At 71.1% G+C, this 55732-nt stretch carries 48 protein-coding genes; 11 read left to right on the forward strand and 37 right to left on the reverse strand.

The window, feature by feature from the left end; genetic code table 11:
- Positions 1-576: 576 nt before the first annotated feature.
- From ABTZ43_RS04775 to ABTZ43_RS04805, 7 genes are all read right to left on the reverse strand, one after another.
- Entirely contained in the window at positions 577-1677 is a 1101-nt protein-coding gene (locus ABTZ43_RS04775; RefSeq protein WP_350537992.1) for a glycerate kinase, read from the reverse strand.
- Positions 1674-2732 carry a LacI family DNA-binding transcriptional regulator gene (locus ABTZ43_RS04780; RefSeq protein ID WP_082539444.1) on the reverse strand — a complete coding sequence of 353 codons (1059 nt, stop codon included), beginning with the start codon at positions 2730-2732 and terminating at the stop codon, positions 1674-1676. Before ABTZ43_RS04780 ends, ABTZ43_RS04775 begins: the two co-directional genes overlap by 4 nt.
- An 83-nt stretch (positions 2733-2815) precedes the next feature.
- Positions 2816-3589 carry a sugar phosphate isomerase/epimerase family protein gene (locus ABTZ43_RS04785; RefSeq protein WP_350537993.1) on the reverse strand — a complete coding sequence of 258 codons (774 nt, stop codon included), beginning with the start codon at positions 3587-3589 and terminating at the stop codon, positions 2816-2818.
- Positions 3590-3806: 217 nt separating this feature from the next.
- Positions 3807-4670, reverse strand: a complete 864-nt coding sequence (locus tag ABTZ43_RS04790) for a sugar phosphate isomerase/epimerase family protein (protein ID WP_350537994.1) — start codon at positions 4668-4670, stop codon at positions 3807-3809.
- Complete coding sequence (locus tag ABTZ43_RS04795; RefSeq protein ID WP_350537995.1) at positions 4667-5896, reverse strand: dihydrodipicolinate synthase family protein; 1230 nt, start codon at positions 5894-5896, stop codon at positions 4667-4669. The genes ABTZ43_RS04790 and ABTZ43_RS04795 overlap by 4 nt, the downstream gene beginning before the upstream one ends.
- Positions 5897-5898: 2 nt before the next feature.
- The gene (locus tag ABTZ43_RS04800; RefSeq protein WP_350537996.1) at positions 5899-7062 is read right to left on the reverse strand and encodes a Gfo/Idh/MocA family protein; all 1164 of its coding nucleotides are present in this window, start codon (positions 7060-7062) and stop codon (positions 5899-5901) included.
- Between the two features lie 648 nt (positions 7063-7710).
- Entirely contained in the window at positions 7711-8661 is a 951-nt protein-coding gene (locus ABTZ43_RS04805) for a LacI family DNA-binding transcriptional regulator (RefSeq protein ID WP_149422669.1), read from the reverse strand.
- Positions 8662-8804: 143 nt separating this feature from the next.
- On the opposite strand from ABTZ43_RS04805, the gene galT reads away from it, so the two are divergent.
- Genes galT through galE form a run of 3 tightly spaced genes read left to right on the forward strand, consistent with a single transcriptional unit; the run spans position 8805 to position 12258 of the window.
- On the forward strand, positions 8805-10052 hold the full coding sequence (gene galT / locus ABTZ43_RS04810) for a galactose-1-phosphate uridylyltransferase (RefSeq protein WP_350537997.1): 1248 nt from the start codon (positions 8805-8807) through the stop codon (positions 10050-10052).
- Positions 10049-11245: a galactokinase gene (gene galK, locus ABTZ43_RS04815; protein WP_350537998.1), complete on the forward strand. Its 1197-nt coding sequence runs from the start codon at positions 10049-10051 to the stop codon at positions 11243-11245. The genes galT and galK overlap by 4 nt, the downstream gene beginning before the upstream one ends.
- A gap of 35 nt (positions 11246-11280) precedes the next feature.
- Complete coding sequence (gene galE, locus ABTZ43_RS04820) at positions 11281-12258, forward strand: UDP-glucose 4-epimerase GalE (RefSeq protein ID WP_149422266.1); 978 nt, start codon at positions 11281-11283, stop codon at positions 12256-12258.
- A gap of 7 nt (positions 12259-12265) precedes the next feature.
- On the opposite strand, the gene ABTZ43_RS04825 is transcribed toward galE, so the two are convergent.
- The 4 genes from ABTZ43_RS04825 to ABTZ43_RS04840 all read right to left on the reverse strand — a co-directional run bounded on the left by ABTZ43_RS04825 (position 12266) and on the right by ABTZ43_RS04840 (position 17186).
- Complete coding sequence (locus tag ABTZ43_RS04825; RefSeq protein WP_350537999.1) at positions 12266-13591, reverse strand: MFS transporter; 1326 nt, start codon at positions 13589-13591, stop codon at positions 12266-12268.
- Complete coding sequence (locus tag ABTZ43_RS04830) at positions 13588-14496, reverse strand: polysaccharide deacetylase family protein (protein ID WP_350538000.1); 909 nt, start codon at positions 14494-14496, stop codon at positions 13588-13590. Before ABTZ43_RS04830 ends, ABTZ43_RS04825 begins: the two co-directional genes overlap by 4 nt.
- A complete protein-coding gene (locus ABTZ43_RS04835; protein ID WP_253384443.1) occupies positions 14493-15632 on the reverse strand; it encodes an ROK family transcriptional regulator in 1140 nt (379 codons plus the stop codon). Before ABTZ43_RS04835 ends, ABTZ43_RS04830 begins: the two co-directional genes overlap by 4 nt.
- A 120-nt stretch (positions 15633-15752) precedes the next feature.
- Complete coding sequence (locus tag ABTZ43_RS04840; RefSeq protein ID WP_350538001.1) at positions 15753-17186, reverse strand: gamma-aminobutyraldehyde dehydrogenase; 1434 nt, start codon at positions 17184-17186, stop codon at positions 15753-15755.
- Between the two features lie 100 nt (positions 17187-17286).
- Here ABTZ43_RS04840 and ABTZ43_RS04845 point away from each other — a divergent pair, with 100 nt between their 5' ends.
- The 3 genes from ABTZ43_RS04845 to ABTZ43_RS04855 are packed head-to-tail and all read left to right on the forward strand — an operon-like array spanning position 17287 to position 19533.
- On the forward strand, positions 17287-17754 hold the full coding sequence (locus tag ABTZ43_RS04845) for an Lrp/AsnC family transcriptional regulator (protein WP_056415446.1): 468 nt from the start codon (positions 17287-17289) through the stop codon (positions 17752-17754).
- A 28-nt stretch (positions 17755-17782) separates the two neighbouring features.
- Positions 17783-19189 (forward strand): NAD(P)/FAD-dependent oxidoreductase, encoded by a 1407-nt coding sequence (locus tag ABTZ43_RS04850; RefSeq protein ID WP_350538002.1) that lies wholly within the window; start codon positions 17783-17785, stop codon positions 19187-19189.
- The gene (locus tag ABTZ43_RS04855; RefSeq protein ID WP_350538003.1) at positions 19186-19533 is read left to right on the forward strand and encodes a cupin domain-containing protein; all 348 of its coding nucleotides are present in this window, start codon (positions 19186-19188) and stop codon (positions 19531-19533) included. The genes ABTZ43_RS04850 and ABTZ43_RS04855 overlap by 4 nt, the downstream gene beginning before the upstream one ends.
- Positions 19534-19607: 74 nt before the next feature.
- Here the strand turns inward: ABTZ43_RS04855 and ABTZ43_RS04860 are convergent, their stop codons facing one another.
- Both ABTZ43_RS04860 and ABTZ43_RS04865 read right to left on the reverse strand, forming a co-directional pair.
- Positions 19608-19928 (reverse strand): TraR/DksA family transcriptional regulator, encoded by a 321-nt coding sequence (locus ABTZ43_RS04860; RefSeq protein ID WP_350538004.1) that lies wholly within the window; start codon positions 19926-19928, stop codon positions 19608-19610.
- Positions 19929-20026: 98 nt separating this feature from the next.
- Positions 20027-20170: a hypothetical protein gene (locus tag ABTZ43_RS04865; RefSeq protein WP_162247461.1), complete on the reverse strand. Its 144-nt coding sequence runs from the start codon at positions 20168-20170 to the stop codon at positions 20027-20029.
- 217 nt (positions 20171-20387) lie between these two features.
- Between ABTZ43_RS04865 and ABTZ43_RS04870 the strand changes: the two genes are divergently transcribed.
- Positions 20388-20522 carry a hypothetical protein gene (locus ABTZ43_RS04870; protein ID WP_262492044.1) on the forward strand — a complete coding sequence of 45 codons (135 nt, stop codon included), beginning with the start codon at positions 20388-20390 and terminating at the stop codon, positions 20520-20522.
- A 91-nt stretch (positions 20523-20613) separates the two neighbouring features.
- Here ABTZ43_RS04870 and ABTZ43_RS04875 read toward each other — a convergent pair whose 3' ends face one another.
- The 18 genes from ABTZ43_RS04875 to ABTZ43_RS04960 all read right to left on the reverse strand — a co-directional run bounded on the left by ABTZ43_RS04875 (position 20614) and on the right by ABTZ43_RS04960 (position 43015).
- Positions 20614-22080 carry a carboxylesterase/lipase family protein gene (locus ABTZ43_RS04875; RefSeq protein WP_350538005.1) on the reverse strand — a complete coding sequence of 489 codons (1467 nt, stop codon included), beginning with the start codon at positions 22078-22080 and terminating at the stop codon, positions 20614-20616.
- Between the two features lie 34 nt (positions 22081-22114).
- Positions 22115-22729, reverse strand: coding sequence for a hypothetical protein (locus ABTZ43_RS04880; protein WP_350538006.1), 615 nt, complete (start codon positions 22727-22729; stop codon positions 22115-22117).
- Positions 22726-23577 carry a hypothetical protein gene (locus tag ABTZ43_RS04885; protein ID WP_350538007.1) on the reverse strand — a complete coding sequence of 284 codons (852 nt, stop codon included), beginning with the start codon at positions 23575-23577 and terminating at the stop codon, positions 22726-22728. The genes ABTZ43_RS04880 and ABTZ43_RS04885 overlap by 4 nt, the downstream gene beginning before the upstream one ends.
- Before the next feature lie 80 nt (positions 23578-23657).
- Positions 23658-24647, reverse strand: a complete 990-nt coding sequence (locus ABTZ43_RS04890; RefSeq protein ID WP_502885325.1) for a DNA-methyltransferase — start codon at positions 24645-24647, stop codon at positions 23658-23660.
- On the reverse strand, positions 24626-25675 hold the full coding sequence (gene lplAB, locus ABTZ43_RS04895) for a lipoate-protein ligase LplAB (RefSeq protein WP_056415423.1): 1050 nt from the start codon (positions 25673-25675) through the stop codon (positions 24626-24628). Before lplAB ends, ABTZ43_RS04890 begins: the two co-directional genes overlap by 22 nt.
- 57 nt (positions 25676-25732) lie before the next feature.
- The gene (locus ABTZ43_RS04900) at positions 25733-26470 is read right to left on the reverse strand and encodes a DUF1684 domain-containing protein (protein ID WP_350538008.1); all 738 of its coding nucleotides are present in this window, start codon (positions 26468-26470) and stop codon (positions 25733-25735) included.
- A 174-nt stretch (positions 26471-26644) separates the two neighbouring features.
- Positions 26645-27499, reverse strand: coding sequence for an alpha/beta fold hydrolase (locus tag ABTZ43_RS04905; RefSeq protein ID WP_350538009.1), 855 nt, complete (start codon positions 27497-27499; stop codon positions 26645-26647).
- Positions 27500-27531: 32 nt separating this feature from the next.
- Positions 27532-28269, reverse strand: coding sequence for a copper homeostasis protein CutC (locus tag ABTZ43_RS04910; RefSeq protein ID WP_350538010.1), 738 nt, complete (start codon positions 28267-28269; stop codon positions 27532-27534).
- Positions 28266-29915, reverse strand: a complete 1650-nt coding sequence (locus tag ABTZ43_RS04915) for a PucR family transcriptional regulator (RefSeq protein WP_350538011.1) — start codon at positions 29913-29915, stop codon at positions 28266-28268. Before ABTZ43_RS04915 ends, ABTZ43_RS04910 begins: the two co-directional genes overlap by 4 nt.
- Before the next feature lie 16 nt (positions 29916-29931).
- On the reverse strand, positions 29932-31038 hold the full coding sequence (gene menC / locus ABTZ43_RS04920) for an o-succinylbenzoate synthase (RefSeq protein ID WP_350538012.1): 1107 nt from the start codon (positions 31036-31038) through the stop codon (positions 29932-29934).
- Positions 31035-31841 carry a GNAT family N-acetyltransferase gene (locus ABTZ43_RS04925; protein WP_350538013.1) on the reverse strand — a complete coding sequence of 269 codons (807 nt, stop codon included), beginning with the start codon at positions 31839-31841 and terminating at the stop codon, positions 31035-31037. Before ABTZ43_RS04925 ends, menC begins: the two co-directional genes overlap by 4 nt.
- Positions 31829-32968: a M20/M25/M40 family metallo-hydrolase gene (locus tag ABTZ43_RS04930; RefSeq protein WP_350538014.1), complete on the reverse strand. Its 1140-nt coding sequence runs from the start codon at positions 32966-32968 to the stop codon at positions 31829-31831. Before ABTZ43_RS04930 ends, ABTZ43_RS04925 begins: the two co-directional genes overlap by 13 nt.
- On the reverse strand, positions 32965-36327 hold the full coding sequence (locus ABTZ43_RS04935; protein ID WP_350538015.1) for a serine hydrolase: 3363 nt from the start codon (positions 36325-36327) through the stop codon (positions 32965-32967). The genes ABTZ43_RS04930 and ABTZ43_RS04935 overlap by 4 nt, the downstream gene beginning before the upstream one ends.
- A 45-nt stretch (positions 36328-36372) precedes the next feature.
- Entirely contained in the window at positions 36373-37122 is a 750-nt protein-coding gene (locus ABTZ43_RS04940; protein ID WP_350538016.1) for an ABC transporter ATP-binding protein, read from the reverse strand.
- On the reverse strand, positions 37119-38948 hold the full coding sequence (locus ABTZ43_RS04945) for a dipeptide/oligopeptide/nickel ABC transporter permease/ATP-binding protein (RefSeq protein ID WP_350538017.1): 1830 nt from the start codon (positions 38946-38948) through the stop codon (positions 37119-37121). Before ABTZ43_RS04945 ends, ABTZ43_RS04940 begins: the two co-directional genes overlap by 4 nt.
- Positions 38945-39940 (reverse strand): ABC transporter permease, encoded by a 996-nt coding sequence (locus ABTZ43_RS04950; protein WP_350538018.1) that lies wholly within the window; start codon positions 39938-39940, stop codon positions 38945-38947. Before ABTZ43_RS04950 ends, ABTZ43_RS04945 begins: the two co-directional genes overlap by 4 nt.
- Positions 39941-39951: 11 nt before the next feature.
- Positions 39952-41535, reverse strand: coding sequence for an ABC transporter substrate-binding protein (locus ABTZ43_RS04955; RefSeq protein ID WP_350538019.1), 1584 nt, complete (start codon positions 41533-41535; stop codon positions 39952-39954).
- 67 nt (positions 41536-41602) lie between these two features.
- Positions 41603-43015 carry a serine hydrolase domain-containing protein gene (locus ABTZ43_RS04960; RefSeq protein WP_350538020.1) on the reverse strand — a complete coding sequence of 471 codons (1413 nt, stop codon included), beginning with the start codon at positions 43013-43015 and terminating at the stop codon, positions 41603-41605.
- Between the two features lie 142 nt (positions 43016-43157).
- Between ABTZ43_RS04960 and ABTZ43_RS04965 the strand changes: the two genes are divergently transcribed.
- The 3 genes from ABTZ43_RS04965 (at position 43158) to ABTZ43_RS04975 (ending at position 45446) form a co-directional block, all read left to right on the forward strand.
- Positions 43158-43598: a MarR family winged helix-turn-helix transcriptional regulator gene (locus ABTZ43_RS04965; protein WP_350538021.1), complete on the forward strand. Its 441-nt coding sequence runs from the start codon at positions 43158-43160 to the stop codon at positions 43596-43598.
- Positions 43599-43603: 5 nt separating this feature from the next.
- On the forward strand, positions 43604-44947 hold the full coding sequence (locus ABTZ43_RS04970) for an MFS transporter (protein ID WP_056419302.1): 1344 nt from the start codon (positions 43604-43606) through the stop codon (positions 44945-44947).
- Between the two features lie 70 nt (positions 44948-45017).
- A complete protein-coding gene (locus tag ABTZ43_RS04975; RefSeq protein ID WP_056415408.1) occupies positions 45018-45446 on the forward strand; it encodes a hypothetical protein in 429 nt (142 codons plus the stop codon).
- A 107-nt stretch (positions 45447-45553) separates the two neighbouring features.
- Here the strand turns inward: ABTZ43_RS04975 and rocD are convergent, their stop codons facing one another.
- The 5 genes from rocD to ABTZ43_RS05000 form a co-directional block, all read right to left on the reverse strand.
- Complete coding sequence (gene rocD / locus ABTZ43_RS04980) at positions 45554-46753, reverse strand: ornithine--oxo-acid transaminase (RefSeq protein ID WP_350538022.1); 1200 nt, start codon at positions 46751-46753, stop codon at positions 45554-45556.
- Position 46754: 1 nt separating this feature from the next.
- The gene (gene ddaH, locus ABTZ43_RS04985) at positions 46755-47660 is read right to left on the reverse strand and encodes a dimethylargininase (protein WP_149422248.1); all 906 of its coding nucleotides are present in this window, start codon (positions 47658-47660) and stop codon (positions 46755-46757) included.
- A 351-nt stretch (positions 47661-48011) separates the two neighbouring features.
- The gene (locus tag ABTZ43_RS04990; RefSeq protein ID WP_502885327.1) at positions 48012-51716 is read right to left on the reverse strand and encodes a proline dehydrogenase family protein; all 3705 of its coding nucleotides are present in this window, start codon (positions 51714-51716) and stop codon (positions 48012-48014) included.
- 188 nt (positions 51717-51904) lie between these two features.
- Complete coding sequence (locus ABTZ43_RS04995; RefSeq protein WP_350538023.1) at positions 51905-52729, reverse strand: Rossmann-fold NAD(P)-binding domain-containing protein; 825 nt, start codon at positions 52727-52729, stop codon at positions 51905-51907.
- A gap of 4 nt (positions 52730-52733) precedes the next feature.
- Positions 52734-53294: an acyl-CoA thioesterase gene (locus ABTZ43_RS05000; RefSeq protein WP_149422245.1), complete on the reverse strand. Its 561-nt coding sequence runs from the start codon at positions 53292-53294 to the stop codon at positions 52734-52736.
- A 130-nt stretch (positions 53295-53424) separates the two neighbouring features.
- Here ABTZ43_RS05000 and ABTZ43_RS05005 point away from each other — a divergent pair, with 130 nt between their 5' ends.
- Entirely contained in the window at positions 53425-53931 is a 507-nt protein-coding gene (locus ABTZ43_RS05005) for a GNAT family N-acetyltransferase (protein WP_149422244.1), read from the forward strand.
- A 112-nt stretch (positions 53932-54043) separates the two neighbouring features.
- On the opposite strand, the gene ABTZ43_RS05010 is transcribed toward ABTZ43_RS05005, so the two are convergent.
- Positions 54044-55171: a cytochrome b/b6 domain-containing protein gene (locus tag ABTZ43_RS05010; RefSeq protein ID WP_350538024.1), complete on the reverse strand. Its 1128-nt coding sequence runs from the start codon at positions 55169-55171 to the stop codon at positions 54044-54046.
- Positions 55172-55732 lie beyond the last annotated feature (561 nt).

The following is a 55732-nucleotide window of genomic DNA, read 5'->3' on the forward strand; positions in this document are numbered from 1 at the left end:
ACGCGGGGTCAAAAACACACCCCGATAGGCCGATCCCGGTGCGAAAGTGACCCCGCCCGGCATCCGCGGTGCGAAAGTGACCCCGCCTGGCATCCGCGGGGCGAAGGTGGCCCCGCCTGGTGGGCGGGGCGAACGCCGGGCCGAAACGCTCCCGCGCAGCTCGCCGGCGGGGTCGACATCCACGCGGGGTCAAAAACACACCCCGATAGGCCGATCCCGGTGCGAAAGCGACCCCGCCCGGCATCCGCGGTGCGAAAGTGACCCCGCCTGGTGGGCGGGGGGAACGCCGGGCCGAAACGCTCCCGCACAGCTCGCCCGCGGGGGTCGAACTCCACGCGGGGTCAAAAACACACCCCGATAGGCCGATCCCGGTGCGAAAGTGACCCCGCCCGGCATCCGCGGTGCGAAAGTGACCCCGCCTGGCATCCCCGGTGCGAAAGTGACCCTGCCCAGCATCCCCGGTGCGAAAGTGACCCCGCCCGGCGGGACGGCAGCGAGCGGATGCCGGTACCCAGCAGGCGGGTGCGCCCGGATGCGGCACCCCGGATGCGGCACCCCGGATGCGGACGCGCCGGATCAGAGCGAGCGGGCGAGCACGGCGCCAGCCTCGCGCAACCACCGCGCAGGTTCGGCGAGCGCGGCGTCGGACGACCCCGCGAGGTCGGTCAACGACGCGGATGCCGCGAAGACCCCCGTGTCGGCGTCAGCGGTGATGCGTCCGGCAGCGAGCAGGGGCGTCACCCCGGCTTCGGTCGCGATGCCCGCGATGAACGAGGGCACCTTGCCGTCGCCGGACTGCCCGTCGTACGACCCTTCCCCTGTGATGACCACGTCGGCGTCGGAGATGGCATCCGCCAGTCCGATCAGCTCAGCCACCGCGGCCGCACCGGGAGCGAGGGTCGCCCCCCACACGACGAGTGCTCCCCCGGTTCCGCCGGCCGCACCCGTGCCTGCGAGCTGCGGGTCGAGGCCGAGCAGGGTCGCGAGGCGCGCGAGCGCGGCATCCACTCCGGCGATGTCGTCGGCGGCGAGCCCCTTCTGCGGGCCGAACACGGCAGCGGCTCCGCGAACGCCGGTGAACGGGTTGGTCACGTCGGTGAGCACCCGCACCTCGGGTGCGGCGCGCAGCCCCGACAGATCGACGGAGGCGATGTCGGCGAGTCCCCTCGCGCCGCGGGCGACCGGGCTCCCTCCCTCGTCGAGGAATCGGGCACCGAGGGCAGTCAGCATCCCGGTGCCTCCGTCTGTCGACGCACTGGACCCGATGCCGACCACCAGGCGCGAGACGCCGTGATCGAGGGCGGCGACGATCGCCTGCCCGAAACCGGTGGTGTCGGCGTCCCAGGGCCGCAGTTCCTCGAGCAGCTCGATCCCTGAGGTCGAGGCAAGATCGACGACGGCGGTGCCGCCGGGCGTCTCGCCGGTGGGCGGCAGCAGCAGCCAGCCCGTGTCGACGACGTGGCCCGTGGGGCCGTCGACCGCGACCGGCATCCTCCGAGCGCCCGGTACGGCAGCCGCGAACGCCGCCACGGTGCCCTCGCCGCCGTCGGCCATCGGCCGGTGCACGAACGTCGCGGAGGGATCGACCGACGCCCACCCCTCGGCGAGGGATGCCGCAGCATCAGCCGCCGTGATCGTGCCCTTGAAGCTGTCGGGCGCGAGGACCACTCGGGTCATCGGGTGAGGCCGGGGGTGCTCGCGCGCACGGTGACCTCGAGCGGCAGCGGCGCCTGCTCCCAGTCGGCGTCGACCGTCGCGCGGAAGGCCTGGTATCCGACCTCGCTGAGCGGCACGCGCACTGTCGTGAGCGCCGGGCTCACGTCGCTGCTGGAGGGCACGTCGTCGAAACCGCACACCGCGATGTCGGAGCCGATTTCGCGTCCTGCGTCGCGGATCGCCGCCATCGCGCCGATGGCCACGACGTCGCTCATGCCGAACACGAGGGTGCCAGGCTCGACGCCCTGCTCGAGGGCGTCGGACATCGCGCGGGCTCCCGACTCCCGTCGGAAGTCGCCCCGGAGCACGCGGTCGAGGCTCCCGCCGCCCGACTCGAAGCCGGCGCGGAAGCCGGCGAGACGCTCGTCGGAGGTCAGCACTCCCTCGGCGGCGCCGATCGCGATCGCCGAACGGTAGCCGAGTGACGCCATGCGCCGGCCGAGGGCTGCGGCGCCCGCGCGGTTGTCGATCTCGACGTGGCGGTTCTCGGCGCTGCCCGCTCCGAAGGTCACGACGCGTCCGCCGAAGCGCGCATACTCGGCGAGCTCACGGGCGGTGTCGGAATCGGTCGGCTCATCGGTGCGGGAGGCGGCGAGGATCAGTCCCTGGGGCCGCTGTCCGCGCAGGGCACGCACGATGCGCGCCTCGCGGGCCGGGTCGCGTTCGGTGATCGCGATCGTCACCACCAGTCCCTGCTCGTCGGCGCCGCGCGCGACTCCTGCGGCGATCAGACCGAAGTACGGGTCGGCGATGTCGGCCACGAGCAGGGCGATCACCGGCGAGCTGCCGCGGGCGGTCGCCTGCGCCGAGGCGTTGGCGGTGTATCCGAGTTCGGCGGCTGCCTGCTCCACACGCTCGCGGAAGGACTCCGCGACCTTGCGCTCCGACCCGTTGAGGACGCGGGATGCCGTCGCGAGCGAGACTCCCGCCTCGCGTGCCACATCGTGCAGGGTCGGCGCCGCCCCTCGGGAGTGGCGCGGCTGACGCGCGCGGGAAGGGCTTTCCTGCTGACTCATGCCCTGAGCATACTGCGGGGCGGGCTCCGCACCGGGGAGAGGACCGGTATCCCGCACCCGCGTGATCGCGGCGATGTCGGCCATCAGGTCGAGAGGTAGGAGCGCAGGGCCGCCGCCTCGCCGGGCAGCAGCGCGGGGTCGTCGTTCGGCACGAACTCGAGCAACGCCTCGCGGGGCGGCCTCGGGGCGGAGAGCGCCTCGGTGAAGAAGCGCGTCCAGAGGGCGTCCCGCGCCCGCAGCGGACGTCGTTCCTGCGCGGGCCACCACGAGAACACGTGCGCCGCACTGGTGTGCGCGGCGACCGCGCGGTACTCGGCGAGCACATCGTCGACACTCGCCGCGACCGTCGGCTGCCAGTAGGTGCTGAGCGCGGGGCTGGCCACCTCGGCGAGCAGGCGCAACGTCGTCGGCGCCGTGTCGGCGAGAGTGCCGGAGTGGAACTCCAGTGCGAGGGCGATGCCGCGTGCATCCGCCTCGTCCACCGCATCCTGCAGTCGGGCAACGGTCGATGCCCAGTGCGCGGGTGACGCCTCTGCCGACCCGCGCTCGCCGGCCCAGACGCGCACCCGATCGACGCCGAGCGCGGCCGCGGTGTCGAGGATCGGCGTGAGCGGTTCGTCTGCGCCCGCTCGGAAGTACGATCCGTACGAGCACGACGTCAACCCGGCATCCGTCATCGCCTGCCCCACGGCGGCTGCTCGCTCGACATCGCCCGCCGGCACGTGCACGTCGGCGCCCCACTCGATGACCTCGAGGCCCGCCTGCACCGCGAGTTCGATCACCCGTTCTGCAGTCAGCGACCGGAAGGTCACCGAGCACAGGCCAGGTCGGATCGTCCCCGTTCGGATCTTCGTCATACGGTCATCCTCTCAAGGGGCGGCACGCGGTCTCGGGGTCTGCCTGCAGGATCGAAGCACGGATGCAGGACCACACCGACGTCCTCATCCTGCATCCGTGCCCGCGTCCTGCAGACGAACGAGGGCAGACGAACGAGGGCAGACGAACGAGGGCAGAGACACGCGAACGAGGACGGACGGATGCCGGCCTCGAACACCGCGATCGGCCGCCCGTGCGTCACCTCAGGTGGGGCGAGACCGCGGCGCCGAACGCCTCGGCCGTGCGCCGCACGACGTTCTCGGGAGCATCCGCCCAGATGTCGGCGTGGAAGATCTCGACCTCGATGTCGCGGTCGTATCCGGTCTCGATCACCGCGCGCGTGAGCGAGCCGAAGTCGATCACGCCCTCCCCCGGGTAGTGACGAGACAGCAGCACGTCGGCGGCCAGCGGGGTCTTCCAGTCGCACACCTGGTAGGTCGCGATGCGGCCCTCTCGGCCGGCGCGCGCGATCTGGTCGAGCACCTGCGGATCCCACCAGATGTGGAACGTGTCGACGGCCGCCCCCACGACGTCGGCATCGAAGTCGGCGGCGATGTCGAGCGCCTGACCGAGGGTCGAGACGACGGCGCGGTCGGAGGCATACATCGGATGCAGTGGCTCGATCGCCAGCGCCACCCCCGCGGCCTTCGCGTCGGCCGCGAGCACGCCGATCGCATCGCGCACCCGCTCGCGCGCACCGATCAGGTCGCGCGAGCCCGCCGGAAGGCCACCGGCCACCAGCACGAGAACGGCGGTGGATCCGTCGGCCCCCGCGGCGGCGAGGGTCGCGGTCTCCTCGATCGCACGGCGGTTGTCGTCGAGGGCGGCGACGCGTTCCGGGCCGTCCGGCAGCGTGAAGAACCCGCCGCGGCAGTGGGTCGTGAAGCGCAGCCCCGAGTCGGCGAGCATGCGCGCGGCGACCTCGAGTCCGACCTCGTTCACGGGTTCGCGCCACAGACCGATCGCCTGGATGCCGGCATCCGCGGTCACCCGCAGTGCGGTCGCCAGGTCGGCGTGTTTGATGGTGGCCTGGTTGATCGACAGGCGAGGATCGACGGTCACCGTGCCACGCTCCCGGTGTCGACGCCGTTCAGGCGCAGCATCCCGTGCCAGCGCTCACGTGCGAGTTCGGGATTCTCCAACGCCAGCGAGGCGTTCGCGAGCTCGACGATGCGGCTGAGGTGCGGCAGGCTCCGTGCGGAATGCAGGCCGCCGACCATCTGGAACGCGGGCTGATGCCCGTTCAGCCAGGCGAGGAACGCGACACCCGTCTTGTAGTAGAAGGTCGGGGCCGCGAACACCTGACGGCTCAGTTCTTCGGTCGGCCCGAGGATCTCGAGGTAGCGTGCGGGGTCTCCGGCATCCAGAGCCTGGATCGCGGCGGACGCCACCGGCGTGATCGCCGCGAACGCGCCGAGCAGCGCGTCGGAGTGCCCCTCGCCCTGCCCCACCGTGTCACCGCCGATCAGGCCGACGTAGTTGAAGTCGTCGCCTGTGAACATGCGCACGCCCCGCGTCGAGTCCTGAGAGTGCAGCCGCTCGCGCACCGAGATCTCGGACTCGGCGTTCAGCAGGCTCATCTTCACGCCCGCGACCTTGTCGGGGTTCTCGGCGATGATATCGAGCAGCACAGCGGATGCCGCCTGCCAGTCATCCGGAGCGCCACCCAGACTCGACGAAGACGAAGTGAAGTAGCCGGCGAGCTCGGGGTCGAACGCCGGGCCGAGCCAGTGCAGCACGACGGGCACCGTGGCCGACTGCAGCACCGACCGGTAGACGCGACGATAGTCGTCGGCGTTCTCTGCGACGCGGGCGAGGTGGCGGGAGGCCATCAGCACGGGGCCGGCCCCCTGCTCCTCGGTGAAGTGCAGCTGTGCGGTGTAGGCGTCGATGACCTGGTCGAGCGAGATGTGCGACTCGGCGATGTGGTCGGTGTTGACGCCGACCACGACCGAGCCGCCCTCCTCGCGGGCGACCTCGGCGCTGCGAGCGATGAGCTCTCGGGTCGCAGCGGCATCCAGCCCCATGTTCCGCTGCGCGGTGTCCATGGCGTCTGCGACGCCGAGGCCCCAGGAGTACACGTTGCGACGGAATGCGAGGGTCGAATCCCAGTCGATGTCGGCGGGCTGACCCGGTGTGTTGTCGGCATGCACCTTCGGGACGACGTGCGCGGCGGCGTAGGCGACGCGGCTCTGCAGCGGGGCGGCGGGTCGCGTGTACCCGCCGCCCTCGCGCAGCTCGGCATCCGTCACCGCACCCGCGGCGTCGAGGAGTCGGAGCGTGCTCATGATCAGCCCAGCGTGAGCGGCGAGAGAGCGATCTTGCGGCCCTCGGCGCTGGAGGTCAGACCGGCCTCAGCGAACTGCACGCCACGCGCGCCGGACAGCAGGTCGAACGGGTACGTCGTGCCCTCGACGAACGAGACGAGGTACTCCTCCCACTGCTGACGGAACCCGTTGAGGAACACGTCGTTGGTGGGGATCTCCTGCCAGTCGGCGTCGTAGTCGTGCGAGTCCTCGAGGTCGGGGTTCCACACGGGCTTCGGCGTGGCGTTGCGGGGCTGGATCTTCGCGCCGAAGAGTCCGACGACCGCGGATCCGTGGGTGCCGTCGACCTGGAACTCGACGAGCTCGTCGCGGTTGACGCGCACGGTCCAGCTGGAGTTGATCTCGGCGACGATCCCGCCCTCGATCTCGAAGATGCCGTAGGCGGCATCTTCGGCGGTGGCGGTGTAGTGCTCGCCGTTCTCGTCCCAGCGGTCCGCGATGTGGACCGCGGCCTGGGCGTACACGCTCTTGACCTCGCCGAAGAGGTTCTCGAGCACGTAGTTCCAGTGCGGGAACATGTCGACGATGATGCCGCCGCCGTCTTCGGTGCGGTAGTTCCAGCTCGGGCGCTGCGCGGGCTGCCAGTCGCCCTCGAACACCCAGTAGCCGAACTCGCCGCGCACAGACAGGATGCGTCCGAAGAAACCGGAGTCGATGAGGCGCTTGAGCTTCTGCAGACCCGGGAGGTAGAGCTTGTCGTGCACGACGCCGGTCTTGACGCCGGCGACATCCGCGAGGCGCGCGAGCTCGAGGGCCTCGTCGAGCGACTCGGCCGTGGGCTTCTCGGTGTAGATCGCCTTGCCTGCCGCGATCGCCTTGCGCAGCGCCGACGCGCGCGCTTTCGTCACGAGGAAGTCGGCGTAGATCTCCCACTTCGGATCGGCCAGCGCTGCGTCGAGGTCGGTCGTGTAGTCCTCGATGCCGTGCTTCGCGGCGAGCTCGGCGAGCTTCGCCTCGTTGCGGCCGACGAGGATCGGCTTCACCGTGATGCGGGATCCGTCGGGCAGCTCGATGCCGCCCCCGTCACGGATCGCGAGGATCGACCGCACCAGGTGCTGCCGGTAGCCCATGCGCCCGGAGACGCCGTTCATGATGATCCCGATCTCGCGGGTCGTCGCCTGTGACATTGCTGATCCGTTCTCTCTATCTCCGTCGCCCGCGTCCTCCGCATGGAGGCCGCGCGGGTAAGCGCTTTCCGACAGCATGCCATGCCGTGGGGCCGGATGCAAGGACCGGTGGAAAACGCTCTCCTTCAGCGCGCCCCGCGCCGGAGATCCGCACGGGGCGAAAAGCATGCGCTCGCGAGGCGCGCTCGTGCTCGGAGTGCGTGGCAGGCGGGGCCACTTGCGCATCCCGCGCTCCCGGCGGGGCCACTTGCGCATCTGCCACGCCAGACGGGGCCACTTGCGCATCCGAAACTGCCGTTACCGATGCCGAACTGACCCCGACCACAGGCACGGTGCACTTTCGACCCCGCACCGCGGCAGCGACAGACGCGGCGGCGACAGATGCAGGGGATCGGGTGCGGGAGAACGGGCGCATCCCGCGCGCCAGGCGGGGCCACTTTCGCATCCGCCACGCCGTTCGGGGCCACTTACGCATCCAAAACTGGCGTTACCGATGCCGAACTGACCCCGACCACAGGCCCGGTTCACTTTCGACCCCGCACCGCGGCGGCGACAGACGCGACGGCGACAGATGCGACAGCGACAGACGCGACAGCGGCCGATGCGACACCGACGGACGCGAGAACGGATGCGGGCGCCGAGACCGGGTCAGCGGGTGCTGGCGCGCTCGACCAGGAGGGTCGGCACGACAGCGGATGCCTCGGCCCCGGGCGTCCCCTCGATCTCTGCGACGAGCAGGCCGACAGCGCGATGCGCGAGGGCTGTGAAGTCCTGCCGGATCGTCGTCAGCGGCGGGCGGTAGTTCGCGGCATCCGGCACATCGTCGAAGCCGATCACGCTGACGTCCTCCGGCACCCGACGCCCGGCGTCGGCGAGCGCCCGCAGCAGCCCCAGCGCCATCTGGTCGTTGGCACAGAAGACGGCGGATGCCGCGAGCAGCGCCTCGCCCGCGAGAAAGCCCGCCTCCGCGGTCCAGTCGCCGCGCACGATCGGCGGCGGCTCCACACCCGCGGCGACGAGGGTGTCGCGCCAGCCCCGCTCGCGCTCACCCGCGGCGAACGAGTCGGCGGGGCCCGCGAGATGGTGCACGGTCGGGTGCCCGATCTCGAGAAGACGCGCGGTCGCCGCGGCGGCCCCGCCGACATGATCGCTGTGCACGACGGCGAGGTCGGCGGTGGCCGGGGCATCGACCACGACGAGCCGGAGACCTGCGGGCCGGTCGGCCGCGGGAACGAGCGCCGACGCCTCGTTGAGCACGATCGCCCCGTCGACCTCCTGTTCCGAGAGGCGTTCGAACGCGTCCGCGACGCTGTCACCGGCCGTCACGAGCGTGAGCGCGTATCCGCGTTCGGCGGCCGCCTCGGCGGTGGCCTGCAGCATCCGCGAGTTGCCGACCGTGGCGAGCGTGGTGACGACGAGACCGATGGTCTGCGAGCGCCCGGTGCGCAGCGCGCGCGCCGCACGGTGGGGCCGATATCCGAGCTCGGCCATCGCGGTCTCGACACGCTCACGTGTGGCGGGATCGACCCGCGGACTGTCGTTGACGACGCGCGAGACGGTCTGTCCCGACACGCCCGCGCGAGACGCGACCATCGCCATCGAGACGCGGCCCGATGCGGGGCGGCGCCGGCGGCGAGCATCCGGCGCGCGCAGCGGATCGTCGTCCATCCCGCCCACCCCCGCCTCGCGCTCACAACTCCGCAGTGTTGACGTTACCACGGCCCTGTGCGTACCATGTTTACGTGAACACGCACGAATTGCCTGAGTTGCGAATTGAGTCCCTCTCGGCGGGGATCACCAAGCGCGCGACGACCCTCGCCGACGGCCGCGAACTGATCTACTTCGACGACCCCGGCACGACGCTCGGCGCCGAGCGCGCTGTCGACTCCCGCACGCTCGACCCGCGCGGCGCCACCGCCACGATGCGCCTCGACGTGCTGACCGGAGACTGGATCACGGTCGCCGCGAACCGTCAGAACCGCGTCATGATGCCCAGCGCCGACGCCGACCCGCTGGCACCGCAGTCTGCGACGAACCCGTCGGAGGTGCCGTCGATGTACGACGTCGCCGTGTTCGAGAACCGCTCCCCCGCGTTCGGCCCCGCGCTGGCCGAGGCGATCGGCTCCGCCCCCGAGGCGTCCAACGCCCCGCGTGGCCTCGACGATCTCGCGGCCCTCGGACTCGGGCGCACGCGCACCTCGGTCGGTCGGTGCGAGGTCGTGTGCTTCAGCCCCGAGCACACCGGATCCTTCGGCACGCAGTCCGTCACCCGCGCGCGCACGGTCATCGAGGCCTGGGCCGACCGCACCGCCGCCCTCTCGCAGCTCCCCGGCATCGAGCAGATCTTCCCGTTCGAGAACCGCGGTGAGGCGATCGGCGTCACGCTGCCGCATCCGCACGGTCAGATCTACGCCTACCCGTACGTCACACCCCGCACCACGAGAGTGCTCGACTCGATCGACCGCACCGCCCCCGACCTGTTCCAGCACATCCTCGAGTCCGAGCAGGCCTCGGAGCGGGTCGTGTTCCGCGGCGAGCACTGGACCGCCTTCGTGCCCTTCGCCGCGCGGTGGCCTCTCGAGGTGCACCTGATGCCGCACCGCCACGTCCCGGACTTCGCCGAGACGACCGAGGCCGAGCGCGACGAGCTCGCGCCCCTCTACCTGCGCCTGCTGCGTGGCGTCGATGCGCTCTACGACACCCCGACCCCGTACATCGCCGCGTGGCACCAGGCCCCCGTCCACGTGGGGCGCGACAGCGTGCGCCTGCACCTGCAGCTGACCAGCCCCCGCCGGGCCGCCGACAAGCTCAAGTTCCTCGCCGGATCCGAGGCCGCGATGTGGGCGTGGGCCGCCGAGGTCACCCCCGAGCAGGGCGCCGCCCGCATCCGCGAGGCGATCGCGAAGGCCGACGCCGCACACGGCGACGCACCCCGCACCGCAGACACCGCACCGACCGCAGCCGACCACGCAGACGAGGCCTCCGCATGACCACCACCCAGGACACCGCGCGCGCACTCTTCGCCGACCTCACCGGCCGCACCCCCGAGGGCGTCTGGTCGGCCCCCGGCCGCGTGAATCTGATCGGCGAGCACACCGACTACAACGACGGCTTCGTGCTGCCCTTCGCGATCCCGCATCGCACGGTCGCCGCCGTCGGCCGGCGCGACGACCGCCGCATCCGCGTCGCGTCGACCTTCGCCGACGAGCCGGTGGAGGTGTCACTCGACGACCTCGACGACCTGTTCCCGACCCCGACCGGCACCGCCCCGCGTGTGCCGGAGTGGGCCGCCTACCCGCTCGGCGTCGCCTGGGCGCTGCGTCAGGCCGACGGGATCTCAGCCTCGGCCGCCGCCGGCACGGGACTCGACATCGCGATCGCCTCCGACGTGCCGGTCGGCGCAGGGCTCTCGTCGTCGGCCGCGATCGAGGGTGCGACGGCATCCGCCCTGAACGACCTCTGGGATGCCGGACTCGACCGCATCGCCCTCGCCCGCGTCGGCCGCACGGCCGAGAACGAGGCCGTCGGCGCCCCGACCGGCATCATGGATCAGATGGCCTCGATGCTCGGCGAGCCGGATGCCGCGATCTTCCTCGACTGCCGCTCGCTCGATGCGAACCTCGTGCCCGTCGGGATCGCCGAGGCCGGTCTTGCGATCCTCGTGATGGACACGCGCGTCAAGCACGCCCACTCCACGGGCGGCTACGGCGAGCGCCGCGCCGCGTGCGAGCGGGGAGCCGCCATCATGGGCGTGCCGAGCCTGAGAGATGTCGCGGTCGGCGACCTGCCGCGTGCAGAGGAGCTCATGGACGACGTGACGTTCCGCCGCGTGCGGCACGTGGTCACCGAGAACCAGCGCGTGCTCGACACCGTCCGCGTGCTGCGCGAAGACGGTGCCCGTGCGATCGGCGACCTGCTCGTGGCCTCGCACGCCTCGATGCGCGATGACTTCGAGATCTCGGTGCCCGAGCTCGACACAGCGGTCGAAGCAGCCCTCGCCGCCGGCGCGATCGGCGCACGCATGACCGGCGGCGGTTTCGGCGGCGCCGCGATCGCGCTGATCGAGCAGGATGCCGTGCAGCAGGTGACGCACGCCGTGACCGCCGCGTTCGCCGCGTCCGGGTTCACCGCCCCCGTGATCTTCACCGTCACGCCGGCGGCGGGCGCGCACCGCGACTCCTGAGATACTGAACACTTCCCCACCCTGAGGAGCACACCATGTCCTGGATCGTGACCGGCGGCGCCGGCTACATCGGCTCGCACGTCGTTCGCGCACTGGCGGATGCCGGGCTCACACCCGTCATCCTCGACGACCTCTCGAGCGGGGTCGCCTCGTTCGTGCCCGAGGGCGTGGCCTTCGTGCAGGGCAGCATCCTCGATCGCGCGCTCGTCGAGAAGACGCTGCGCGATCACGACGCCGAGGGCGTCATTCACGTCGCGGGATACAAGTACGCCGGCGTCTCGGTGCAGCGGCCGCTGCACACCTACGCGCAGAACGTCGAGGGCACCCGCGTGATCCTCGAGGCGATGGATGCCGCGGGCGTCGCGAACATCGTGTTCTCCTCGTCGGCCGCCGTGTTCGGCACGCCCGATACGGCGCTCGTCGTCGAAGACACCGCCAAGAAGCCGGCGAGCCCGTACGGCGAGTCGAAGCTCATCGGCGAGTGGCTGCTGCGCGACCAGGCGATCGCGACCGCCGACTCCGATGCCCCGCTGCGTCACACCTCGCTGCGGTACTTCAACGTCGTCGGGTCCGCCGATCCGACCGTCTACGACGTGAGCCCGCACAACCTCTTCCCGATCGTGTTCGAGAAGCTGATCGCGGGCGAGACTCCGCGCATCAACGGCGACGACTACGACACCGAGGACGGCACCAACGTGCGCGACTACGTGCATGTCGGCGACATCGCCGCCGCGCACGTCGCGGCTGCGAAGCGTCTCGCCGGCGGCGAGCCGATCGAGGCCGCGTACAACCTCGGCTCGGGCGACGGCCTCAGCGTGAAGCAGATCATGGACGCGGTCGCCCGCGTCACCGGCATCGACTTCACCCCCGAGATCGGCCCCCGGCGCCCGGGAGACCCCGACCGCATCGTCGCCACCGGCGAGCTCGCTGCCCGCGACCTCGACTGGAAGATGCGGTACACGGTCGACGAGATGGTGCGCACCGGCTGGGAGGCGCGTCAGGCCGCGTCCTGACGTCGGATCAGAGGTCGCGCGTGCGGATGGGGTAGAGCCAGAAGCACAGCCACGCCAGCGCGGCGAAGACGAGCGGGATCACCGCGACCATGACGCGGATCCCGCCGTCGACGGCCTCGGGCTGCGCATCGCCGAGCGACGCGTCGAACCCCGACGAAGTGAGCACCGCCGCGGCGACGACGGCCTGCAGCACCACCGAACCGCGCACGACGAAGCCGTTGACCCCGAAGTACGCGCCCTCGCGGCGATGGCCGGTGCGCACCGCATCCTCGTCGATGATCTGGGCGAGCACGACCTCGAGCAGCTGCAGCAGCCCGCCGACCCCGACGCCGACCGCCACCCCGATCAGCGCGGCCGCCGTCACGCTCGAGGGCAGCAGGTAGCCGAGCACCGCGAGGCCGAAGACCGCGACGCTCCACAGCAGCGCCGTGCGCGGTGACGTGCGACGCACGACCGCGCTCCACAGCACGATCGACGGGATCGCGGTCACGAAGATCGCCCCCAGCAGCAGACTCCCCTCGCCCTCGGCGGCACCCAGCGAGTACCGCACGTAGAAGGGGACCGCGGCGAGGATGACGGCGATCGCGGTCTGGATGAAGAGCGAACCGAGCACATACGGCACGAACGCGCGGTTGGCGAACGTGTACGTCAGCTGGTCGCGCCAGCGCATGGCCTCTGAGCCCGTCTCGGGCACGTCGCGCTCGATCATCCCGCCGAGGAACGACACGACGAGCAGCACGAGGCAGACCCCGGCGAGCACGAGAGCCATGCCCGACCAGCCGATCCAGCCGTAGAGCCGGGGCGCCCCGGCCGTTCCCAGCACGATGCCCACGATCGCGAAGATCTGCCGAGGCACGTTGCCGCGCGCCCGCTCCTCCGTGGTCCTGAAGATCTCGGGGAACAGCGCCGAGATGTTCAGCACCACCACCACGAACGCGATGTCGTAGACCGCGACGACCACCAGGAACCAGACGATCAGCCCTGCGGCGGGCAGCGGCGGCGGCATCCAGACCAGGGCGAAGGCGACGACGAGCGGGACGATGCCGAGACCGATCCACGGGATGCGCCGGCCCCAGGGAGTGCGGATGCGGTCGGACAGCGCCCCGACGAGCGGATTGAGAACGGCGTTGAGGATGCCGTGGGCGATCATCGCCGCCGCCACCCAGGTCGGCTCGACACCGAGGTGCGCGACGTAGAAGTAGACGACGAACGCCGAGAACGTCTGCGTCATGAGCTGCGTCGGGAACCCGGAGGCCCCGAACGCGACGGACTGCCCCCTCGTCGGCGCGGAATGCAGGCGCCGGTCGCGCAGTCCCGCGCGCAGCGAGGTCATGGGCGAGGGCTCCGCTGCAGGTCGCGCAGCGCGCGCCATCCGATCCTGACCAGTCCCTCATCGGCGATCGCCTGCAGCACCGCGGGGTCCGACAGCAGACGCAGCTCGTGACCGCGCTTGACGGCACCGAAGTCGACCACCGCGCGCAGCTCGTCGTCGTCGACCATCGGATGCAGGTAGATCTCGGTCACCCCGGCGGGTACCGCGCGCAGCAGGGCGATGAGGCCGTCGCGCACCTGCTCGTACGACTCGTCGGGCGCGGCGTCGAACGGATGGCTCCACAGCCGGTCGATGATCTCGACGCCGAGTGCGTCGGCGGCGCCGGCCGCCTCGGTGAGCTTGGCCTGCAGCGCGGCATCGTCGGCCGTGCCCTCCATGCTCCGCGGGAGTCGGAACGGCAGGCCGTGCTGCGCCGCGAGGGGGAGCACCTGCGCGAGGAAGTCGCGACCGGTGAGCAGTCCGTAGACCGACCCCATGTGGTTGTCGAGGTGGGTGACGTCGACCCCCGCATCCAGCGCGCCCTGCAGCTGAGCGGCGACCTCCGCCGCCACGTCGGCATCGGAGGCCCGCTGCTCGATCGAGAGCACGTCGGCCGGGAAGCACCCCGCGGCGTCGACCAGGCTCGTGCCGGTCCCGGTGAGCGGACGCCACCGGTAGTCGGTCCATTCGCTCGTGAGCACGAGATGCACGCCGACGTCGAGGTCGGTCCGCGCCGCGGCGAAGGCCAGCGCCTCGGGAGCCCACGCGCACGGGATCATCACCGTGGTCGAATCGATGTGCCCGGCGCTGAGCAGTCCGGTGATGGCCGTGTTGGCCGCGTGGCACATCCCGAAGTCGTCGGCGTTGATGATGATGGCACGGGCGCCCGGTGCGAGGCCGAGGCGATCGGCCAGATCGGAGATCACCGGCGGCTCCGCTCTGATCCGGGAAGAAGGCGGGAGAAGACCGTCGCCCGCAGCGCCGCGGCCGCTTCGCCGACGGCACCGACGAGCGGGGCCTCCGGCCCGAACGACGAGGCGAGGATGCTCAGCGGCAGCCGCGGGGCGAGGTCCTCGGCGGCCCTCGCGGTCGCCTCGACCATCGCGGGATGCGCGGCGGATCCGCTGAGGATGAACGCCTGGGGATCGAGCACGAGCGCGATCGTCCCGGCGATCAGTGTGAGCCGTCGGCCCATCTCGGTCGCCATCGCGAGCGCTCCCCTGTCGCCGTCGCTCGCGGCGTCGAGGTGCTGATCGATCGTCAGCTCGGGGTCGCGCCCGTGGGCGAGGGCGAGATCGCGCACCACGTCGTCGCCGAGCACGGGGGCGCCGATCGGCACCGGGGTCTGTGGCAGGTACATGACCTCGCCCGCCACCCCCGAGAAGCCGCGGTGCAGCCGGCCGTCGATGACGATCCCGGCTCCGAGCCCCTCGTCGAGCAGCAGCAGGGCGAAACTGTCGAGGTCGGCACCGGTGCCCGAGGTCAGCTCGGCGAGAGCGGCCAGATTGACGTCGTTCTCGACACGCACCGGGCACCCGAGCCTGGTCGACAGCGCGTTCTTGAACGCGCCCCCGTCGGGACCCTGATCGTCACGGATGCCGCCGTCGGCGGTCACGATCCCGGGGATCCCGACGACCGCCAGCTGCACGGTCGCACCCACCGCACGACGGCACGCGTCCACGAGTCCGGCGATGTGATCCACCCGGTCGCCACGGATCGGGAAGGGCGCGTGGTTCTCGGCGCGCACCGCACCGGTGGGATCGACGAGCACGACGTGCGCGGCATGGACGTCGACGTGCACCGCGGCGGCGACCCCGAGCTGCGGATGCAGAGCGACGCGTCCGGCAGCGGGTCCCCGGGTCTCGCGATCCACGCCGGCCGGTGCGACCGCGGTCGCACTCTCGAGCATCCGCAGCACCTGGGTCACCGCGGTGCGCGACAGCCCCGTCTCGGTCATCAGCTCGGTGCGGGTCAGTGGCCCCCGACGCGCGAGCGTCTCGAGGATCGCACGCCCGTTGAGCGTGCGCAGCAGGCCCTGCGGACCTGCGAGCGGTCGTGCCATGGATCCCCCCGGAGTCGGCGTCCGCCCCAGCATGACACATCGCGTCTCACCGGCGCACGCCCGATCGCGGGCGCAGAACGGCCCTCCGCCGAGACGCCGGGCCCCGGACGCGGGACCCGCTCAGTCCAGCGCCGACATCACGTGCTTGATGCGCGTGTAGTCGTCGAAGCCGTACTGCGAGAGGTCCTTGCCGTAGCCGGAGTGCTTGAATCCGCCGTGCGGCATGTCCGACACGAACGGGATGTGGGTGTTGATCCACACGCATCCGAAGTCGAGGTCGCGCGAGAAGCGCATCGCACGGGCGTGATCGGTCGTCCACACCGACGACGCCAGCGCGTACGGCACGTCGTTCGCCATCTCGAGCGCCTGCTCGGCGGTCTCGAAGGACTGCACGGTCAGCACGGGTCCGAAGATCTCACCCTGCACCGCCTCGTCGTCCTGGTGCAGCCCCGAGACGATCGTCGCCTCGAAGAAGTACCCCGTGTCGCCCTGTCGCGACCCGCCGGTCTCGATCGTGGCGTGCGCGGGCAGCCGCTCGATGAATCCCTGCACCTGGGCGAGCTGCGCGGCGCTGCTGAGCGGCCCGTAGAGCACGCCCTTCTCGTGGGGACCGCCGGTGCGGGCATCCGTCTTCGCCTTCTCGACGAGCGCCGCGACGAACTCGTCGTGCACCGAGGAGTGGACGAGCACCCGGGTGGCCGCGGTGCAGTCCTGTCCGGCGTTGAAGAAGGCTCCCGTGACGATGCCGGATGCCGCCTTGTCGAGGTCCGCATCGGGGAACACGATCGCCGGCGCCTTGCCGCCGAGTTCCAGATGCACGCGCTTGACGTCGTCCGCCGCCGACCGCGCGACCGCCATCCCGGCGCGCACGGACCCGGTGATCGCCACCATCTGCGGCGTCGGATGCTCGACCAGCGCCACCCCGGTGTCGCGGTCGCCGAGCACCACGTTGAGCGTGCCCGCGGGGGTGTGCAGCGCGACGATCTCGGCCAGCAGAAGCGTGGTCAGCGGCGTCGACTCGGCGGGTTTGAGCACCACCGTGTTGCCCGCGGCGAGCGCGGGGGCGATCTTCCACACGGCCATGTTCAGCGGGTAGTTCCACGGGGTGACCTGGCCGATCACACCGATCGGCTCGCGGCGCACGAACGACGTGTGCCCGGCGAGGTACTCCCCCGCGGCGCGCCCCTCGAGGCTGCGCGCGGCACCGGCGAAGAAGCGCAGCTGGTCGATCGACTGCAGGATCTCGTCGTCGACGAGGGTCGCCCTGGGCTTGCCGGTATCCTTCGACTCCAGGTCGGCGAACTCCTCGGCTCGCGCCTGCATCGCGTCGGCGATGCGGAACAGGGCGAGCTGGCGGTCGGCGGGGGTGGTGTCGCGCCAGATCGGGAACGCCGCAGCGGCCGCGGCATACGCGGCATCGACATCGGAGGTGTCGGAGACGGGCAGCTCGCCGTAGCTCTGCTCGGTCGCGGGGTCGATGAGCGGCATCCGCCCCTGTCCCGAGACGGCCACGTATCGACCGCCGATGAAGTTCTGGAGGAGTTCTGTCGCCATGACCGCCATGCTAGCGACGCGCTTGCGAATACAGAAGAGTCTCTTGATCTGGGCGATGGAATCAGTTGCCAAGGTGCACTCGTCCTGTCAATATCGACACATGAGTGCGACGCCGAAGCAGCCGGTCCTTGATGACATCTCGAAACGGATCGTCGAGCTGCTGCAGGAGGACGGACGCCGACCGTACGCCGAGATCGGTCGAGAGGTCGGACTCAGCGAGGCGGCGGCACGCCAGCGGGTGCAGCGGATGACCGAGGCCGGGATCATCCAGATCGTCGCCGTCACCGATCCGATGCAGCTCGGGTTCCACCGCATGTCGATGATCGGCATCCGCGTCACCGGCGATCCGCGGCTGATCGCCGAGGAACTCACGAAGATCACCGAGCTCGCGTACGTCGTCGTCACGCTCGGCACCTTCGACATCCTCGTCGAGGCGGTGTGCGAGAGCGACGCCGATCTGCTCGACCTCATCGCCACTCGCATCCGCACGATCCCCGGGGTCGCGCACACCGAGAGCCTGCTGTACGCGGGGCTCTACAAGGACCTCTACAACTGGGGCACGCGCTGAGGCGCGGGCCCGGAAACCGGGAGTGACCATGGGAACCACCGTCTTCGAGCGTCGCCTTCCCGCGCCGGTCGCGATCGAACGGTCGTTGCGCGACACCGTCCTCGACGTGTTCTGGCTCGACGATGTGGAGCGCCCCGAGCACCCCGCCCTGTCGGGCACCGTCACCGCCGACCTCGCGATCGTCGGCGGCGGCTATGCCGGGCTGTGGACCGCCGTCCGCGCCAAGGAGCGCGACCCCGATCGCCGCGTCGTGCTGCTCGAGGCCTCGCGCATCGCGTGGGCGGCCTCCGGTCGCAACGGCGGCTTCTGCGAGGCGAGCCTCACCCACGGACACGAGAACGGCCTGACGCGCTGGCCCGACGAGATCGACCGCCTCGAGGAGCTCGGACGCGAGAATCTCGACGGCATCGAGCAGACCGTGTCGCGCTACTCCCTCGACGTGGACTTCGAGCGCACCGGCCAGCTCGCGGTGGCCGTCGAACCGCACCAGGTCGAGTGGCTGCGCGAGGAGGAGGGGTTCCTCGACCGCGACGCCGTGCAGGCCGAGGTGCACTCCGACACGTTCCTCGCCGGCGCCTGGGATCGCGAGGGCTCCGCCCTCGTGCACCCCGCCAAGCTCGGACTCGAGCTCGCGCGGGTCGCGGTGGAGCTGGGCGTCGAGATCTACGAGCACTCGCTCGTGCGGGCACTCGAGGGTGACGGCGCGGGCCCCGTCACCCTCGTCACGCGCGGGGGTGGGCGGGTCGTCGCGGATGCCGTCGCGCTCGGCACGAACGTGTTCCCGTCGCTGCTGAAGCGCAACAGGCTCATGACGGTGCCGGTGTACGACTACGTGCTGATGACCGAGCCGCTGACCGATGACCAGCTCGCGTCCATCGGGTGGTCGAACCGCCAGGGCCTCGCCGACAGCGCCAACCAGTTCCACTACTACCGGCTCACAGCCGACAACCGCATCCTGTTCGGCGGCTACGACGCCGTCTACCACTTCGGCGGCAAGGTGCGGCCCGAGTACGAGGACCGCATGGAGAGCCACCGCAAGCTCGCCTCGCACTTCTTCACGACGTTCCCGCAGCTCGAGGGGCTGCGCTTCACGCACCGCTGGGCCGGGGCGATCGACTCGTCGAGTCGCTTCTGCGCGTTCTTCGGCACCGCCCGCAGGGGCCGGGTCGCCTACGCCACCGGATTCACCGGCCTGGGTGTCGGCGCCGCACGATTCGCCGCGGACGTGATGCTCGACAAGCTCTCGGGTGAGCCGACAGAGCGCACCGAGCTCGCCATGGTGCGCGAGAAGCCGCTCCCCTTCCCTCCCGAGCCCCTCGCCTCGATCGGCGTCAATCTCGTGCGCGCGGCGATGGACAGGGCCGATCACAACGAGGGCCGGCGCAACCTGTTCCTCAAGACGCTGGATGCCGTGGGCATGGGATTCGACTCGTGAGCGCGCTCGCGCCCGGCGAGGCAGTGGATGCCGCGGCCCTGCCGCTCGTGCACGCGTCCCTGCCTGTCGACGAGGTGATCCTCGGCCGGCCGACCACCGCCGCGCATGCTCTGACGGCGGTCGGCGACGTCGAGGTCGGCATCTGGGAGATGACGCCGGGCACGGCATCCGACACCGAGGTCGACGAAGTCTTCGTCGTGCTCGCCGGCCACGCCCGGATCGAGTTCGTCGACCCGCCGCTGCCCGCGATCGAGGTGGACGCAGGCTCGGTCGTGCGCCTGGCCGAGGGCCAGCGCACCGTGTGGACCGTCACCGAGACGCTGCGCAAGATCTACATCGCCTGAGGGCGAGGCGGGCGGCGTGCCCCCTCGCACGCCGCCCGCCGGACGCTCGTCGGGCGTTCGCCGGACGCTCGGGATCAGGCCGCGTCGACGAGACTCTGGCACCCGATGCAGGCGGACGCCTGGGGCAGCACCTCGAGACGGGCGGGCGCGATCGGCTCTCCGCATCGCCCGCAGAGCCCGTAGGTACCCGCGGCGACCCGTTCCAGCGCATCGGTGAGCTGACGGATCACGGCGCGGTGCGACGCCGCGGTCTGATACGCCACCGGGTCGACGGTCGGGAGCGCGCGCGGTTCGAGCTCGCGCAGAACCGTCTCGCGATCGCGGAGAAGGCTCTCGAGTCGAGAGGCGATCTCCGCGGACGGCGGGAGATCGGCGACGGGAGTGAGATCGGGCATGGCTGCTCCTTGCAGGCGGAAGGACGCCGCAGGCGCGGCGTCTCGGGTGGGGTGTCGCAACGGCCGGGATCAGCGGTCGACGCGGTCGCGGCGGGGGATCAGAAGGAGATCGGCAGTCCGCGGAGGGCGATCAGCCGAGGCGGAAGAACCTCGTGCCGGGCACCGGCGATGTCGACCGCTGTCGTCACCACGGAAGCGTCGCGAAGACGCTCACTGCGCGGGAGAACGGTCGATATCGTCATGTGCATCATGATAGCCGGATGCCCGGAAAAAGCAATTTCGGTAAAACCCGGACGTGGCGGATCGTGCATTTATCGATGACGCGATGCGTAAATGTCCCAGCGTGGACAGCGGCGCGGAGTGAGGAGAAAATAACCTCGTCAGAGGCGATTTGATTTCCTGCACCGGCGGGCTATGGTCAGAGGACGCACGCCAGCCACGAGGGGAAGCGAGTTTCTCATGTCCGCAAAGACACCACACGTCCGAGGGTCGAAAAAGGCCCCGCAAATGACCATCAAGGAAAAGCGCGCTGCAAAACGCGAAAAGCGTGAGCCGGAGGAATTCCTGAAACCGCGCAAGGCGGCCGCCCGCTGACCCGACCACCGTTCGATCATGCCGATGGCCGGCCGCACACACCTCCGGGAGCGGCCGGCCATCGGCCGCGGTGCCTCGGCGACGGAACGCCTCAGATCAGAGCGCGCACGGACGCGTACGCATCGGCGACGTCGCGGGTCTGCACGTCGTAGACCCGCACGGTGCCGGCATCGCCCTCGTGCCTCGGCCACCCCGGGTCTGCGGTGGTGACGAACGCGACGGCCGCGCCGTGCAGGTCGTCGGCGAGGGTCTGCGGCGGGTTCGGCCCGGCCAGCGCCTCCATCGACGGCCCGTCGAGGCAGTCGAAGAAGAACGGCACGTCGAGGCAGTGCTCGGCGAAGCCGAAGTGACCGGACGGCCAGGAGAACCGGTAAAGCCAGGTGGGCGCGTCCGCCCTGTCTGCGGCGATGCGCGGCACGGTGCGGCGGAACATCCGGTCGGTGAGCACACGCCCCGCGAGACGCGCCTTGCCGAGACGCGCGATGTCGGCGTTCGCCGCGAGATACTCGGCACGGATGCTCCGGGGCAGCCCGAGCCGGTTCAACAGCACCGACTGCGGCACCCACCGCAGCGCTGTCGCGGCTTTGCCCGTGAACGCCATGGTGAACTCGTCGTCGGCCGCCCCGATCACGAGCGGCTTGTCGGCGCCGACGCCGGCGCGCAGCGACTCGCGGGTCGGCCGTGTGAGAAGATCTCCATCGATCGCCGGCCCGAGCGGAAGCCCATCGTCGATCACGGTCGCCATCGACGACGGCCCGAGCTGGGTCGCCTTCTTCTGCAGTGCGAGCAGACGATCCTCCGCCACCGTCGCGAAGCCGGCCACCGTGGGCTCGACGCCGGCCGCAGCCGCGAGCGCCCGTCCGAACGCCTCGGCCCTCGCGGGCGCGACGTCGCCGAGCGCACCCGAGATCGCGTAGACACCGTGGAACAGGTGCTGTGCCGCCTCCATCCCGAGCAGAGTGAGCACCGCCCCTCCCCCGGCGGACTGCCCGGCGATGGTCACCCGGCCGGGGTCACCTCCGAACGCGGCGATGTTCTGCTGCACCCACTCGAGCGCGAGCAGCCAGTCGCGCACCCCGCGGTTCGACGGGGCATCGGCTATCCACCCGAAGCCGTCGAATCCGAGCCGGTACGAGATCGAGACGGTGACGACGCCATCTCGATTGAAGTTGCGCCCGTCGTACCAGGGGCTCGCGGGAGACCCGGCGAAGTATCCGCCGCCGTGGATCCAGACGAGCACCGGGAGACCTGCAGCCGTCGGATCGGGGGTGAAGACGTTGACGTTCAGCGTCGAGTCGCCCTCGACACTCGGCTCGGGAATGAGCGTCACTCCGGGGTCTCCGCGTTGCGCGGTGGCGGCGAACTCGAGCGCATCGAGCACGCCCTCCCACGGCGCCTTCGGCACCGGCGCCTGGAATCGCAGATCGCCGGTGGGCGCCTCCGCGAACGGGATGCCGAGGAATGCCGCCGAGCGCGAGGCCCCGCGCCCTCCGGTGGTCGGGCGCCAGCGCCCTCGGACCCGCCCCGCGGCGGTCTGCACGTCGACGTACTCGGTCATGCCCCTCACACTCTCACGGCGGGGGTCCGACAGACTACGGCACGGGCCGCGCGGCGACGATGATCCTCGGCTCCACGTATCCGGCCTTCTCCAGCTGTGCGGTGATCTCGGCGCTGTACGCGTCGAGGTCACGACCGTCCAGCACACTGATGTCGCCGAACACGGCGGCCGCCTGCACCTGGAACGTCTCGTCGAACTGCACCCCCGGGTCTGCCAGGGTGTCGAGCCACACCTGCACCGCCGCGAAGTAGCGGTCGGCGCGCGCGGGGTCGTATCCCCGCCATTCGAGTGTGGTCGACCCTGCCACGGCTCCCTGCTGCCCGGACCCCTGTTGCGTGTGACTCAGAAGCAGGCGCACCGGCATGGTGCCCAGGGGCGACTCCTCGACGATCGGCAGCGCCTGCTCGAGGAACGCCCGCGTCTCGGCATACGACATGTCGCCCAGGCGGGCCTCGAGCACGATCCCGTCGAAGGACGACCTGACCTGCACGTCGTCGGGGGCGGAGTCGAGCTCGTTCACCGCTTCTGCCACCGGCTCGGCGAAGGATTCCGAACGCTCGTCGGGGGTCGCGTACTGCGGCGCACAGCCCGTCAGCAGCAGCGCGGCGACGGCGGCCGCGGCGGCGATGGCCGCGATCCGGCGGCTCATTCGGCCACTCCGTACAGCGTGGTCTTGGAGTCCTTCGGAAGCGCGGATCTGTTGGTGTGGATCACATTCACGGCGGGGCCGAGCACCCCTCTGTCCGTGAGCACCGCCATGATCTGCGCCGTCTGCTCGGCGGTGAGGTCGGTGTCTCCGACGAGAGAGACCCAGGTCTCGTCGGGAGTGAGGCTCACTCTGGCGCTCGTCAGGCAGTCCAGACTCGCCAGCTCCTCGCTCGGTTCGATCCACGCGTCTCCGAGATCGGCGCGACCCGCCTTGTTCGAGATCGAGGCGTGATCGACGGACGCGTACAGCGACGGCGGAGCATCGGAGTAGGGCGGTTCGCTCACGGCCTGCTCGATCGCGCCGTAGGCCTCGGCCAGCGTCTTTCCTGCTTCTCCCTGACCCTCCGAGAACACCGCCAGGGTTCCGGGTCCCGCCCCCTCGGAGGCGGTGACATAACTGACCTCGGTGAAGCCGTCGTCGAGGAATCTTGCCCACAGACGGACGTCGTCCTCGAAGCGGTCGGGGTCGTCGTACGTGGACGTCGTGAACGTCGTGTTCACGTAGGGGTCACCCGGGTACACGGCGACGATCTCGAGGTCGCGCGGGCGGTCCTCGCCCATCCCGTCGACGATGTCGCGCACCCCGAGCGCCGTCGTCACGATCTCGTCCTCCGGCGCATCGGGGTCGATCTGCACGAAGTGCTCGTACGGCGCGACGAGAACGCCGGAAACCTTCTCGACGTCGAGCATCGCATCGACCGACGCGGGATCCGCGTCGCCCTCCTGCCCTGCACAGCCCACCAGTGTCACCGCGAGCGCGATGACGACCACCCCCCGGATACGTCGCATGCGTCGAGCCTATCCGGCACCCTCGACGCTCCAGGACCACCGCTTCGGCCGCATCGGCCGTGCGGCGGCAGACCTGCGTGCTACTCGTCGAAGGCTGCGACCTCGGCGTGCGGCATCCGCACGGTCATCACGCGCACGGCTTCGGGGTTGTCGTCGACCAGCACCGCATCCCGCCCGAGCGCCGACGCGACGGCCCCGGTCGTGCCGCTGCCGGCGAAGAGGTCGAGCACGCGGTCTCCCGGTCGGCTCGACGCGCGCACGATGCGCCGAAGGATGCCCTCGGGCTTCTGGGTCGGGTACCCGGTCTTCTCGCGCCCGGTCGTCGGCACGATCGTGTGCCACCACACGTCGGTGGGCAGCTTGCCCCTGGCGGCTTTCTCGGGTGTGACGAGACCCGGTGCCATGTACGGCTCGCGGTCGATGTCGTCGGAGTTGAAGACGTACTCGCGCGGGTTCTTCACATAGACGAGGATCGTGTCGTGCTTGGTCGGCCAGCGACGGCGCGACTTGGCGCCGTAGTCGTACGCCCAGATGAGCTCATTGAGAAAGCAGTCACGGCCGAACACCGCGTCGAGCATGACCTTGGCGTAGTGCGCCTCGCGGTAGTCGAGATGCAGGTACAGCGTGCCGTCGTCGGCGAGCAGCCGCCACGCCTGCTCGAGTCGCGGCATCAGGAACGCACCGTAGTCGTCGAAGCGGTCGTCGTAGGCGCGCAGCATCCCGCGGACCCGCTCGTAGGCGTGCCCGTGGAACCCGTACCGCACCTCGGACGGCGGCGTCGCCGGTTCCGTTCTCCGCACGGCCGAGTCTGCCGCGGCGTCGGTCCCGTGAGACTCCGTGACCGCGGCCCCCTCGGCATCCGGCTCCTGCTGAATCGTGACCGAGCGGCGGGCGGTGACCACCTGACGCTCCTGCGTACGACCCGTGTTGAACGGCGGATCGAGGTACACCAGCGTGAACGACGCCGACGGCAGCGACGCGGCGACGGCCAGGTTGTCGCCCTGGATGATCGAGACCGCGCCGGGGGCGTCCGGCCCGGGCTGCGCGGTCACGGAACGCGGTGCAGCCACGCCTCGGTGGCGAACTTCGACTCCACCAGCGCCTCGGCCGCGGCGTACTCGTCGGCCGTGATCTCCCCCGTCTCCGCGTCGGTGAGCGAGCGGAAGGTCTCGATGAAGCGCTCGATGATCTCCTCGCGCGTGAGACCGGTCTGCCGACGCAGCGGGTCGACCCGCTTGGCCGCCGACGTGGTGCCCTTGTCGCTGAGCTTCTCGCGTCCGATGCGCAGCACCTCGGTCATGATCTGACCGTCGAGGTCGTACGAGAGCGAGGCGTGGTGCAGCACTCCTCCGTTGGCGAGGCGCTTCTGCGCGGCGCCGCCGATCTTGCCCGAGGGGCTCGCGATGTCGTTGAGCGGCTGGTACACCGCGTCGATGCCCACCGAGCGCAGCGCGTGCAGCACCCAGTCGTCGAGGAACGCGTACGAGTCGGCGAAGGTCATGCCCTGCACGAGGGATGCCGGCACGTACAGCGAGTACGTGATGATCTGCCCTGCGGGGATGAGCATCGCTCCACCGCCGGAGATGCGACGCACCACGTCGAAACCGTGCCGGGCCGCCCCCTCGGGGTCGACCTCGTTGCGGTACGACTGGAACGAGCCGATCACCACGGCCGATCCGTCCCATTCCCAGATGCGCAGGGTCGGGCGGCGACGGCCCTCGCCGACGCGCGAGGTCAGGACCTCGTCGAGGGCGAGGTTCATCTGGGGCGAGACCGCCTTGTCGTGCACGATCTCCCAGTCGAAGTCACGCCAGCCCGGGGCCGTCACGAGAGCACGGCGAACCGTGGTGCCGACCGACTCCGGCGTGAAGCCGAGCAGCTGCGCGCCCTCGGGCAGGGCAGCACGCACGGCGGCCGCGATCGTCGAGGCATCCGTCTCGACGGGCAGCCCGTTCACGGCGTCGTTGATCGCGTCGAGCGCGGTGTCCGGTTCGAGGAAGAAGTCACCCGCCAGGCGGAACTCCGCGATCCTGCCGTCGTCGACCTCGAGGTCGACGACGACGAGCTTGCCCCCTGGGACCTTGTATTCTCCGTGCACGAGTACAGCTTAAGGCGCAGGGCTCCCGCCGGGGCGGCGAGTGCGGCGCCAGCGGGGTCACCGCCCCCGCACGACCGCGCGCTCCCCCGCGCGGATGGGCAGCGAGTAGCGGTTCTCGGCGAGCGGCTGCGGGCACAGGTACTGGTCGGAGAAAGCGCACGGCGGCAGGTAGGCCCGATTGAAGTCGACGATCACCGTGCCGTCGTCGTCGGGCTCGCCGATCGGCAGGAACCGGAACCGATACGTCTCGATGCCGTTCGTGCCGTCGGCGAAGACCGCCGTGAGACCGCCCCGCTCGGTGCGCGTCACGGACAACGAGAGCGGGATGCCGTCGAGCTCGAAGCGCAGCCGTCCGGCCAGCGTCTGCTGGTGCACCGAGCCGTCGACCGCGGTGATGGTCGCCGATTCCCCGGGCGTCTCGGTGAACGAGGCGCGGATCCGCCACCCCTGCCGCGGCGGATACGCGTCGATGCCTCCGAACGCCTCACGCTCGGCACGCGCCGGATTGAACACCCGCAGCGCGACCGCCCCCCGACGATCGAACACGCGCAGCTCGCGCCTGCCGAGCCGCAGCGTCTGCGGACCGTGGAGCGTGACGACCGATCCGGACGTGCCGAGGTCGGTTCCGCGGATACCACCGTCGCCCGTCAGCGCCCAGAGGCCCGGAACACCCTCCACGGCGGCGGGCTCGGTGATCAGCCAGTTCGTCGACTCGAGTGCCGCCGGACCGTACTCCGCCCCCGCGTAGCGCTCCCGCGTCTCGTGCCAGCTGCGCCACTCCTCCTCGAAACCCACCGCTCACCTCCCTCTCGCCCCCTCACACGAAAATATGCGGGGGCGGGAAGGGGAGGAGCGCGCGACGTCATGCGCATTCACCCGCTGTCACACGGGGTCATCGGGCGTCATGCGAGGACCCACAGGTGCTCAGCGAGAGAGGCGCGCGCGCTCAGCGAGAGGGGATGCGGGTGCTCAGCGGGCGGGGATGCGCGCGTCGAGCCACGACAGGATGTCGGCGCGGACCTCGTCCTGCTGCAGCTCCTGGAAGATCTCGTGGCGCGCATCGGGGTAGACGAGCGTGGTGATGTCGGTGAGGCCCGAGCGCGTGCGGTACTCGTCAGCCAGCTTGTGCACGCTCCGAGGACCGCCGACCGGATCGTCGCGGCCGACCAGCAGCAGCAACGGGATGTCGTGGTCGAGGTCCTTGCGCGGGCGGCCGTACATCTTGGCGGCCTCGATCGGGCCGAACAGCTTGAGCAGCGGCTGGTTCGTCGTGAGCGGGTCCTCGTCGAACGACGTCCACACCGCCGGGTCCCGGCTGAGCCATTCGAGGCCGGTGGCGTCGTCCGCCGCCCAGCGGGCGTTCAGCGGCGCGGCATTGAGCGAGCCGGGGGTGCGCAGAGCCGAGCCGGAGAGGATCACCGCATCCCAGGCCTCGGGGTGGTCGTTCACGAGCATCTGTGCGAGGAACGATCCCCACGAGTGCCCCAGCAGCACGAGGGGAAGGTCGGGGTGCTCTGCCGTGATGATGCCGGTGAGCTGCCAGATCGCCGCCTCCGCTGCGCGCAGACCGCCCTTGCCGAGTCGGCCGAGCTTCTCGGGTCCGCCGTGCTGGCGGATGCCGGTGCGACCGTGCCCGCGATGATCGTCGGCGTAGACGATGAATCCGGCGTCGGTGAGTGCGGCGATCAGCCGTCCGTACCGACCCGCATGCTCGCCCACCCCGTGCAGCAGCTGCACCACTCCTCGGGCATCACCTGCCGCCGGGTGCACGTCGTAGACGATGGCGATGCCGTCGGCATCCGCGAATTCTCGGGTATCCGTCACGCCCCCACACTACTGAGCGCGAGCGGCAGCCGTCAGTCGGCGAGGGCGGCGAGCACGCTCTGGGCGATCGCGAGATCGGTGACGTCGTACCCTCCGACGCCCTCGGCGGCCGCCCCCATCCGCACCCCGCCGGCCTCGTGCACCGTGCGCTTGGCGGAGAAGTGCAGCGCATCGACGCCGGTGGCGGCGAGATCGACGGCGTTGGCAGCCCCCACTCCGCTGCCTGCCATGACCTCGATCCCGCCTGCGGCCTCGAAGACGAGGGCACGCAGGGTCTCGATGCCGTCGATCGCGGCGGATGCCCCGCCCGAGGTCAGCACGCGGCGCAGTCCGAGTCCCCGGGCGGCGACGAGAGTGGCGACCGGATCGGGGGTGACGTCGATCGCACGGTGCAGGGTCACCGACGCCCCGCCGGCCGCATCGCGCAGACGTGCCATGGCGTCGAGGTCGAGGTGTCCGTCGGCAGCGAGGGCTCCGATCACGACCCCGTCGGCTCCGGCGTCGACGGCCCGGCGGACGTCGCGCTCGGACAGCGCGATCTCGTCACCGTCGTAGCGGAAGCCGCCCGCTCGGGGCCGGATGAGCACGTGCACCTCGAGTCCGTCTGCGCGGGCCGTCTCCACGGCCAGCTCGACGGTGGCGATCGAGGGCGTCAGCCCGCCGAGCGGCAGCGCCTGAGCGAGCTCCACGCGCGCGGCGCCCACGGCTCGGGCGATGCGGACGCCGGCGGGATCCTGGACGGCGATCTCGATCGCGGGGGTTCGGGTCACCCGACCATTGTGCCCGAGCCGGACTCGCGACCTGGCAGCGTGCGGATCTCCAGCATCGCGGCGAACCGGGCGTCGGGATCGTCGAGGTCGAGGAGTCCGACCTCCGCCACCCGGCGCAGCCGGTAGCGGAACGTGTTGGCGTGCACGAAGCACGCGGCCGCCGCCGCGGTGACATCGCCGAAGCTGTCGAGCCAGGCGGTGAGGGTGTCGACGAGGTGCGCGTCGTGCCGCGCGTCGTAGTCGATCAGCCGCGCGAGAGGCCCCGAGGGCGAGTCCTCCCTGGCGCTGCGCAGATCGCGGAGGTCGAGCAGGAGCGAGTCGATCTCGACGTCCGAGATGCGGGCGAGGGTGCGCGGGCCGGACGCCCGCTCCACGACCACGCGCAGCGCGCGATGGGCCTCGGCGCGCGACCGGGCGATCTCGGCGACCGTGGTCGCGGGGCGTCCGATGCCGATCAGCGCGGGGATGCGGTCGCCGACGCGGTGCAGGAAGTCCTCCGCGAGGCGGATGGACCTGTCTTCGCCGGCCGCATCCGCGACGGGCAGGATGCCGAACACGGTGTCTCCGACCAGGGCGACCGCGGCCCCCTGCTGCACCGCGGTCAGATGCAGGGCGAGCGCATCGGTGAGCCGCTCGCGCTCCGCGATGGAGTCGTGCTCGGTACCGTCCGCACCCCGCACCGCGGGGCGTGCCGCGATGACCCACACCCGGCGGCCGCCGAGCCCGAGGCGGCCGATCGCATCCTGGGCGTCGGCTCCGCCGTGCACGGCGCGGCTGACGAGCTCCGCGCGCAGGCGACGCTGGGCGTCGGCACCGGCGCGGATCCTCAGCAGATGAAGGGCGACGAGCTTGGTCGCGTCGCGCAGTGTCGCCGCGCGCTCCTCGGTGAGCGGGCCGTCCATGGCGGCCCAGATGGAGCCGAGGACCTCGTCGCCCGCGCGCACCGCGATGGCGACGCGCTGGGTCGACACTCCTTCACCCAGATGGACGGGGTCGACGACCACCGGCTCCTCACCGCGATAGAGGTCGCGGAAGACGCCCATCTCGGTGAGCACGCGGGCGTAGCGATCGGGGACCTGACGGCCGATGATGGTCTCGACCCGGGACGGGTCGGCCGCCTCCTGTCCACCGGAGAAGGCGAGCACGCGCGAGGAGCGGTCCTCGATCGTCACCGGGGCGTCGAGAAGAGCCGCGATGGCGTTCGCGACCGCGAACAGATCGCCCGACGAGACGCCGCCCAGGGACTCGGCGGGTGTCTGCCCGACGTCGTCTTCGGCGAGGAGCGAGCGCAGGAGCGCTGCCAGCTGGGTCCAGGTGGCGCCGCGCGCGAGGTGGAGGATGGCGATGTCACCCCGCTCGGCCGCATCGCGCACCGTCTCGGGCAGCGGCGTCGACGCGCGCACCACCACGGCGACCGCACCCCGCGCGGCGGCTCCGGTCACCAACGCGGCGAGCTCGTCGGCATCGCGCAGGGCGACAGCGAGCACGACGGCTCCCGGCGGATAGACCGGTTCGTCGACCGGATCGTGGATGACGACGCCGCCGATCTGCCGGTCGACGTCGATGCGACCGTGGGCCACCTCGAGCAGCGTCACCCCGAGGTCGTCGAGCACCCGACCCCAGTTCGACCGTGGCAGCGGACTCATATCGGCGAGCATAACCTCACATCGGCGACCACTCGGTCCAGGTGGTGAGCTCGTCGAGGATCTCCGGGATGGGCGTCACGCCGAGGCCGGGTCCGGTCGGCACCGTGAGCGCGCCGTCGCGCATGACGAACGGCTCGGTGAGGTCCACCCGGTAGAACCGGTCGCTCGCCGAGACGTCGCCGGGCAGGACGAATCCCGGCAGCGCGGCGAGCGCGACGTTCGCGGCGCGTCCGAGCCCGCTCTCGACCATGCCGCCGCACCACACGGGCACGCCCTGGGCCACGGCGAGGTCGTGGATGCGGCGGGCCTCGAGGTACCCGCCGACCCGGCCCGGCTTGATGTTGATGATGCGGGTGGCACCGAGACGGATCGCGGCCGCCGCCGTCTGGGCGGACGTGATCGACTCGTCCAGGCAGATGGGGGTGCGCAGCATCCGGGCGAGATCCGCGTGGCCGAGGATGTCCTCCTCCTCCAGCGGCTGCTCGATGAGCAGCAGATCGAACGGATCGAGGCGGGCGAGGTGCGCGGCGTCGCGCAGCGTGTACGCCGTGTTCGCATCGACCTGCAGCAGCACGTCGTCTCCGAAGCGCTCCCGCACGGCGCGGACGACGTCGACGTCCCACCCCGGCTCGATCTTCAGCTTGATGCGCACGTACCCCTCGGAGAGGTACCCGTCGACCGCGTCGAGCAGGCGGGGGATCTCGTCCATGATCCCGATCGACACTCCGCAGGGCACCGTGTCGTGGACGGCACCGAGCTCACGGGCGAACGACCTGCCCTCGGCACGCAGCTCCGCGTCGAGCACCGCCATCTCGATCGCCGCCTTCGCCATGCGGTGTCCCTTGAAGCGGCGCAGCACCTCGCCGATCATGTGCGCGCCCGAGAGCTCCACGCCGGTGAGCGCGGGGATGATCATCTGCTGGAGCACGTCGACGGCACCGTCGGTGTATTCGGGTGAGTAGACGGGATCGGGCAGCGTGACGCACTCTCCCCAGCCGTCGACTCCGTCGACCACCGCACGCACGAGCAGGATGTCCTTCGCCGTCTGGGTCCCGAAGGACGTCCGGAACGGGGAGACCAGCGGCATGGCCACCCGTCGCAGTTCGATCCCGTCGATCCTCATGCTGTCCACTCCTCTGGTCTGACGAGGTATCCCTCGCCGCGGTCGAACCCGACGATCCGGCCACCGGCATCCAGCGCCCTGGTCAGATCGTCGCGCACGCGCACCCGCCAGCCCTGGGCCGCGGCACGGTCCTCACGGCGGATGCGCTCGATGTCGGTCGGCACGGCCACGCGGAGATCCCCCGGCAGCCTCGTCTCGGTCGCCGACTCCCCGCCGGCACGGAGAGCGACCTCGGGGTCGCGCAGCTCCCAGCGCATGAGCAGCCGGTCGGTCTCGTCGTCGGTGTTGACGCCGTCGTTCATCGCACCGTAGAAGTCCGAGAGGTACTCCTGCGGGCGGGCGCCGAGCTTGGTGATGTTGAAGTGCGCGTTGCGGGCGACCAGCGGATCGAAGGTCCACTCGATGCGCTCGATCCCCCGCTCGAGCGCCCACGCACGCTGGTGCTGCTTGAGCGCGAACCCGATCGATCGTCCGGCCTGCGCGCCCGAGATCCCCGCGATGTGGCTGTAGAGCGCATGGCGACCCGGATCGGCGTGGAAGGCGATCGCGACCCCCACCAGCAGATCGTCGGCGAAGGCGCCGCCGATGTAGTTGCCGGCCTTGCTGAGGGCCCTCATGAGCTCCGGCGGCACCACGGGGTTCTCGGCCGGCCGACGCCAGATCCGTGACAGCAGCGCGATGGCCTCGGCGTGCTCGCCGACCGTCACCAGCTCCCGGATCCTGACGGCGGATGCCGCGGCAGCCCGCTCGGCGTGCGCCGCCGCCTCGTGGACGACGTCGTCGTCGTTCCTCAGCTCTGCCATGTCCCGTCCGTCCTCGAGATCTCTGCGGTCAGATCGGCGAGCAGCAGCGTCCGCGGAAGGAGCTCGGCCACGAGGGCGTGCTCGTCCTCGGCGTGCGCCCCTCCGCCGACCGCGCCCAGCCCGTCGAGCGTGGGGACCCCGATGCCCGCGGTGAAGTTGCCGTCGCTCGCACCGCCCACCGCCACCGCGACCACCCCGCCGAGGCCGTGGGGCGCGCCCCTCCGCTCGGCGAGCCGCACCAGCCCCTCCGACATCGCCCGCTCCAGCGGAGGGCGGTTGATCCCTCCGTGCACGGTGAGCCGAGCCTCGGGCACGGGCGACATGTACGTGCGCAGCGCGGCGTCCACGCGTTCGAGTTCCGACAGGGTCCACGCCCGCACGTCGACGAGCAGCCGAGCCTCGGCGGGAACCGTGTTGCCGGTCGTCCCCGCATCGGCCCTGGTCGGTGTCACGGTCGTCCCGGTCCCTGGGTCCGACAGCTCGGTCGCCGCCAGCGCCAGATGCGCGAGCGCGACGGTGGCGTTGACCCCGCGCTCCGGCTCCAGCCCGGCGTGCGCGGCGCGGCCGTGCACGATGAGCTCGTACATCGCGACGCCCTTGCGCGCCGCCTTCCACGCGCCCTGCTCCGAGGCCTCCGCCACGAGCGCGGCCGAGGCCCCCCGCGCGGTCTCCTCGATCAGCGCCCGGGAACGCCGTGACCCCGTCTCCTCGTCGCCGGTCACGAGCAGGGTCACACCCTCGCGGTCGTCCAGTGCGGCGACCGCGTGCAGCATCATCGCCAGCCCCGTCTTCATGTCGAATGAGCCCGGCCCCCGCATCACGCCGTCCTGCACCGAGAACGGCAGACGCGCGAGCGTGCCGATCGGCCAGACCGTGTCGTGGTGCGCCAGCAGCAGCACCCGCGTCGCGGCGCCGAAGCGCCAGCGCAGATGGGTGCACCCCTCGACGACGATGCGCTCGGGCGCGACCCCGAGAAGAGCGGTTCCGACCTCCTCGACGACGTCGGCCGAGCGCGCGACGGCCTCATCGTCGGACGACGGCGACTCGCACTCGATCAGCCGCCGGACGGTGTCGACGAGGGCGGCCTCCGTCGGCGCGACGGTGCGGAGCGGGGACGAGGGACTCATGCGTCGGTCGACACCTTCGGCGTGGCCCGCGCTCCGAAGTGCAGGTACTCCTCGCCCGTGGGCAGCGTGTAGAAGGTCGCGGTCATCCACGTCTGCGTCCCCGGCGCGCGCAGCGCGAAGACGCCGTCGCTGAACGGGGTGAGCGCATACTCGTCCACGGGGTCGGGCTCGAGCTCGGCGAGAGGTCCGAGCACGGTGGTGCGCAGCATCGGTCCGTTCTCGCCGGCGAACACCTCGGCCCGCACGGATGCACGCTCGTAGGTGCCGACGAACGGGGCGATGTCCACCTCGACCGGTTCGGTCGGCGGCTGCACCGATTCCTGCATGCGCACGCCCGCCAGCTCCGCGAAGACCTCGCGGTACAGGTCCTCGTAGAGGTCGCGGGTGTGCCCGCCGTTCGTCAGCAGAGTGACCGCGAGGCCCGATCCCTCGTGGATGCGCAGGAAGGCGGCCTGACCGAGGGTGTTGCCGTCATGGCCGTACAGGCGCTCGCCGTTCCAGTCGAAGCGGATCCAGCCGAGACCCCACGAGTCGCCGAGCACGTGCTTGTCCGGCACCTCGGCATGGAACGCCTGCATGTCGTCGACCGTTGCAGCCTCCAGCAGCCTCGTGCCGTCGGCGGCGACGCCACCGGCGAGGTGCAGCCGCGCGAAGGCCAGCACGTCCTCGGCACGGGCAGTGATGAGCCCCGCAGGTCCGAGAGCACGCGGCAGGCCCCATGCCGGTGTGACCACGCCCTCCTCGCCCACGTGGCCGACCGCCGCGGAGTGCAGGATCGCCTCCTCCGGCAGCGTCACCGTGTGCGTCAGACCGAGCGGGGTGAAGACGAGGTCGCGCATGGCCGCGTCCCACACCGTGCCCGTGACCTTCTCGATGAGCCGGCCGAGCAGGGAGAACCCGGAGTTGCAGTACGACCAGGTCGCCCCGAGCGGATGGTTCTGACCGATCTCGGCGAAGAGCTCGGTGTACTTCTCGAGGGTGTCGTCGCCGCGGCCGGTGTCGGTGAAGACGTCGCCGTCGATACCGCTCGTGTGCGTGAGGAGGTGGCGCACGGTGACGCCGGCGGTGATCTCGTCGTTCACGATGCGCACATCCGGCAGGATCTCGCGCACCGGGGTGTCGAGGGCGAGCGCCCCCTGCTCGACGAGGCGCATGACCGCGGTCGCCGTCCACACCTTCGAGATCGACCCGATCTGGAACACCGAATCCGTGAGCACGGCGGCCGACGCAGAGGGCAGGTTGCGGTTCAGCGTGCCGGTCGCGACGGTGACGAGGTCGTCGTGACCGCCGTCGCCGTCGACGCGGAGGATGCCGAGCTGGGCGCCGGGCACACCGTGCAGGTCGGCCAGGGCGTCGAGTCGGTGCTGCCAGTGCGCGGCGTCGATGGCGGCGGGGCGCGCGCCCTCGGTGCTCCCCGCGAAGCGCTCGACCCAGTCGACGACGCGACGGGCGTAGTCCGCCCGGTGGCTGGGAGCGCCGAGCAGGGGGAACACGTGGCTGCCACCCGGGTAGATGACGAGCTCGGTGGGCACCTGCCGCTCGCGCAGCGCGTAGTGCCACTGCTGCGCCTGGTGCACAGGGCAGCGCAGATCCTTCTCTCCGTGCAGCACGAGCGTCGGGGTGGTCACCCGCTCGACGTACGAGTACGGCGACATCTCGGAGAGCGCCTCGCGATCCGCCGACGCCCACGGCATGAGGCCGACCTCGAACAGGCTGAGGAGGTGCGCGTCGTCGCTCGTGCCGCCCATGCTGAACAGGTCGGCGACGATGCCGCCGGTCACGGCGGCGGCGAACCGCTCGTCATGACCCGTGAGGTACGCCGCCATGTAGCCGCCGTAGCTGTAGCCCGCGACGGCGAGGCGTGCGGCATCCGCCATGCCCTCCGCCACCAGCTCGTCGACCGGCTCGAGGAAGTCCTTGGCATCGGACACACCCCAGGCGCCGTTCACCCCTCGCCAGAACTCCTCGCCGTAGCCGTCGCTGCCCCGGGGGTTGATCATGAGGATCGTCCATCCGTCGGCCGCGAGCTGCTGGTGGTAGACGTGCATCTCGTCGACGGCGCCGTTCCACGAGTTGTGCGGGCCGCCGTGCACGTCGACGAGCAGAGGTGTCGCACCCGTGACCGACGGATCGCGCACGATCCACCCCTGCACCACGGTGCCGTCGCTGATGGTGAACTCGCGGCTCTCCCGCACGAACAGCTCGGCTCCGTGCGGAGCGTCGCCGTGCGCGGTGAGCACGGCGCTCGTGCCCGCGGAGAGGTCGAGCGCGATGATCTCGCCGAACGACGTCGGCGTCGACATCGCGATCGCCGCGGTGTCGCCGGCGACCGACAGGCCGCTCACGACCTCGTCGGTGCCGCCGTGCACGTGCCGCGGGGTGCCGCCCTCGAGCGGGACCGCATAGAGGTGGGTCGCGCCGCGGTCGCGGATCGCGAAGAGGATGTCGCCCGATGCGGTCACCTGCGGCAACGCCCCCGGATACGCGGGAGCGCCCGGCATGACGTTGCGGTCGAGACCGGCGGCGACATCGACGGTCTCCCCGGAGGCGAGATCGACGACGAAGAGTCCGGCATGGCCGTCCGGGTCGCCGTTCCATCCGACGACGATGAGGCGTCGCCCGTCGGGAGCGAACGACACGGTCGCCGCGAATCCGTCGGCGAACGCGAGGGTGCGCGGGCGGGCGGCGGGGTCGGCGGGCTCGATCGTCTGCACTGACGAGCGGAAGTCGAGGTCGCCGGCGGCATCGGGTCGCGCGACGTAGGCGAGGGTCGCGCCGTCCGGCGACCAGGCCGGGCTGCCCACGCCGGCCACGCCGTCGGTGAGGCGGCGCACACGGTCCTCCGCCAGGTCGAGCACGTGCACCTGCTCGCGCACCCCTCGGGTGAACCAGGCGCCGTCGACCAGGTAGTCGATGCCGGTGGTGACGATGGGGGCCTTCTCACGCTCCACGCGGGCGGCGTCGTCCTCGCCCGCGTCCGGCGACGAGAGGGGGATGACGGGGGCCGTGAATGCGATGCGCGATGAATCAGGGCTCCACACCGGCGCACCGGCCCCGAGGGGAAGGTCGGTGCGCTGCTGCGGCTCGCCCCCGGCGAGCGGCAGCGTCCACAGCTGTCCGTCGCGGAGGAAGGCCACCTGCGCGCCGTCGGGCGAGAACGCCGGGCTCGAATCGGAGGATCCGCGCGTGAGCGCCCTGACCGCGTCGTCCTCCGCGATCCACAGCGCACTCGTGCTGCGGTCGTCGACGGCGTCGGTCGCGCCGAGCACGTAGACGACGCGGTCTCCGGTCGGCGACAGGGTCGGCTGACTCGGCACGGTCAGAGCGAGAGCGTCGTCGATGCTCATTCTGCGGATCACGGGGACTCCTTCGATTGCGGCGCTGGCGGCACCGGGGTGTGCGGGTCAGGGGGTGTACTGGATGGGACGGGGGATCGAGGCGAGAAGCTCGCGGGTGTAGTCGTCGCGGGGGTCCTCGAGCACCTCGGAGGTCGGCCCCTGCTCGACCACGCGACCGTCGCGCATGACGGCCATGTGCGAGGCGACGTAGCGCACGACGGCGAGGTTGTGCGAGATGAAGAGCATCGAGAATCCGAGCTCGTCCTGCAGCTCGCGCAGCAGGTTGAGGATCGCCCCCTGGATCAGCACGTCGAGCGCGGAGGTGATCTCGTCAGCGATCAGCACCCGCGGTCGTCCGGCGAGCGCGCGGGCGATCGCGATGCGCTGCCGCTGCCCTCCCGAGAAGCGTCCGGGACGTGATCCGGCCGTGGCCGGGTCGAGGTGGACGAGGCGCAGCAGTCGGGCGACCTCCGCGTCGCGGTCGCGCGCGGTCGTGCGGCCGGGCATCATCTCGGCGATGCTCGCCCCCACCGGCATCCGCGGATCCAGCGACGAGTAGGGATCCTGGAACACCATCTGCAGCGGGCGGGGGCCCCGGCGCGGGATCGGCGCCCCGTCGAGGAGGATGCGGCCCCCGTGCAGCGGCATGAGCCCCACCGCCGCGCGCGCCAGCGTGGACTTGCCCGAACCGGACTCGCCCACCACGCCCACCACGCCGCCGTCGGGCACCACCAGCGACACGGCGTCGACGGCGGTCACCGCCCCGCGTCCGAGTCCGTATCGCACCGACACCCGATCGAACAGAAGCTCGCTCATCGGCTGCTCACCTCACTCTGATCGAGATCGCGCCCGAGGTCGGGAGCGGATGCCCCGACCTCCCCCTGCGACCGCTCCTCCTCGGCCTCGAGCGTCGCCAGCGTCGCCAGGGGACGATCGAGATCCGTGCCCATGTGCGGCACCGCCGCGAGCAGCGCGCGCGTGTACGGATGGGTGGCCGAAGACAGGTCCCTCACGTCGAGTTCTTCGACGATCTCACCCGCGCGCATCACGAGCACGCGGTCGCAGAGCTCGGCCACGACCGAGATGTCATGGCTGATGAAGAGGATGGATGTGCCCTCCTCGTCGCGGATGGCACGGAGCAGGTCGAGCACCTGACTCTGCACGGTCACATCGAGAGCCGTCGTCGGCTCGTCCGCGATGATGAGGCGCGGCGACACCATGAGTCCCATCCCGATCATGGCCCGCTGACGCATGCCGCCGGAGAACTCGTACGGGTACTGGCGCAGTCGGCGGCGCGGCGAGGTGATGCGCACGGACGCCAGACGATCCGCGGCGCGGTCCCGTGCCTCCTGCCGACGGAGGCCGGCGTGCTCGACGGCGACCTCTGCGAGCTGATCCCCCATGCGCATGGTGGGGTTGAACGACGACATCGGATCCTGGAAGACCACCGCCATCGACGTGCCGAGCAGGCGCCGTCTGCGGGTCGCGCCGAGGGCACGCGGATCGGTGCCGAGGAACCGGAGGGTGCGGGCGGTGACCGTGCCGGGTGACGTGACCAGCTGGGCCACGGCGAGCGCGGTCATCGACTTGCCCGACCCCGACTCTCCGACGATCCCCACGATCTCGCCGGTGCCGACCGTGAGATCGACGCCGCGCACGGCATGCACGGTGGTGCCGTTCGTGCCGAGGAAGTCGACCCGCAGGTCTTCGACCTCGAGCACGGGGGCGCTCTCGGCGGATGCGGTGTCGTCGGCCGAGAGCGGCGCGACGTGGGCGGGACGCACCCGGCGACGACGGGGGATCGCGGTGAGGATGGCATCGTCCGAGAGGCCGAGGCTGCGGGCCGCGGACTCTCCGGTGAGGTTGAATGCCAGTCCGGCGACGACGACGGCGATACCCGGGGCCAGGGCGGCCAGCGGATTGGCGTAGATGCCCCGGAGCCCGTCCATCATCAGCCGGCCCCAGTCGTACTCGGGGGGCTGGACGCCCAGTCCGAGGAACGAGAGACCGGCGAAGGCGAGCAGAGCGCCGCCGGCGCCGACGGTCGCGTTGACGATCAGCGGCTCGCCGATGTTCGGCAGCACGTGCCGGAACAGGACCCGGAACCGGCCGATGCCGCCGACGCGGGCCGCGGACACGAAGTCCCGCGCCTCGATCCCGGCGATGAGGTTCTGGCAGAGGCGGGCGAACGAGGGTGCGCCGGCGAGCCCGAGGGCGAACACCGCGGCGGTCGCCGTGCTGCCGAAGATCGCGGCGAAGAACAGGGCGAGGAGCAGACCGGGGAAGGCGACCGCGATGCCCGTGAACCAGGTCACGGCCCGCCCGAGGACCCGCCCGAGAAGCAGCGGCGCTACGCCGAGCAGGAGTCCGGCTCCGACGGCGACGGCCGTGGCGCACAGAGCGAGCACGATCGACAGCCGCGTCGCCACGAGGGTGCGCAGCAGCAGGTCGCGCCCGAGGTTGTCGGTGCCGACCAGGTGCTCCGCCGATGGGCCCGCGAGCAGGTCGCCGGTGTCGGTGGCATCCGCCTGGTCTCCCCACAGCAGCGGCGCGAAGGCCGCCGTGAGCAGCACGAGGGCGAGGAGGGCGAGCGCGGTCGCCCCGAGGGGCGTGCGCACCATGGCCGTGATCGTGCGCCTCATGCCGCCGCCGCCGTCGACTGCGGGTCGAGGGCCGCGAGCGCGGCGTCGACCAGAGTGTTGACCAGGAGCACCCCGACGCCGTAGACGAGCACCGTCCCCTGCACGAGCGGGTAGTCCTTGGCCTGGATCGAGCCCACGATCGTGCTGCCGAGGCCCGGCCAGGCGAACACCGTCTCGACGAGCACGGTCCCTGCGACGAGCCCGCTCAGCAGCAGTCCGCCGAGGGTGAGCGTCGCGGTCACGGCGTTGGGGAGCACGTGGCGCAGGGTGATGCGCGCCGAGCGGAGCCGCTTGGCGTGGGCGGTGCGGACGAAGTCGGCGTCGAGCACCGACAGCGCCTCGATGCGCAGGATGCGGGCGAGGATCGCCGCCGGCCCGAGCGCCAGCGCGAGCACCGGGAGGATGTACGAGAGCGGCCCTTCTCGGCCGGCGACCGGCAGCCACCCCAGCTCGACGCTGAAGACGGCGACGAGGGCGACCGCGAGCAGGAAGTCCGGGATCGATCCCACGACCACCGTCGAGGAGCTGAAGCCGACTTCGAGGCCCCGCGCTCGGCCGCGCTGGGTCGCGACCGCGACGGCCATGCCCAGGGGGATCGCGATGAGGATCGCGACGGCGAACGCGAGCAGTGCGAGCAGGAGCGTCGCCGGCAGTCGTTGGGCGATCGTGTCGGCGACCGGCAGCTGCGAGCCGATCGACACCCCCAGGTCGCCGCGGAAGAGTCCGCCGAGGTAGTCCAGGTACTGCTGCCAGATCGGATCGTTCAGCCCCAGCGACTCTCGTCGCGCCTCCACGACGGCGGCGGGGGCCGTCGGTCCGAGCGCCGCACGGATGGGGTCGCCGGGGACGAGGTGGATCATCAGGAAGGATGCCGTGATCAGCACCCAGAGCGAGACGAGCAGACGCCCGGTGCGGCGGATCGCGAACCTCAGCCAGCGATGGTCGCCGAGCTGCCGGTCGTCCTCCGCGATGCGGGTGGTCAGCGTGGTCATGGGATCCGCGATCAGCCGACCAGGCGCATGCTGGTCGGCTCGATCACTCCGGACCAGTCGAACTCCGCGCCGTTGCCGAACATGAACACGGTCGCGTTCGCGAACGGGACGATGTCGGCGTTCTCGAACAGGGCGGTCTCGGCCTTCTGCCACGCGTCGCATCCGTCGCTGCCGTCGGTCAGCGTGGCCTCCGCGACGGCGGCGGTGTAGTCGTCGTTGACGATCGCCGAGAAGTTCGACCCGTCGGGGGGCACCGCTCCGCTGAGGAATCCGACGGCCTGATCGGGGCTGTTCACGCTCAGGGTGAGCCACGCGATGTCCCAGGCGCCGGTGCTGAACGTCGCGTCCAGCAGGGCGGTCTCGTCCTGCTGCTTGCCCTCGACCTCCACCCCGATCTCCTGCCACGATGCGAGGGCGAGCTCGGCGGCGGCGGCCGCCGCGGCACCGAGGCTGTTCTCGTAGAGGAACGTCAGGCTGAGGCGCGTCCCGTCCTTCTCCCGCACGCCGTCGGCGCCGCGCACCCAGCCGGCGTCGTCGAGCGTGGCGTTGGCCGCATCCACGTCGAACGCGGGGATCGCGCCCGAGATCGCGTCGTAGGTGCAGACGGTGGGCGCCACGACGGCCAGCGCGGTCGCCGGTCCTCCCTTGCCCGCCGTCAGCACGTTCGCGAGCTCGTCGAGGTCGACGGCCTGGGTGAGCGCTCGACGCACCGCCGGGTCAGACGTCGGGTGCCCCTCGGTGTGGTTGTACCACTGCTCGCCCGCGATCGCCGTGTTCTCGATCGTGAAGAGGTCGGCGCCGATCGCGCGGTCCGCGTCGGGCCCGGTGAGCTGGGCGGCGTTGACCTCGCCGGAGAGCAGCAGGTTGGCCGCCGTCGTTCCGTCGGACACCACGCGCACCACGACCTGGGCGGGGATGCCGGGTTCGTCGACCGTCGCGCCGTCGGGTCCCCACGCGTAGTCCTCGCGGAGCTCGTACGTGTAATGGTCGCTGGGCACCGCCTCGGTCAGGACGTAGGGGCCTGTGCCGTCGGTGCCGGCAGCGAGCCCGTCACGGTCGGTGAGAGAGCCGCCGCAGACCATCGGCAGGCCCGACAGCCCGAGCAGCAGGAAGGGTGCCGGGGTGCTGAGCGTCATCGTCAGGGTGTCGCCCTCGGCGGTGCTGGTCACACCGACGGGGAGGAAGGCACCGAGGAAGCCGCTCTGGTTGGCGGGATCCGAGATCCAGTTGAGATTGTCGGCCGCTGTCTGCGCGGTGAACGCGCTGCCGTCGCCGCAGGTGATTCCGTCGGGGATCGTCAGGGTCGCCGTCGTGCCGTCGACGCTCCACTCCGACGCCAGCTGGCTGCGCACCTCGCCGTCATCGGTGACGCTGACGAGCGAGTCGTAGGCGAGCTTGCTGAGATCGAACAGCGCGCTGCCCGCCGAGATCTGCGGGTCGAGGCTGCCGGGGTCCGAACCGAGGATCTGCGTGAACGTGCCTCCCTCCACGGGAGCGCCGCCGCCACCCCCGCCGTCGCTCGAACAGCCGACGAGCACGGACGCGAGCGCGGTCACGGCGACGACGGCGGTGACGGCTGAGCGGTTCGGGGTCATGACGTTCCTCCATGCAGTGGGTTCGTGCTTGTCGGGATGCACGCCGCGAGGCGACGAGGGTCGGGGGTCATCGGGCGCGGGGCACGGCGCGGCCGAAGTGGACGTACGAGGCGCGGCCGTCGGGGGCGGGGTCGAGGAAGGCGAGCACCAGGTGCATCCCGTCCTTGCGCTCGCGCATGATGAGCGAGGTGTCGTCGAAGCGGACGACTTCGTCGATCGAGGGCTGTGCGCCGAGCGCCTGCAGCTCCGGCGTCGGCCGCTGCTCGAACCACAGCAGACCGGCGTCATCCCGGGACACCTCGAGCTCGACGGTCGAGTTGGCGTAGATGCCGAGCATCCCGGCCACGTCGCCGGCGGTCGCCGCGTCGTCGATCGCCCGCGGCGGCACCGGAGCGTCGGGGAGTCCGGCGCCCGTCAGCTCCTGCAGCAGGGGGTCGGCGATGTCGCGGAACAGCCCCGCGCCGTCGCCGCCGTTGGTCAGCAGCACCACCGCGACGCCCTGATCGGGCGCGATCCGCAGGAACGAGGACTGACCGACGGTGTTGCCGTCGTGGCCGAAGAGGGGGATCTCGTCGTCCCGATCGATCTCCCACCCGAGCCCCCAGGCCGTCCCCATCCCGGCGAGTCGGGGGAGCCGCACCGCCGCGGTGCGCATCTCGCTCGCGGCATCCGTCGAGACGAGCGCCGATGCGACGTCGTCTCCGACCGGAGCGCCGGCGGCGGCGTGCAGGTGCGCGCGGGCGAACCGTGCGAGATCTCCGGCCGACATCGCGAGCATCGATCCCGCCGGCTCGTTCGAGCGCGCCATCGCCCAGAACGGCGCCGGCTGCGGCTCTCCCCCGTCCGCGGCATCCAGATGTCCCACCGCCGCACGGTGCAGGATCGCCTCGTAGGGGCTCGGCGAGACCGAGCGCAGACCCAGCGGTTCTGCGATGCGCTCCCGCAGCGCCTGCTCCCAGGTGGTGTCACGCAGCACTTCGATCATCCGCCCGAGCAGCACGTATCCCGCGTTGCTGTAGGAGAAGAACGCCCCGGGGTCGAAGATCTGCCCCGCGTCGGCGAGCAGCGCCACGTACTTCTCGACGGCATCGTCTCCGCGCCCGGTGTCGGTGAAGATGTCGCCCTCGAAGCCGGAGCGGTGGCTGAGCAGCTGGCGCACGGTGATGCGGGCGGCAGCGTCTTCATCGGCCAGCGCGAACGCCGGGAGGTAGGTGCGCAGCGGCGCGTCCAGTTCGACGACGCCCTCGTCGACGAGCTGCATCACGAGGGTGGCCGTCCACACCTTGGTGATCGAACCGATCTGGAAGACGGAGTCGGTCGTCGCCTCGACGCGGGTCGCCGTGCTGAGCACGCCGACCGCGTGTTCGACGATCTCGCCGTCGACGACCACGGCGACCGCGGCGGCGGGCACCGCATGCGCGCGTGCTCGCGCCTCGAGGGAGGAACGCAGGATTTCACCGACCGTGCGGGGGCTGTGCATGCCCTCACTCTAAAGAGCGGCCCGGCACAGGGTTTCGTAGCATGCGACCGATCGCCTCCGCATGATTGGTTCGATTCGACGAATACTGTGGGCGCGCGCCCGCGGCCCTGCGCGGACTCGGATTAGATAGACTGTCTAAGTAATGTCTGCCTCCGATGAATTGCTCCAGCTCACCGCGACCGACCTGCGCATGGCCACCTTCCGCCTGGCCCGACGCCTCCGTTGCGCCCGCGCAGTCGACGAGATGAGCGACGCGCAGCTCGCCGTGCTCGCCACGCTGCGCCTGCACGGGCGCCGCACGATCTCCGCTCTCGCGGAGCGGGAACGGGTCACCGCACCGTCGATGACGAGCATGATCAACGGCCTCGAGACGCAGGGCTACGTCGTGCGCACTCCCGACAGCGACGACCGCCGTCGCGTGCAGGTCGACATCACCGACGCCGGCACCGAGATCGTCGCGCAGACGATCCGTCGTCGCGACGAGCTGCTCGCCGCGATGCTCGCCGAGCTCGATTTCACCCCCGACGAGCTCTCGACCCTCCGCGAGGCGAGCGAACTGATGCGCCGGGTGGTCGAGCGATGAGCGCGATGTTCCGTTCGTTCTCGAACATCAACTACCGCATCTGGTTCGCCGGCGCACTCGTCTCCAATGTCGGCGGATGGATGCAGGCGACCGCCCAGGACTGGGTGGTCCTCACCGAGCTCACCGACAACGACGCCGCCGCCATGGGTGTCACGATGGCCCTGCAGTTCGGTCCTCCGCTCGTGCTCGTGAGCCTGACCGGCTGGGTCGCCGACCGGTTCGAGCGGCGACGGATCCTGCTCGCGACCCAGTCCGCTCTGCTGCTGCTCGCGATCGCGGTGGGCGTGCTGCTGCTGAACGACGTCATGACCCTCCCGATGATGTTCGGCTTCGCCGCGGCGTTCGGTGTCGTGAACGCCTTCGACGCGCCCGCGCGCCAGGCCTTCGTGTCCGACATGGTCTCGGCCGGCGACACCTCGAACGCGGTCGCCCTCAACTCGGCATCCTTCAACCTCGCCCGCATGATCGGGCCCGCCGTCGGCGGTCTGCTGATCGTGGCGATCGGATCCGGCTGGGTGTTCATCGCGAACGCGGTGACGTTCCTGGCGATGCTCGTCGCCCTGCTCCTGCTGCGCACCTCCCAGCTCGCGCCCCGCCCGAAGAACCGCCGCCCCGGCGGCCTCGCCGAGGGCTTCCGCTACGTCTGGGGCCGCAGCGACCTGCGCGTCGTGTTCGTGACCGTGTTCCTGATCGGCGCGTTCGGCATGAACTTCCCGATCTTCGCCTCGACGATGGCGCTCGAGTTCGGCGCGGGGGCCGACGGCTACGGCGTGCTGAGCTCGGTGCTCGCGATCGGCTCGCTCGCCGGCGCGCTGCTCTCGGCCCGCCGCGATCGGGCCCGCGTGCGGGTCGTGATCCTGGCTGCCGGCGGCTTCGGCATCGCCGCCTTCGTGTCGTCCGCGATGCCGACGTATCTCACCTACGCGATCACCCTGACCTTCACCGGATTCATGATCGTCACCCTGTTGACGACCGCGAACGGCTACGTGCAGATGACGACCGCCCCGGCACTGCGCGGACGCGTGCTCGCGCTCTACATGGCCGTGATCATGGGCTCGACGCCGGTGGGTGCGCCCATCGCCGGCTGGGTGGCCGACACCTTCGGTCCGCGCAGCGCGATCATGCTGGGCGGCACGGCGGGCTTCATCGCCTGCGCGATCGGCGCCGTCTGGGTCATCACCTCCGGCCGTCTGCACCGGTCGGAGGACAGCCGCTTCCTGATGACGCTCGATGAGACCAGACCGCTGAACGTGGTCGACGAGGCCGACATCCTCGAACGCACCGACCCCGTGCAGTTCACGGACGGGGTCGCGGCGACCTCGCCGATCCGCCTCCCGAAGAAGGACTGACGGACCTCCCGCGGCGACGCCGTTTGTCAATCCCCTGCACGGAGCCTCTGGACGGACGTAGCGTCGGCCCATGGACCAGAACACAGGACGCACCCCTCACGCCGAAGAGCCCGCCGAGGGCTCGACCGACCAGAACCCCGCGCACAACACCGCGCCCGACGGCCAGCCCTCGTCCGAGCGCGACGAGCTCGACGGCAACGCCCAGGGCTCGACGCAGGGCGGCGCCATCCAGGGCGACAGCTCGCACGGCGAATCCCCCCGCGGCGCGATCCAGGGCGAGGCCGAGGACGGCGACCCCCAGGGCTCGGCGCAGGGCGGCGCCATCCAGGGCGACAGCTCGCACGGCGAGTCGCCGCACGGCGCGATCCAGGGCGATGCGAGCCCCGACCGCGGTGCCGCTCTCGGCGGTGACGAGAACACCGAGGACCAGCTCACGGCGGACACCGACGTCGAGCGCGACACCCTGCGCACTCTCGATCCGGACGACGCCCCGGCCTGACGCAGGAGGACCGTCGGTGCGGCCCGCGGGAACGCGGACCGCACCGCTGAAGACGAGGGCCAAGACTAAGCCCCGAGGGCCGGGCGCCGAGGACGAGGCGCGGAGGACTAGGCCCCGAGCACCAGCTTGAGCTGCTCGACGGCCCAGTCGAGTTCCGTCGCGCGGATCACGATCGGCGGCGCGATGCGGATGGTCTGGCCGTGCGTGTCCTTCACCAGGACGCCGCGGTCGAGCAGCCGCTCGGCGATCTGCCGCCCTGTCCCCTTGGCGGGGTCGATGTCGACTCCGGCCCAGAGTCCCGCGATGCGCACCTCGGTCACACCGTGACCGACGAGCGGCTCGAGAGCGGCGCCGAGGTGGGCGCCGAGGGCACGGGCGCGCTCCTGGAACTCCCCCGATTCGAGCATCTCGACGACCCGCAGGCCCACGGCCGCCGCCAGCGGGTTGCCCCCGAACGTCGACCCGTGCTCCCCCGGGCGGATCACGCCGAGCACGTCGGCATCGCCGACGACGGCCGACACCGGAAGGATCCCACCGCCCAGCGCCTTGCCCAGCAGGTACAGATCGGGCACGACGCCTTCGCGGTCGCACGCGAACGTCTCGCCCACGCGCCCGAGACCGGACTGGATCTCGTCGGCGATGAACAGCACGTTCTTCTCATCGCAGATCTCACGGATGCGGCGCAGGTAGCCCTCGGGCGGGATCACCACGCCGCCCTCGCCCTGAATGGGCTCGATGAGCACGGCGGCGGTGTCGTCGGTGATCGCGGCGGCGACGGCATCCGCATCTCCGTACGCCACAGTGTCGAACCCCGGCGTGTACGGGCCGAAGTCCGCGCGGGCCTCCTCATCGTCGCTGAAGCTGACGATGGTGGTCGTGCGACCGTGGAAGTTGCCGGCCGCGACGATGACGCGCGCGCGGCCCTCGGCGATGCCCTTGACCCGGTAGCCCCAGGCCCTGGCGACCTTGATGCTGGTCTCGACGGCCTCGGCGCCGGTGTTCATCGGCAGGACCATCTCTTTGCCGGCCAGCGCCGCGAGCGCGGCGGCGAACGGTTCGAGACGGTCGCTCCGGAAGGCGCGGCTGGTCAGGGCGACCCGCCCGAGCTGCTCGGTCAGCGCCGCCACGAGGGCGGGATGCCGGTGCCCGAAGTTCACCGCCGAATACGCGGCGAGCAGGTCGAGGTAGCGCTTGCCTTCGACATCCGTCACCCAGGCACCCTCACCGCGCGCGATCGTGACCGGCAGCGGGTGGTAGTTGTGGGCGACGTGCGGCTCGGCCTGCTGTGCGGGCTCAGAAGTCGTCATGTCACTCACCGGTTCCTGAACGCCGAGACGACGAGCGCAGCTCGAGGGTGCAGCACTTGATGCCCCCGCCGCCGAGCAGCAGCTCCGACAGGTCGACCATGATCGGGTTGTAGCCGCGCTCGCGCAGCTGCTTCTCGAATCCGACCGCGCGCGGCGAGATGACCACGTTGTAGCCGTCGCTCGCCGAGTTCAGGCCGAACACCGACCCGTCCTCGTCCGACACGAGGATCGCCTCGGGGAACCGCTCTTCGAGGATCGCGCGGCTGGCGTCGTCGAAGGCTCCGGGGAGGTAGGCGATGTTGGCGCGTTCCGGGCCGCCGTTCTCGGCGCCCTGCACGGGGTCGAGTACCGCGATGGCGGTGTCGAGGTGGTAGAAGCGGGGGTCGACGAGGGTGAGCGAGACGACCTCGCGGCCGAACACCTCGCCGACCTCGCGGTGGCTGTCGCCGGTGGAGCGGAACCCGGTGCCCGCGAGGATCACGTCGCCGACGAGCAGGAAGTCGCCCTCGCCCTCGTTGACCTCCTCGGGGATGACGGTGTCGTAGCCGGCCTCGCGGAACCAGTCGGCGAACGCGGGCGCCTCACCCTGCCGCTCGACGAAGCGGAACTTCGGGACGTAGGCGCGGCCGTCGATCACGAAGCCGCCGTTCGCGGTGTAGACCATGTCGGGGTAGTCGGCGAGGGGCTCGATCAGCTCGACCTCATGCCCCAGCTCGAGGTACAGATCGTGCAGCTTCTGCCACTGGGCGACCGCGTTGGCGGTGTCGGTCGGACGCGAGGGCTCCATCCACGGGTTGATCGAGTAGTTGACCGTGAAGTGCGACGGCATGCACATCAGGTAGCGACGGTGATGGGCGGTGCGGACCGGCGTGGTCTCGGACGTCGACGTGGTGGTCTCGACAGACATGGGGCTCCTCGAACGGATGCGGCGGACGCTGTCCAGGGGCCCGACGGTCCTTCGACCCGCGCCGCTCGATGAGAGCCGGCGCCCGGGGAAGATGCGACTCGGGCACGCCAGGCTCCATTGTGTCATCCGCCCCTGGACGCCGCCAGAGCCGAGGCCCGCGCTCAGCCGGGGTCGAAAATGCATCGCCGCACGCAGGCGGGGTCAGAAACGCATCCTCAACGCCCGATTCCGGTGCGTTTCTGGCCCCGCACAGTTCGCCGGTGCGTTTCTGACCCCGCACGGAAGGCGCGGAGAGGCGGATGCCGGGGCCGAGGCGGATGCCGCGGATGACGCGAACGCCGGCACCAGCGCTCAGATGACGGAGGCGCTCCAGTCGTCGGGGTTGCCGTACCGGTGCGCGGTGATCGCGATCGCCTGCTCGTGCACGAACGGCAGCAGCTCGATGCGACCGGCGGAGGTGACCTCTCCGGCGTACACCGCGAGATCGGGGTCGCCCTCGACCGCCTCCGCCAACGCGCGATGCAACGTCGCGACGGAGCTCCGCGGTCCGACGAGGCGCACGCGGCCGGGCCGGGTGTCGGCGTCGAGCAGTTCCGACGCCGCATCGGAGTCGGCACCGCGGCCCCGCATCCGTGCGATCCACTCGTCGTCGCTCTCCATGTACACGACCGCGCCGACGTCGCCGAGTGCCCGACGCACCTCGGCCGGCAGACCGACCGGGGTCGACAGCACGAAGGCCGCACCGGCGCGCACGGCGGCGATCACGACGCGCAGGAGCTCCTGCCATCCGGCATCCGCCGTCGCCCGGATCGAGACGGGCACGGGCCGGTAGCGGAACAGGTTGCGCTCCACGCCCAGTCGCGACACGTCGCGCACCTGGCCGAACTCGCGGTCCCAGGCCAAGGCGTCCGACAGCGCCGACCGGCGCAGCCACTCGAACGACTCGTAGTCGAGCGACGGCTGAGCCGACTCGATCAGCTCGGTGATGCGGGAGTCGAGGCCGCGCAGGTGCAGGGTGCTCGACACCGGTCCCGATCCGCTCGAGCGCCAGGATCCGAGGCCGATCAGGTAGTTCGGTCCTCCCGCCTTCGCGCCGGGCCCCACCGACGAGCGCTTCCACCCGCCGAACGGCTGTCGCTGCACGATGGCGCCGGTGATACCGCGATTCACATAGAGGTTGCCGGCCTGCACCCGGTCGAGCCAGAGTGCGAGCTCCGCGGGATCCTGCGTGTGCAGCCCCGCCGTCAGCCCGTAGGCCACGGCGTTCTGCAGCTCGATCGCCCGCTCCAGCGTCGGCGCGTGCATCACCCCGAGCACCGGGCCGAAGAACTCCACGAGGTGGAAGCGGGATCCCGGTTGCACACCGACGCGGATGCCGGGACGCCACAGCCGCCCGCTCGGGTCGTCGGCCGACACGGCCGGCTCGATGAGCCACTTCTCCTCCCCCTCGAGCTCGGTCAGAGCCCAGGCGAGCTTGCCCTGGGGACGCTCGATCACCGGCCCCACCTCGGCGAGCGGATCGGAGGGCCAGCCCACGTGCAGCGAGCGCGTGGCATCGGCCAGCTGGCGGGCGAAGCGATGCGAGCGGCCGACCGGCCCGACGAGGATCGCGAGCGACGCGGCCGAGCACTTCTGCCCCGCATGTCCGAACGCGCTGCGCACCAGGTCGGAGACCGCGAGGTCGAGATCGGCCGAGGCTGTGACGATCATCGCGTTCTTGCCGCTCGTCTCGGCGAGCAGCGGCAGGTCGGGACGCCACGAGCGGAACAGCGCGGCGGTCTCCCACGAGCCCGTGAGGATGACGCGGTCGACCGCGTCGTGCGTGATCAGCGTGCGGCCGAGGTCGCCCTCCTCGATGTCGACGAGGGCGAGCACGTCACGAGGCACGCCGGCCTCCCACAGCGTCTCGGCGATCACTGCGGCGCACCGGCGCGACTGCGGCGCCGGCTTGAACACCACTCCGGAGCCTGCGGCGAGCGCCGCCAGCACACCGCCGGCCGGGATCGCGAGGGGGAAGTTCCAGGGCGGGGTCACGACGGTCACGCGCGCCGGCTCGAACGCGGCGCCGGCGACGGCATCCAGCTCCCTCGCCTTGGCCGCGTAGTAGCGCGCGAAGTCGACGGCCTCGCTGACCTCGACATCCGCCTCGGCGAAGATCTTGCCGGTCTCGGAGGCGGCGACCTCGATGAGCTCGCCCCGCCGGCCTTCCAATGCGGCTGCGGCCCGCAGCAGCACCTCGGCCCGCTCGGTCGCCGGACGCGACCCCCACAGCGCGCCGGCATCGCGCACCTCGGAGATCGTGCGTTCCAGCACCTCGGGGTCGTCGATGCGGGCGGCCTCGACGGTCGCGACGCCGAGAGGCGACTCCGCGATGCGCGCGTGGATGCAGCGCGCCCACTCGCGGTTGGCCGGCAGCGAGGGGTCGCTGTCGGGGGTGTTGGCGAAGCCCGGAGCGCCGCCGGTCCCCTCCTCGAGCTCCCTCGGCGCGTACACCGCGGTCTCGAGGAACGGCCCCGTCGCCTCTGCAGACCCCCGGGAGATGCCGAGCACGGCTTTCGTGAGCCCCTCCTCGGGGGCGGGGGCCACGGGTACAGGGCGCATCGACTCATGCACGGGAGCGAGCCGGTCCTGGGTGCGCCGTGCTCCCTCCCACAGGGTCGGCGATGCGGAGCGCGCGACGGCGTCGAGGAAGCGATCGCGCTCGCGGGCGAAGAGCGCCTCCTCCTCGCCGAGACGGAAGGCGGCGGAGAGGAAGTTGTCGGTCGAGGCGTTCTCCTCGAGCCGCCGGACGAGATAGCTGATCGCGACGTCGAACTCGTCGGGCTTCACGACGGGCACGTACAGCAGCACCTCACCGACCTCGCGCGAGACCGCCTGCACCTGCCCCTGCGCCATGCCCAGGAGCATCTCGAACTCGATCGGGGGCTGCCCTGCCTCGGCCACCGCGGTGAGGTCGCGCAGTCCGCGCTCTCCGGCGAGCAGCCAGGCGTAGGCGATGCCGAACAGGTTGTGTCCGGCGATGCCCAGGTGCACGGCCTCGATGTGCTCGGCCTGCAGCGCCCAGTCGAGGCAGCGCAGGTAGTTGGCGTCGGTGTCGACCTTGGTGTCGTACGTCGCCGGCGTCCAGCCGTGCATGCGCGCCTCGACGTTCTCCATCGCGAGGTTCGCGCCCTTCACCAGGCGCACCTTGATGGGTGCACCGCCGTGCTCGACCCGCTCGCGCGCCCACGCCGTGAGCTGCTGCAGAGCGGGCAGGGCGTCGGGCAGATACGACTGCAGCACGATCCCCGCCTCGAGTCCGACCAGACGCGGATCCTCGAGGATGCGGGTGAACACCGCGATCGTCAGATCGAGATCGCGGTACTCCTCCATGTCGAGGTTGATGAAGGTGCGATCCGTGGCCGCCGTCGCATAGAGCGGGAGCAGCCGCTCCACCACCGCGTCGACGACCTCGTCGAACGCCCACATCGAGATGTGGCTGATGATCGCCGACACCTTGACCGAGACGTAGTCGACGTCGGGTCGACGGATCAGGTCGTGGATGCCGTCGAGCCGGCGCTGCGCCTCGGCCTCGCCCAGCACGGCCTCGCCCAGCAGGTTGAGGTTGAGCCTGGCGCCGGATTCGCGGATCCTCGCGATCGCGGGGCCGAGCTTGGCGGGGCGCGCATCGACGACGAGATGTCCGACCATCTCGCGCAGCACGCGCCGCGCGATGGGGACGACCGGAGTGGGCAGCACCTGCGCGAGCCCGCCGCCGAGCCGCACCGCGGAGCGCAGGTACCAGGGCAGGAACTCCGGCACGATCGGCGCGATCCGGTGCAGCTGCGAGGCCGCCGCGCTCAGGCTCTCCGGACGCATCACCCCGTCGACGAATCCCAGCGTGAACGGGAGCCCGTTCGCATCCTGCAGCACGCCGGCCAGACGCGCGGCAGCGGGGTCCACGTCGGCGGCGGCGGCTTCGACCGCCCAGCGCCGAGCGAGCGCGACCGCGCGGGCCTCGAGAGAGTCGGATGCGGGATCCGTTCCGGATTCCGCCGAGGGCATCGGGTCGGCCATGACCTCAGCCTAGGACGGCGATGCACGCGTGCCCGGGAACGACAGCGCGTCGGATCGTTCCCGGGGTGCCGTCCGTGTCGTTTCGAGTGCCGTTCGGATCGTTCCCGGGTGCCGTTCGGATCGTTCCCGGGTGCCGTTCGGATCGTTCCCGGGTGCCGTTCGTGTCGTTACGGGATGTCGTTCCTGGGTCAGCGGGCAGCGATCATCTCGTCATACCCCTCGCGGAAGGTCGGGTAGTCGAGAGCGCCGAGGAACTCCTGCAGCAGGTGCCCGTCGAGCACGGTGCCGCCTCCCTCCTCGGGATCCGCGTGCGGCGGGGGCGCCACGCCGAGTCGCGCGGCGATGTGCGCGGCGACCTCGCCCAGCAGCACCGGCTCCCGGTCCACCGCGTGGATCAGCGGCGGTGCGGAATCCGCCCGCAGCACCGCCTCGAGCAGCCGCACGAGGTCGGTCTCGTGGATGCGGTTCGTCCGGCGCGTGTGATCCACGGGCGCCTGCTCGAGCACGCGGCGGATGAGGTAGTCGCGGCCGGGGCCGTAGATGCCGGCCGGGCGGACGATCCGCGCGCCGAAGAGCTCGGTCGCCAGCAGCTCCCCCTCGACGAGGTCGCCGCCACGTTCGGTGGACACCTTCGGGGCGTCGCGCTCGGTCAGCGGCGTGCCACCGGGGCGCCCCTCGAACACCCGGGTCGACGAGACGAACACGACCCTGTCGGGCATCGTCGGCAGCGCCCTGGCGAGACCGCGCAGCGCGGGCGGATAGATCGACTCCCCCTCGGTGCTCGGCGGCAACGTGATCACGACCGAATCGAACGCGGGCAGCGGCTGCGCGAGCGGATGCCGCAGATCGGCCTCGATCGTCGGGAACGGCACGGCGCCCGCCTGGCGCCGCATGGCGGTGACCTCCGCGCCCTGCGCGATCAGCCGCTCACCGAGCCGCACGCCGAGCTTGCCGCATCCGACCAGCAGCGTCGCGCCGGGCGTGCGCGTTCCGAGACCCCAGGGATCCGTCACGCCGTCAGCTCCACACGCTCGGTGCCGGAGTGCGCACAGGCGGCAGTGCAGAGGCCGCCGCCCAGTCGTGCACCCACGGGTCGATTTCCGGCACGCCCTCCGGTCTGCCGACCGCGGCGAACAGCTCTTCGTTGCTGACCGTGCCGCCGGTGCGGCGCAGCATGCGCGATCGCACGATCACCCGCGCGTAGATCTCCCCGTCGACCACGGCCCTGTGCTCGAGGAACACCGCCTTGTCGTCGTGACCGACGAAGCGCGATTCCACGTCGAACCGCTGCCACAGCTGCAGCGACTTGCGGAAGGTCACCGTCTCGCTCGACACGACCGCGTACCAGCCGCGCTCGGTCATCGCGTCGAGCAGCCCCGTGCGGATGAGCAGATCCCAGCGACCGAGATCGAACAGCGACAGGTATCGGCCGTTATTCATGTGCCGGAGGATGTCGATGTCGGTGGGCAGCGTCGTCAGCCGGATGCGTCCGACGGACGAGACGTCGAGCGTCTTCTCCCGGCGCAGGCGACGACGGGCACGGAGGATGACGAGGAGGGTGCGCCAGATCACGTTCACGAGGATCGATCGTAGCCATCGCGGAAGGGATCACGAACATCGTTGTGCGAATCCTCCACTGGCGGGATCGGCCCCCGCAAGGGTCCCCGCTCGATTTCCGGTTCCCCGGGGCCGCGCGTAGAGTCGCGCTATGAGCGCCGAAGCCCAGCCTGAAGTCATCGTCCGTCCGGTCCGTGATGTGGATGCGGAGGCTCTGGGTCGCGTGCATGCGCAGTGCTGGCACGAGACCTACGACCACCTGATCAGCAAGGCCGCTCTCGAGAAGGTCTCGCCTCGTCGCATGGCCGAGCTGTGGACGCACTGGGCGTCGCAGGGTCCCGAGTTCACGATGCGCGCGGCGCTCGTCGACGGCGAGATCGTCGGCTTCGTCGGCTCCGGCCCCGCCCGCGACAAGGATGCTCCCGCCTTCCGCGAGCTCTACTTCATCTATCTGCTCGACGCGTACCACTCCACCGGCATCGGCCAGAAGCTGTTCGACGCCGCGGTCGAGCAGGACGAATCGCTGTACCTCTGGGTCGCCGAGGACAACCCCCGCGCCCACCGCTTCTACACGCGCAACGGATTCACGCTCGACGGCGCCAGCCACACCGAGCCGTTCCTGGGCGAGACGCTGACCGAGGTGCGCTTCACCCGCTGAGACCGGCACCTCGCGAACCCCGCGTTCACGATTCAGCAGCGACGGCCCCCGGATTCCGATCCGGGGGCCGTTCCGCGTCCGCGGACGGCGTCGATGCTGAAGACGGAACGGCTCAGCGACCCGACACGCTGCCGAACAGCTTGGCGATCGGGGCGATCACCAGCGGCCGCGCCGCCACCCAGCCGAGGGCGATGACCACCATCGAGGCGACGAACACCCAGAACCCGGTCCAGCCGACGGCATCCGACGAGGCGTACATGTGGTTCAGGTTGCGCAGGAACCCGGTGAGGAACACGAGCGCGACGTGGCCGATGATGAACACCACGAAGTAGATCATCACCGGGAAGTGCAGGGCGCGGGCCCATTCGATCGGATACGCCTTCGACAGTCGCTCGGCGCGCTTCGGCCACATCCCCGACATCCGGAAGCCGGTGGCCGCGGCCAGCGGGGCGGCGATGAAGACCGTCACGAAGTACGCCAGCTGCTGCAGGCTGTTGTAGTTGACCCAGCCGTGCTCGGTGGGCCAGTCGAACGAGACGTACTGGAGCGCCGCCGACAGCGCGTTCGGCAGCACCTCCCAGCTCGTCGGCACGATGCGCACCCAGTGCCCGGTGACGAAGAGCAGCACCACGAAGACGGCGCCGTTCAGCAGCCACAGGATGTCGAGTGCCTGATGGAACCAGATCGTCAGGCTGACCTTGCCCTTGGGGTTGTTGCGCGGGGTCCAGAACGCGGTCGGCCGCTTCTCGTTGCGGATGCGCAGACCCGATCGGATGATCAGCACGATCAGGAACGCGTTGAAGAAGTGCGCCCAGTTGACCCAGGGCGCGAATCCCGGTTCGACGGCGATGGCCGGGGTGTACTCCCCCGGGAACGCGGCGAGGAAGTCCTGCATGAACGGGAAGCTCAGCAGTGCACGCACGAAGGCGACGGCCGCGGCCGCCAGGATGCCGAGAGCCGCAGCCCCCAGCAGAGCGGCGATCGCCTGGGTCCATGAGGGCCTCGGCCGACCGGATGCCGTCGACGTCGCCGCCGTGATGTGCCGAGGGGCGCTGCCGTTCCAGACCGTTCGCGTCGCCGGCAGCGGCACCGACGGATCGCCGAGCACGGGCACTCGGGCCGGGGCAGCGACGGCGGGTGCCGACGCCGTGGCCGACGCCGTGTCCGACACCGACGCCGTGGCCGACGCCGACACCGTGTCCGACGCCGACACCGTGTCCTCCACTTGGGGGGACGACACGCCACCCGTAGGGCTTCCGCCGGGAATGGGTCCGGATTGCGGCGTGTCGGCCCCCGAAGTGGACGACGCGGACGTCGGTAGAACGGGCGCCGTCCCTTCCGGTGGCCACGGCGCGCCGCCTGTCACCCGCGGGAGCCCGCGACGGACGGACATCGAGGGCCGTGTCGCCGCACCGTCTGGAACGGGGGCCGACACGCCAGATGACGGATGCTCTCCGACAGACGATCCTGCGGGTGGCGTGTCGGCCCCCAAAGCGGAAGGCCCTGCAGGACTCGAAACGGCAGGACCCGAAACGGCAGGACTCGAATCGGCGGCCCCCGGAGCAGCAGGACCCGGTACGGCACGATCCGAAACGGCAGGACCCGGGGCGACAAGGTCGTGTGCACTCGCGACCGCCGATGCGACCGCGCCCGCCGGCGGCCAGGGCTCGCCACCCGAGACGCGCGGCAGCCCCCGACGAAGTGCCGCAGAGCCCGAGGCCGCCGCGTTGTTCACAACGGGGGCCGACACGCCAGATGAAGGATGCTCGCCGACAGACGATCCTGCGAGTGGCGTGTCGGC

It is taken from the genome of Microbacterium sp. NPDC097977, from assembly GCF_040302605.1.
Lineage (GTDB): Bacteria > Actinomycetota > Actinomycetes > Actinomycetales > Microbacteriaceae > Microbacterium.

Coding starts and splice junctions, on each gene's coding strand:
- ABTZ43_RS04775 (WP_350537992.1), bottom strand. CDS start 1,677: ATGACCCGAGTGGTCCTCGCGCCCGACAGCTTCAAGGGCACGATCACG.
- ABTZ43_RS04780 (WP_082539444.1), bottom strand. CDS start 2,732: ATGAGTCAGCAGGAAAGCCCTTCCCGCGCGCGTCAGCCGCGCCACTCC.
- ABTZ43_RS04785 (WP_350537993.1), bottom strand. CDS start 3,589: ATGACGAAGATCCGAACGGGGACGATCCGACCTGGCCTGTGCTCGGTG.
- ABTZ43_RS04795 (WP_350537995.1), bottom strand. CDS start 5,896: ATGAGCACGCTCCGACTCCTCGACGCCGCGGGTGCGGTGACGGATGCC.
- ABTZ43_RS04800 (WP_350537996.1), bottom strand. CDS start 7,062: ATGTCACAGGCGACGACCCGCGAGATCGGGATCATCATGAACGGCGTC.
- ABTZ43_RS04805 (WP_149422669.1), bottom strand. CDS start 8,661: ATGGCGATGGTCGCGTCTCGCGCGGGCGTGTCGGGACAGACCGTCTCG.
- galK (WP_350537998.1), top strand. CDS start 10,049: ATGACCACCACCCAGGACACCGCGCGCGCACTCTTCGCCGACCTCACC.
- galE (WP_149422266.1), top strand. CDS start 11,281: ATGTCCTGGATCGTGACCGGCGGCGCCGGCTACATCGGCTCGCACGTC.
- ABTZ43_RS04825 (WP_350537999.1), bottom strand. CDS start 13,591: ATGACCTCGCTGCGCGCGGGACTGCGCGACCGGCGCCTGCATTCCGCG.
- ABTZ43_RS04835 (WP_253384443.1), bottom strand. CDS start 15,632: ATGGCACGACCGCTCGCAGGTCCGCAGGGCCTGCTGCGCACGCTCAAC.
- ABTZ43_RS04840 (WP_350538001.1), bottom strand. CDS start 17,186: ATGGCGACAGAACTCCTCCAGAACTTCATCGGCGGTCGATACGTGGCC.
- ABTZ43_RS04845 (WP_056415446.1), top strand. CDS start 17,287: ATGAGTGCGACGCCGAAGCAGCCGGTCCTTGATGACATCTCGAAACGG.
- ABTZ43_RS04850 (WP_350538002.1), top strand. CDS start 17,783: ATGGGAACCACCGTCTTCGAGCGTCGCCTTCCCGCGCCGGTCGCGATC.
- ABTZ43_RS04860 (WP_350538004.1), bottom strand. CDS start 19,928: ATGCCCGATCTCACTCCCGTCGCCGATCTCCCGCCGTCCGCGGAGATC.
- ABTZ43_RS04865 (WP_162247461.1), bottom strand. CDS start 20,170: ATGACGATATCGACCGTTCTCCCGCGCAGTGAGCGTCTTCGCGACGCT.
- ABTZ43_RS04870 (WP_262492044.1), top strand. CDS start 20,388: ATGTCCGCAAAGACACCACACGTCCGAGGGTCGAAAAAGGCCCCGCAA.
- ABTZ43_RS04875 (WP_350538005.1), bottom strand. CDS start 22,080: ATGACCGAGTACGTCGACGTGCAGACCGCCGCGGGGCGGGTCCGAGGG.
- ABTZ43_RS04880 (WP_350538006.1), bottom strand. CDS start 22,729: ATGAGCCGCCGGATCGCGGCCATCGCCGCCGCGGCCGCCGTCGCCGCG.
- ABTZ43_RS04885 (WP_350538007.1), bottom strand. CDS start 23,577: ATGCGACGTATCCGGGGGGTGGTCGTCATCGCGCTCGCGGTGACACTG.
- ABTZ43_RS04915 (WP_350538011.1), bottom strand. CDS start 29,915: ATGAGTCCGCTGCCACGGTCGAACTGGGGTCGGGTGCTCGACGACCTC.
- menC (WP_350538012.1), bottom strand. CDS start 31,038: ATGAGGATCGACGGGATCGAACTGCGACGGGTGGCCATGCCGCTGGTC.
- ABTZ43_RS04925 (WP_350538013.1), bottom strand. CDS start 31,841: ATGGCAGAGCTGAGGAACGACGACGACGTCGTCCACGAGGCGGCGGCG.
- ABTZ43_RS04930 (WP_350538014.1), bottom strand. CDS start 32,968: ATGAGTCCCTCGTCCCCGCTCCGCACCGTCGCGCCGACGGAGGCCGCC.
- ABTZ43_RS04940 (WP_350538016.1), bottom strand. CDS start 37,122: ATGAGCGAGCTTCTGTTCGATCGGGTGTCGGTGCGATACGGACTCGGA.
- ABTZ43_RS04945 (WP_350538017.1), bottom strand. CDS start 38,948: ATGAGGCGCACGATCACGGCCATGGTGCGCACGCCCCTCGGGGCGACC.
- ABTZ43_RS04950 (WP_350538018.1), bottom strand. CDS start 39,940: ATGACCACGCTGACCACCCGCATCGCGGAGGACGACCGGCAGCTCGGC.
- ABTZ43_RS04955 (WP_350538019.1), bottom strand. CDS start 41,535: ATGACCCCGAACCGCTCAGCCGTCACCGCCGTCGTCGCCGTGACCGCG.
- ABTZ43_RS04960 (WP_350538020.1), bottom strand. CDS start 43,015: ATGCACAGCCCCCGCACGGTCGGTGAAATCCTGCGTTCCTCCCTCGAG.
- ABTZ43_RS04965 (WP_350538021.1), top strand. CDS start 43,158: ATGTCTGCCTCCGATGAATTGCTCCAGCTCACCGCGACCGACCTGCGC.
- ABTZ43_RS04970 (WP_056419302.1), top strand. CDS start 43,604: ATGTTCCGTTCGTTCTCGAACATCAACTACCGCATCTGGTTCGCCGGC.
- ABTZ43_RS04975 (WP_056415408.1), top strand. CDS start 45,018: ATGGACCAGAACACAGGACGCACCCCTCACGCCGAAGAGCCCGCCGAG.
- rocD (WP_350538022.1), bottom strand. CDS start 46,753: ATGACGACTTCTGAGCCCGCACAGCAGGCCGAGCCGCACGTCGCCCAC.
- ddaH (WP_149422248.1), bottom strand. CDS start 47,660: ATGTCTGTCGAGACCACCACGTCGACGTCCGAGACCACGCCGGTCCGC.
- ABTZ43_RS04990 (WP_502885327.1), bottom strand. CDS start 51,716: ATGGCCGACCCGATGCCCTCGGCGGAATCCGGAACGGATCCCGCATCC.
- ABTZ43_RS05005 (WP_149422244.1), top strand. CDS start 53,425: ATGAGCGCCGAAGCCCAGCCTGAAGTCATCGTCCGTCCGGTCCGTGAT.